We start from the raw sequence: 57,671 nt of genomic DNA on the forward strand, positions 1-57,671 counted from the left end.
TTATAAAGTTCACGATAAGGGAGTTAATTGAGAAGCAAAAAGATTAATTTGTAAAGGATATAAATAGCAGAAAAAGAGTGTAGTAGAGAGAAAGTGGCATGGTGGAGGTAAGTGGGCTTGGAGCGTGTTGCTTTACTAAAAGAGCAGAAAAGGAACAGAAATGCCAGGTTTAGCATCAAAAACGTGGACTTTGGGTAGATTTGCTGCTGGAGTTGGATGGGGGCATACAGCGTCGAAGTTAAGAGCTTACCCCTTTCGGGGGAATACGCAGTAACTTTTAACCGGCACCTTTTAGTCCACCTGTGTTGGAGTTATCGCTTGTGAATGACAAAAATATGCTAATCAAAGATTTCTCATTTTAGATCTGTCACACATTTTATTAAAAAAGAGCTTTTGATTGACGATAACCAGATAAGCGGCGATACCGGGCTGGGTATTTTAAAAACAGTGCCCGGCTTCGGTAGAATGAAAAGATCCTATCCTGAGCAACCGGCAGCAAAAGTAGCATTACACTCAAAATAGCTTTGCCGGATGAAACCGACCGCCACTCAATTAAAAGGCTTCCTGAATTCCAGGGATGTTTGATTGGTACGATTCAGGCGATAGTTCGTGGGTGTGACGTGATACTTGTCGTGGAAACTTTTGGTAAAATTCGCCAAGTCATTAAATCCACATTGAAAAGCAATCTCCTTAATCCGTTCAGTTGAAACCAGAAGCAGTTCAGCAGCTTTTTCAAGCCGTTGGGTTTTAATGTAATTAGCGGGAGTATCGTTGTATAGTTTTGCGAATTCCCGTTTAAACGAAGAGACACTCAGATTATTCTGCTGAGCCAGTTCTTCAACCGAAAGCTGGGAAAACAGGTTGGCCTCTATTATTTGCCGGAAAGTATAACTTGCCGGTGAAAAAAGCTGGGAGAATATTACTTGTACCGCTTCGGCACTGGATGTCTGCGACAATAGAAGAATAATCTCCTTTAATTTCAGAACCAGGATATCCTCATTGACCAAAGATGGATTCTTAAAATAAAACAACAATCCCTCCACGTATTTTTGGATCAAATAGTCGTTATTTATTACCTGAGCCGACTTATTAGAAATTATTGTTTTTGGAGCTTGAAGTAATAATGGCATTTCCCGGCCATAGATCCTCTTTAAGATATCCGGGTGGAAATTAACAATAACGATTTCGTTTGGGGTACCGGAACTTAAACCGCTTATTTTTTTTCCGGAGCTTATGCAATTTAGAAATAACGAATGTTTACAAGGAATACTTACCTGTTCATCATCCAGTTCGTATTGCATTTCCCCCTCCAGCATATACAAAAAACAGGCGTTGTCGGTAATTGGCATATCAAATGCAAACGGCGCCTTTAACAAGATCTTTTGTACCACCGATTTTCCAAACAAGTCGTATTTTTTATGATCAATTATCATATCGGAAAGCCACAAGTACAAAAATAAAAAAATGGAATGGACAGCCAATTTTAACTTTGCCGCTGGCTCATCTAACAGCCCTTCGTTGTTGTATATATTGATATACTGAACCCACAACAAACAGCATGAACAACACAAGCAGCGTTTTAGCAATTACCGGATCGGTGGCATTCTTAGCCAGGGGATGCCCTACGGGAACCCGGGTGAACGTCTCATTGACAGTGGGAATCAGAGACAGGAAAAAACTCAGAGAGAGCAGAAAGTTTTCGAAATAACGGGCTCTCTTACTCTCTTTTTTTCTGGCAGAAAACCAGAATGCCGTTATGACTAAGGCAAAAATAAACAATGAAAAAATATGCCCCGGATTAAAGCCCCCATGCTTGGAAAGCCCCAATGCGGTCAGGGCGGTGATCACCGTACCATAAAAATATATTTTCCCCGTTAACAGGGACAATTCAATTTTACCAAACCGTACAAATGAAATAAGTGCGGCTACTATGGCCGTAATACCGATGATAGTGTGAAAAATCCCTAAAGTCGTTAGTCCCATGAGTTTGTTTTTATTTACAAAAATGGCAGTTACAGGGATCGTTCATTTTGTAGATTTGTTCATTTATTTGGCAATTTTGTCCAGAAATAACCAGGAACGATAGTTAAAAACAAGTTCAGTTAATTAGATGGAGCTGAATCACATTCCTCTCTACAGCCCGGGATCAAACTTAAACGACCTTCACTGTTTTTATAGGGGGCTAAGCCAGACAGCTCCTTTATTGAATTAGTTTTTAATGATTGGATGGTTGCAATCGGAAAAGACCTGGAGTTAACAGGAATAAATTTGACGTTAGACTGCCCCCTGTCTATTTTATTTCTGGATGAACAGAGAATAGCATATAGGTAACACCGGGGAAGATACGTAACGCCCATTTTAGCGCTCAGTGAAGGGGAGGAAAAATGTCAATTACTCCTATTCAGGCCTATGAAATTATTTGCTTAGCCTACAGGTTTGGATCGGAGCCTATTCCACAATTTCCGGACTGATTCATCAAATGGCTGTTGCAGATCCGCATTGTGTGACCAAAAACAAATGAGGCTGTTAGATTTGACTCTAACAGCCTCATTTCCAAGTAGCGGGGAGCAGGATCGAACTGCCGACCTCAGGGTTATGAATCCTGCGCTCTAACCATCTGAGCTACCCCGCCGTTATTCCTCAATCTGAAGGATGTATGAAAGTACCCTTTCAAAATTGAGTTGCAAATATAGTTTAAAATACTTTTCTTTAGAAAATAAATCTAAAAAAAGCACTGCGGTAACTTATACCCCACAAGAAATGTCTGAAAAAAAGAAGATTACACTAGAATACGAAGTTAACTCATCTCCAAAAATCCTGTTCGGCTTCTTAAGTGAGCCAAATGGCCTGTCACAGTGGTTTGCAGATGAGGTAATATACAGGGATCAGATATTTATTTTTATATGGGACGGGGAAGAACACAAAGCCAAACTCGTTACTTCAAAAGAAAATAAGCTTGTCAGGTTTAAGTGGCTGGACGACGACCCCCAGCATTATTTCGAAATGGAAGTCCTCCAGGACGAACTTACCAACGATGTAGCTCTTGCTATAACAGACTTTGCGCCTGAAGATACCATTGATGAAAGAAAACTTATCTGGGACAATCAGATTCAGTATTTAATACGCGTCTTAGGAGTGTAAGCGGATAAAAATCGCTAATTTTGCACGGTGAAGAAAGTTCATTTGCTCATAGTAAAGGCATTCATACGTCCATTTATTGTGACCTTTTTCATTGTGATGTTTGTATTGTTGATGCTATTTCTCTTCAAATACATTGATGATCTCATAGGAAAAGGGTTTGAATGGTACGTGATCCTTCAGTTACTCTGGTATGCTTCAGCTACCAACGTAGCAATGGCTCTTCCCTTAGCGATGCTTCTCTCTTCTATCATGACCTTCGGCAGCCTTGGAGAAAACTACGAGCTTGTCGCCATAAAGTCGGCCGGCATATCCCTGCAAAAAGCAATGATGCCCCTCATCGTTCTGGTCAGTATGCTCAGCATAGGCGCATTTCTATTCTCTGACTATATGCTACCCGTCGCAAACCTGAAGATGGGATCGCTTTTATATGATGTAAGAAACCAGAAAGCTTCTTTCCTTATCGAAGAGGGAGTATTCAACAGCAGCCTCGACGGCTATGCCATAAGGGTTCAGAAAAAAGACCCCGACGGACGCACGCTTCATAATGTCCTGATCTACGATCAGAAGAGCACCGATGGAAATGTTGCAACCATCCTGGCCAAAACCGGGCTGATGTATAAGATCGACAACGATCAGACACTTGTACTCCTCCTTAAAGATGGAGTCAGATACCTTGAAACTCCCGGAGATAAAGGGTATAACCCACGTCAGCGGTTCACCCGGGTAAGATTTAAAGAAACCGAGCAAAAGTTCGACCTGTCTGCATTCAAAATGACCAGGACCGATGAGAGCCTGTTTAAGAGTAACTACGCGATGCTCAACTTAAAGCAGCTCAGATATTACCGCGATTCGGTCAGCAAGCAATCAGACAGTACAGCAAAAGAGGTGGCAACCTATCTGCTTCCAACCTTCAAGCTCTATGGATATTCGAACCAGAAACTACCCGTAGTACCCAAACAAAAAGTACAGTCTTATAATAAGGACCTGACTGAAATTATCCCGGAGAAAGACCGCTCCTCTGCTATCAGCTATGCGATGAGTGAAGCAAGATCAGTGTCAGAAACATTGGTTAGCCGGACGGAGGAATACAAAACATACCAGAAAAATATAAGAAGATACATTATAGAGCTTAACCGTAAGTTCACCCTGTCTGTATCTTGTCTCATCCTGTTTTCTATCGGGGCTCCATTAGGGGCGATCATCCGGAAGGGAGGGCTTGGGCTGCCTGTTGTCATGTCGATCATATTCTTCCTGATCTATCATATTATTTCAACAATAGGCGAAAAATCGGGCAGGGAAGGGTCAATATCTCCAGTAATTGGTATGTGGATCGCGATCTTTACACTGGCTCCACTGGGTGCGTTTTTAACCTATAAGGCAACGAGCGATTCTTCTTTATTTGATATCGATTACTACAAACTCATGCTGCAAAGATTCTTTGCAAGGTTCAGAAAGAAGAAGACAGGTGCTCAGAACGGAGCACAAGCATAAAACGAGTATTTCATCATTCAAAAAGCCGTATTTTTACGGGGGTCTTTTTGCCTCATATTCTCTGATATTTGAATTCCATTAAAAAGGGAGAATTCATTGATTAGAATAGTATTAGCAGAAGACCATAATATTGTAAGAAATGGAATCCGCTCCTTACTGGAGGATCAGCCATGGATTGAGATAGTAGCGGAGGCAATTAATGGTCATCAGGTGATGGAGAAAATCGCAGAAGGATTAAACCCCGATGTAATTCTTGCAGACATTAATATGCCGGAATTGGATGGCCTCTCCCTTACTGAAAAGCTGAAAACCTTCATGCCTCAAATAAAGGTATTGATCCTTTCGATGCTTGATCATGAAAAATATGTAGTGAAGGCCATTAATGCCGGAGCTGCCGGATATCTTTTAAAAAGCATATCAAAAGAAGAACTTCTGTTTGCAATACAACATACAGCAGCGGGCAATAAATATATCTGCTCAGATCTTTCCATGAAAATGCTCGCGAGGCTTCCTGTACATTCTTCGTCTTTTGATTCGGATCAGACATCTTCAGCCCAACTTTCAAAAAGAGAGAAAGAAGTGCTGGCCCTGATCGCCGAAGGATACACAAACTCTGAGATCTCCGACATGCTGTTCACCAGCCGGAGGACGGTTGAAGGCCACAGGCAGAAGCTAATCGAAAAAACAGGAGCCCGCAATACAGCCGCACTTATTAAATACGCTGTCAAGTCCGGGATCATAGATTAGCCTCAAACAGGTATTTCTGACATAGTGATTTGATATAATTACTCTGTTGCGCAAAAGCACAAACTTCTAAATTTGCTATACCCTATTGATACCTATGAAAACGATATTAAAACCGTACGTACTCGATTTTTTAAAAAGACAAGGATACCGGTATCTTTTATCAAGAAAAGATTCAGCCAATGACGCCTTCCAGGGATACATCACCTTTATTCCGGCAGTTACCAGACCTGTTCCCCTCAGCCCGTGTATAGGATTCGATTCCTGCTTTTATATAGCCGGGGAAGCGGAAGAACTCGAACTCTTGTCAGATCAAAGCCAGATCTCAGTCATCCTGGATCATAAAGATACCACCTTACTGAAGAAATATCTGATAGCAATGCCGGGATAAATTATGGCATAATATTGTGAAGCATTTCTATAACAAAAAAACCATGAAAAAGATACTGGTTCTGGATGACGACACAGCAATGCTGGAAGTACTGGAAGCAGCGTTGGAATACGCCAGCTTCTCGGTCAAAACCGCGGTACAGTCGGATGCTATTTTCAATGAGATTAAAGAATTTACCCCCGATCTCGTACTTGTAGACTATATCCTCAACGGGGTCAATGGCGGAGAGATTTGTCATCAGATTAAGTGTAACCCGGACACATCACATATTCCGGTCATCCTTATTTCTGCCTTCCCGCGGGTCTTTTTGTCTCTTGGCGACTACGGCTGCAATGCATTCATTCCAAAGCCGTTTGAACTGCTCGACCTGGTTGAGCAAATTAACACCTGCATTCACAGCTCAGCAAACCCTTAATTTCCATATATTACTTCCTTAAAACCCCTCCCGGATCTCGTTCCTGACGATCCGGGATTTTTTTCCCCTTTCACCGGTATTTCCCCCGGAAATGCTGTAAATAATTCCAAATTAATCTTTAAAGAACTGATTTTATACCGATTTTTGCCGGTAAATCAGTTTAGCAATGTATAAAACACTTCAATCAGTACTACAGAAAGAGCTGTTAGAAATAGAAAACGCAGGACTTTACAAACGGGAACGAATCATTACATCTCCCCAGGCCGCCGAAATACAGGTTCAGGGAGGCAAAACCGTTATAAACTTCTGTGCTAACAATTACCTCGGGTTGTCCTCTAATCCAAAGATCATTGAAGCAGCGAAAGCAGCTATGGACAGTCACGGATACGGACTCTCTTCCGTCAGGTTCATCTGCGGCACCCAGGACATTCATAAGGAACTTGAAAAAAAAATAGCCGAATTCCTTGGCATGGAAGACACCATCCTCTATGCAGCTGCCTTTGATGCAAACGGAGGAGTATTCGAGCCCCTCTTCAATGAGCAGGATGCCATTATTTCGGACGAACTGAACCATGCATCTATCATTGATGGTGTGCGTCTCTGTAAAGCGCAGAGATTCAGGTATAAGCACGATGACATGCAGGACCTGGAAGAAAAGCTGAAAGCCTCTCAACAGCTCCGTCACAGGATAATTGTTACAGACGGCGCTTTTTCCATGGATGGCACAATAGCTCAGCTCGACAAAATTTGCGACCTCGCCGATAAATACGAAGCTCTTGTGATGATAGACGAAAGTCACTGTTCCGGATTCATCGGAAAGACCGGCCGCGGAACACACGAGCATCATGGCGTAATGGACAGGATCGACATTGTGACCGGAACTTTAGGAAAAGCCCTTGGGGGAGCATCCGGAGGTTTCACTTCCGGTAAAAAGGAAATCATCGATATGCTGAGACAGCGTTCGCGTCCATATCTCTTCTCCAACACACTCGCTCCGGCAATTACAGGCGCTTCCATTGCGGTGCTCGATATGTTAACCGAAACCACCGAGTTAAGGGACAAGCTCGAGAGGAACACTCTTTATTTTCGTGAGAAAATGACACAGGCAGGTTTCGACATTAAGCCCGGCGTTCACCCTATCGTTCCGGTGATGCTCTATGATGCGAAACTTTCGCAGGAATTTGCAGCCAGGATGCTCGAAGAAGGGATCTACGTCATCGGATTCTATTATCCGGTAGTACCGCAGGGTAAAGCGCGGATCCGCGTACAAATATCAGCCGGGCACGAACAGGAACACCTTGACAAAGCAATTGCAGCCTTTACCAAAGTAGGCAAAGACCTCGGAGTGATCTGAAAAGACATCCCGGCAGGTCCCTGACCGATACAATTTAAGGGTTGAGTGCCCTCATTGGCCTCAACCCTATCCCCTCAATATATATTTTTATTAAATTTGCAGCTATACAGGAGATTTTTTTATCCTGGTGCTAAATTCATAAAACAGAATGCAAACTAAAATCAATCAATATACAGAAGAGATCAACGCCTTTGAACCAAAGTCAGCTGAAGAACTTGAGTCGTTCAGGATACGGTTCCTGGGCACAAAAGGACTCTTAAAAGACCTTTTCGACGAGTTTAAGACGGTCTCCCCTGAGGAAAAGCGGGGATTGGGAAAAGTATTGAATGAATTTAAGAAGCTTGCAGAAGAGAAGCACCAGTCTTTTAAAGAGCAGTTTGAATCGGGCAACTCCGGTCAGGCCAGCGATCTCGACCTCTCACTGCCCGGAGAAGGCTTTACAATCGGCGGCCGTCATCCTTTGTCTCTCGTAAGGAAGGAAATTGTAGAGATCTTCAAAAAACTAGGCTTTACCGTTGCAGAAGGGCCCGAGATCGAAGACGACTGGCATAACTTCTCAGCGCTGAACTTCCCGGAAGAACATCCAGCAAGAGATATGCAGGACACCTTTTTCGTAAAAAAAGATGCCGAAAACGGAGATATCGCCCTTCGCACCCATACATCCTCTGTTCAGGTACGCATGATGGAGAACGGCAAGCCGCCTTTCAGGGCGATCATGCCGGGCAGGGTATACCGCAACGAGGCCATCTCAGCCAGGGCACACTGCTTCTTCCACCAGGTTGAAGGACTTTACGTGGATGAGAATGTTTCCTTTGCCGATCTCAAGCAAACACTCTTCTATTTCGTTCAGGAGATGTTTGGAGAGGGGACTAAAGTAAGGTTCCGTCCTTCTTATTTTCCGTTTACGGAGCCTTCTGCCGAAATGGACATCTCTTGTACTATCTGTAAAGGCGATGGCTGTCCTCTATGTAAATACTCCGGCTGGGTAGAAATCCTGGGCTGCGGGATGGTAGATCCTAATGTATTGGAGAACTGTGGTATCGACAGCAAAAAGTATACAGGCTATGCCTTTGGCATGGGCATTGAACGGATTACCAATCTGAAATATCAGATCAAAGACTTGCGTCTTTTTTCAGAAAACGATGTCCGGTTCCTGAAACAGTTTCAGAGTGAAATAATCTAATGTATCAAACCTATGAAAAAGACAGCGGTATTGGCAATCGGAATCTTCCTTCTTGTCTCCTGCGCGAAAGAAGATTCAGGAGTTCCGGATGTATATGTGAACTACAGGTTCCTGGATGTTGAGTATGAAAGCAAACGTGACGAAAACGGCCTGTTCATGGTTTCAGGTCAGGGTGTAGCCGGTCTGATGATTTATAGGATATCCAGTGGCAATTACGTCGCATTTGACAGGTGCAGTACCGTAAACCCGGGCCAGAAGTGCGCGGTAAAAGCAGAGGAGGGCTCAGCATTCACGGTTATCGACCCTTGCAGCGGGGCCAAGTTCTCTGTCATTGACGGGGCACCGGCCAAAGCACCTGCAAAGAAAGCCCTTAAAAAATACAATGTATCTCCTGCCGTGGGAGGCGGGTACACCGTAATAAATTAAAATGGAAGTCGACAAAATAAGAGAAAGTATTATTCAGGCCGCAAAGGAACTTTTCAGAAAATATGGTTACCATAAAACCAGTGTCAATGAAATAGCCAAAAAAGCCAAAATAGCGAAAGCAACTATTTATAAATACTTCGAAAGCAAAGAAGTCCTCCTCCATTATATCCTCATGGATTATATCAGCAGCAGCGTGAACGAGATGATCCGCAGTTCTTTCGCAGAGAACAACAAAGAGGAATACCTCAGCAAGCTTATCTTCAAAACATGCCGCCTGACATACACAATTTGCAATGAATTTATCGGGTGGGATTTCATCCGCGAATCAGCAAACTCACAGGGCTTCCTTAAGCTCCTGTCTGATGATCTTGAGACACTCCTGATAAGTTCTTTCAGGGAAACCAACCTGATGAAGAGCGACCAGAGCTATGCCGACAGTCTCCGTTTTTTGATTAAAGCCAGCAAAAGCATCGTGTTCTCCTATGCCTTCACCTCCGTCAGCGATGCAGATGTACGGAAAAATTTCATAGGCTTTCAGAAAGAGATCCTTCCATACCTGATTAAAGCAACCCTAAAATAGCTCCCGGATATCTGCTACAGCATCCGGAAATTAGCTTTTAGACTTCAGGCAACCTTCAGCCCGTCAGTTCCGCCCTATGAGTTTATTGGCAGCATTCAGCGCCGAATTCCGCACATTCCCGATGCTACCACCAACCTTTCGTTCCCGTGGTCAGGCGAAACCTGTAAACCTGCCGGATCAGGCAGATTGTAACAGGTAGATCAAAATACGCGAATATCAAAAACTATTTTGGTTTTTGGTCTGTTTTATTTATATATTAGTACAATATCAAAAAATTGCCATGAGTAAAGAGATCACTGAAATCTCCAATAATATCGATGAGCAATTTGATTTTGTTGGAAACCCGTTTACAGGATTGATGGAGTTTATTTTGCGTTTCTTTAACTGACAAGATCAGAATTGCCTCTTTCCCCCTCCCGCCGGAGGGCAGGGACATTCTATGATTTTCTTTCGCTCTCTCAACCTTAAATCCCCATGCCGATTCGGTAGCTCATAATAATTATCTTAATTTTGCCGGATATGAAGAGAATACCGGCGGAATTAAAAAACATTGCGAATGTAAAGATCAGTGATATTGCAGAAGAAGGAAAAGGTGTGGGAAAAGTGGGAGATATGGTCGTCTTTGTTGAGAAAGCAATTCCGGGCGACCTGGTAGATATCGAACTGATCAGGAAGAAGAAAAGCTTTGCAGAAGCAAAAGTTACCCGTCTTGTTGAAGCTTCAGAACATCGCACGATTCCGTTCTGTCCTCATTTCGGCACCTGCGGCGGTTGTAAATGGCAGCACATGACCTATGAGGCCCAGCTTTCTTTCAAGCAAAAATCCGTTACCGATGCACTCCAGAGAATAGCAAAGGTAGACACCAGTGCGACGGAACCTATCCTGGCATCCTTTGAAACCAGGTATTACCGCAATAAGCTGGAATTCACATTCTCAAACAAACGCTGGCTGACAGAAGAAGATATACACAACAACAATGAAGCCGACCCCAATGCCCTTGGGTTCCACGTCCCTCTCCGGTTCGACAAGATATTGAATATTGAAACCTGTTACCTCCAAACAGACCCTTCCAATGAGATCAGGAACAGTATCAGGGAATTCGCCCTTCAGAACAACATATCCTTCTACGACCTGAGAAATCATGAAGGTGCACTCCGCAATCTGATCATCCGCACCTCCTCTACAGGAGAATTGATGGTAATCGTGGTGTTCGCATACGCAGGGGAAGACGAAATTCAGAAAACGATGGAGTTTGTAAAAGAACGCTTCCCCCAGATCGTCTCTTTGCTTTACATTGTAAACCAAAAGAAAAATGATACCATTTTCGATCAGGAGATTGAGGTGTTCGCCGGAAGAGACCATATCTTTGAAGAAATGGAAGGGCTTTCTTTTAAGATCGGCGCTAAGTCTTTTTATCAGACAAACTCTTTACAGGCGCATGAACTATACAGTATCACAAGGCAGTTTGCAGGATTCAGGGGCGACGAATTGGTCTACGATCTGTACACCGGCGCAGGCACCATTGCCAACTTTGTAGCCCGCCATGTAAAAGAAGTGGTTGGAATAGAATATGTCCCTTCCGCAATTGAAGATGCCAGGTTAAACTCTTCGATAAACGGAATTACCAATACTACATTTTATGCAGGAGACATGAAGGATGTCCTCACTTCCGACTTCGTTTTGCAGCATGGCAAGCCCGATGTGATCATTACCGATCCTCCCCGGGCGGGTATGCACGGAGATGTTGTCCAGCGTCTACTCGAGATCGGGGCACCAAAAATTGTATACGTAAGCTGCAATGCAGCCACTCAGGCCCGAGACCTTGCACTGCTGAAAGAAATGTACACTGTAACTAAAATACGCCCCGTCGATATGTTTCCGCATACGCAGCATGTCGAAAACGTGGTATTACTTGAAAAGACGATCAATTAAATATATCTCTATTTATTCTGATAAGATGGATTTACAGGATTTATTAAATCAATCGGAGGATGGCGGGACCCGGAAGAAGGAAAGCCCGCTTAAAAGTCTTGAGAAAGATCTATCCCTTTATAGCGACTCATTAAAGGAGGTTTCAACCGAGATCATGGTAGAAGGGCTTTCTGCCTACCCGATTTTCGTTGCCCACCAGCATACTGCCAATATCGGGGAGCTCATCCTCGATAAAGACGAATTGAATACCAGCTGGACCATTCATGCATCCACCCTCGAAGAGTTTACCGAAAAGGGCATTATACAGCCCGCAAGGAAAGAGGCCTTCATTAAACATTACAAAAAGCCGGAAGATTACATGTGCCTGTTTGTAATAGTACCCGAAGGTGCCAACTTCGTCTATTTCCCTTACAAATAAAGTTCACATCCCTTTACCCCATAAGAAGCAAAATCGCAAATCATAAATTGTAAAAAAATGAACCAGTCACTCCTCATACTCGGCCCTTCTCAAATCCAGCAAAAGATCACCCGTATTGCTTACCAGGTTTGGGAAGACAATATTGACGAACCTGAAATTGTTATTGCAGGCATTATTGAATACGGGTATGTTATTGCAGGCCGTCTGAAAACCGAGCTGGAAAGGATCTCAGGCATCAGGATTACATTAATGAAGATCAGCCTCGACAAAAACAGTTCTCACCTGGAAGCCACTACCGATCTTCCTGTTGAGATCTGCAGGAATAAGGTGGTCATCGTTATTGACGATGTCATTAATTCGGGAAGGACTCTGGCCTACGGAATCGGGCTCTTCCTGAACATCCCGCTGAAGAAATTACGGACGGTAGCCCTGATGGAGAGAAGTCACCGCATCTTCCCCGTGTCTCCGGACTATGTGGGTACCAAGCTTGCCACCGTTACCAAAGAACATGTAGATGTATTGCTTGACGACCAGCAAAGAGAGAAAGATGCGGTTTATTTACGCTGATAGTCCTCTATCGCTGAAATAAACTTTTCAACTGAAAACTCAGGACCTGTGACAATTACATTTGCTTTCGAGTAAAAGGGTTCACGCTCCTGAAGCTTTTCCTGGATGAACTGAACCAGGGCCTCCCCTTTGCGGCCTTCTAAAACCGGGCGGACCTCTTTAGCATTCTCGAGTCTCGAAGCCAGCATTCCGGGCGATAAAGACATATAGACTGCAATTCCATGAGAGTTCATCCAGTCCATATTATCAAAATAACAAGGCGCTCCCCCTCCAGTTGAAATTACGGCATCCTCGGGAAATGCCGCAGATTGCAACACATCCCTTTCTGTCTCGCGGAAACGGGCTTCCCCAAATTCCTGAAAATACTGGGGGACGGTCATGCCTGTATGCTCCCTTATAAGCGCATCGAGGTCTAAAAACGGGATCTCCAATGCAGATGCAAGCTTTTTACCCCATGTGGTTTTCCCGCAGCCCATAAAACCAATCAGAAATATCCTCATATCTCTCCCTTCCTTTTTAATAAGAAGTAATCTGTAGCCGGAGGCTTTACTCCGTTTATTCTAAATTGAGTCGCAACCTGAGCCCGGTGATAGGTCGAGTGATTAACCACATGAAAAAGGACATCAGAGATGACATCGTTAAACTTATCCCCCTGCGAATTGGGATAAGAAATCCTGGCTGACAGGTCAGTATGCTCTAAGATATGATAAAGCTCCTCTATGTTCCGTTGATTCCACACAGAAAATTCTTCCACCGGCAAGAGGTCAAACCTGTCTACCACGGGAGTTTCTCCTTTAATCCGGCTGATCCAGATGCGGGTGCTGTTCAGAATATGGCTGAACAGCCGCTCTGCTTCCGGCAAGGCTTTACCTGATCCCTGAAAAGCAGCGATCATCTTTCTGTTGGCCACATCAGTGTACCTGATCAAGTCTTTAAGCATCGTGCATTTGTATATGTGAACTCCGGCAGCCCCGGCTGTTTATTTCCTAATCGTTATTTCTGAAATATTTCTCTTCAAGCTCCTGGTATGAAGGAAGATTATGGTAATGCCATTTATTTATAACAACCCCGTTGCGCAGCAATAACAACCCGGGATTAGCCCTCACCATACTTTTTAAAGGCACTCCGTCAGCAAAGAAAGTTTCCATCACCAGTTTATGCTTTTTGCTGAAAGCCTCCGCCGTCTCAGCTGATGCCGATGTTAAAAGAACCGTCCTGATATTGTAGTTTTCGGCAGCATTAACCGCCAGCGCATTCAGATCGCCAATACCTTTTTCATTGGTGCGCCCCAGATTATAGGCCACAATAACGAGGTTATAATAAGGATTCTCAATGATTTCGGTGGTATAATCAGTCCCCTGGTTATCAGAAATTCTCAGGTCTTTGATCTTCACCTGGTACCCTTGCTTCACCAGCCTGTTCTCCGGTTCTCCCTGGATCTCCCAGCTGGTATCTTTCCAGATCTCCGTCTTCAAATACTCCTTATCACTCATCTTTTTGGTCTCGCCGGTCTTTTTATTCTTAAGAGTATACGTAATCTCATATTCATCCTGCGCTGCGCCGGGAGGCACTTTCATATAAGCCGGAAGATTAGCCCCCTTGTGATAGGGAAGGAAGTCGACCACCGGCAGGAAGTTATAGGTAAAAAGCCCGAAGCCGAAGGAAAAAAGGACAACGATAAAGATGGCTGCATCCATAGCCCTGCCCTTTATCAGAGGCCGGATCTTTTCCCTGTGAACAAAAATAACCAGTATAAAGACCAGGAGAATAAGATCTTTGCTGAACGATTGCCACGGTGTCAGAGGAATAGCGTCCCCAAAACAGCCGCAGCTTCTGACTACATCAAAGGCCGCCGACCAGAAAGTGAGGAAAGTAAAAAAGATGATCAGTAAAAGCAGTCCCCATGCAATCTGCCGCCCCCTGTATCCAATCAGCAAAGCGGCTCCGAAAATCACTTCCAGCGCACAGATGAAAATTGAAATAACAACCGAATAGTCGTTAAGGAAAGTGGTATGAAATACCTCGAAGTATTCTTCCAGCTTATATCCGAAACCAAGCGGATCATTCGCTTTTATCAAGCCGGAAAAAATAAACAGTACCCCGACAAAAATCCGGGAGAACCATAAAAAATAGTTGGGTTTACTTTTTATCTGATCAAGTGCCATTTTGTAATCTTCAGTATTTTTACTTTGCTAATCCAATTTTTATGAGCGCGAATACCGAATAGTTCAGCATATCCTGGTAATTCGCCCTGACGCCTTCCGAAACAAGGGTCTGCCCCAGGTTATCTTCTATCTGCTTAACGCGCAGAAGCTTCATCAGGATGAGGTCGGTCAAAGAACTGATCCGCATGTCTCTCCAGGCCTCCCCGTAATCGTGGTTCTTTGCAGCCATCAGGTCTTTTGTTTCTTTTACCACGGCATCGTACAACATCTCTACCTCTTCTGCCGGGATTTCAGTCTGTGCATCATCCGGCAAACCCATCTGGATCATCGCAATAATACAATAATTAATGATCCCGATATATTCAGAACTGATATCCTCCCCTACTTTAGACACCTTCTTTTCTTCCAGGGTACGGATCCTTTGAGCCTTAATAAAGATCTGGTCTGTAATAGAACTCAGGCGAAGAATCCGCCACGCTGTACCATAATCCTTTGTTTTCCTGATAAAAAGCTCCCTGCATATTTTTACTACCGCATCAAATTCTGTTGAAGTGTCCTGTATCAAAACGTGTGAATATTTGATTAAAAGATGAATAAACCTGTATTTTGTATTTTATGACGGATAAAAATACAGTTTTTCACGAAAAGAAAACGATTAATGCCGGGGGCAGGCTCCTTGATCTTTCAAGTCCCTGCGTCATGGGCATTCTCAATATCACTCCTGATTCCTTTTATCCGGGAAGCAGGACGGCATCTGCAGACGAGGCCCTGCGCCATGCCGGAAAGATGCTTGCCGAAGGGGCCGGCATCCTTGATATAGGAGCATACTCGTCACGCCCGGGAGCTGCTGACATTTCTGAACAGGAAGAGCAGAGCCGCCTCCTGCCTGTGATTAAAGCCCTTGCCCGCGAATTTCCGGAAGCTGTTCTCTCCGTCGACACGTTCCGCGCCGGCGTTGCTGAAGCTGCCGTAGCGGAAGGCGCACACATCATCAACGACATCTCGGGAGGGCAGCTTGACGATGCCATGTTCCCCGCCATTGCACGGCTGAAAGTCCCCTATATCCTCATGCACATGCGGGGCACCCCGCAAACAATGACATCCCAGAACCGGTATGACAATATTCTGCCTGATATCCTGAAATATTTCTCGGAAAAACTGGCAGAGCTGAGAGCGCTGCACGTACACGACATCATCATTGACCCCGGCTTCGGCTTCGCGAAAGATGCTGCTCAAAACTTGTTTTTATTGAATCACGCAGAACAGTTTAAGCTGTTGGGACTTCCTGTACTGGCCGGACTGTCAAGGAAAAAAACAATCTGGCAAACGCTGGGGACCACCAGTGATGAAGCGCTGAACGGGACAACAGTGCTGAACACCGTAGCTCTTCTGAAAGGCGCGGATATCCTGCGGGTACATGATGTAAAAGAAGCTGCGGAAGCAGTAAAACTGATTACTGCACTAAAAAGTACTTCTCCCGCTAATTGCGGCTAACAACATCCTCGTTAACCCTCAGGTGTTGTCTTCCTGATTTCGCCGGTCTTTCACAGGAGTGCAGGAGAATGTCATTTCCTCCGGGGAAGCCTGATAAATCTTTTCAAGGTGCAGCGAAATTCCTATCTTGTCAACATTCAAAATTTTAATCTGAATAGAAAAAGATGGACCGGTTTGATCTGAGCTTTCTGCATCTCCGCTTTCTGGATATAGTGGATATTATCTTCGTGGCTTTTATAATATATTATATATATAACCTCATCAGGGGTACAATAGCAGTTAATATTGTACTTGGTCTGATCATCATTTACCTGGTGTACCTGGTCACGGTACAGCTTCACATGAGGCTGCTCAGTAACATCCTGGGCGGGTTTGTGAGTGTGGGCTTCCTGGCGCTCATCATCGTGTTCCAGCAGGAAATACGGCGCTTCCTGCTTCTTATCGGAAAAAACGCCGCTTTGCACCGGAATAAGATCTGGAAGACGCTGCTGTCGGGAAAAAAAGAATTAGAGAAGGAAGCGAGCGTTACCTCCGTCAAACCTCTTATAGATGCCTGCAAAAGCATGCAGAACAGCAGGACCGGAGCGCTCATCGTGTTCGCTAAGTATTTCGACGACCAGTACTATCAAAATACCGGAGAATCCATTGATGCGGTAATTTCAAAGCGACTGATCGAAACGATATTCAAGAAAAACAGTCCTTTACACGACGGGGCTGTTGTGATCTCAGAAGGCAAGATCAAAGCGGCCAGCTGCATCTTACCTGTCAGTGATAATATCAAGCTCCCGCCCCAATTCGGACTGCGTCACCGCGCCGGTATTGGAATAACAGAAATGAGTGACGCTGTCGCGGTCATCGTTTCTGAAGAAACCGGGCAGATCGCCTATGCCAAACAGGGACGGGTGAGAATGGATGTAAGCTACCGGGATCTGGAGAAGCTGCTGACGAGGGACATATAGAGGGGGAGTTTAGAGTAGAAAGTTTAAAGGTCAAAGTAAAAAGGCTCAAATTTCGGAGCCGAGAGAAGAATGACGAAAGAGGGATGTGAAGAACTGAAATTAAGCTGATCCACCAGGCAGACACGCCGGCCTGATGAATCAGCTTGTTTCTATAATTGAGTCATGAAAAAGCAAAGAAGAGGGTGCGCTACTTTTTAACTTCGGAAATCCAGTTGAAAATCATCTCCTTTTGTTTATCGGATAACTTTGCTTTCGGGTGAAGAAGCAGGTAGCTTTTCAGGGGCATTTCACCTTTCCGGATCACTTCCTCACTTTCATCAAGTTTGTGAAGGGCTTTTTCGGGAGAATATGTCCCGAATGCATCGAAGTTAAGTTCTCCTTTTCCTTCCTTCACATGGTCCGCCAGCCACCAACCCACGGGTTGTATGTTGGTATACCAGGGGTATTCTGTACGATTACTGTGACAATCGTAACAGGCGTTGCGAAGAACAGACATCACAGTATCCGGCACCTGCGTCACATTCTGAATAGCGTCCGGGCCTCCTGTTATTCCTGAGTTTCTCTCAGGCCTGAAAAACTGGCAAACTGCCAGCAGACTTAATAATATAATGACAATTCGTTTCATCTGATTTAATTTAATTGTTTTGCGCGACCCGTTTTCTCCATTTCCAGAGCTCAAACCACAGGACGGAAATCGCTGCTGTGAAAAAACAGATCAGCAGGGGTACCGGCCCCGGGGGAACAACACGAAAGAAAGAGGAGACAGCGGGGACATAAAGAATGACAGCGAGGGCTGTCACGGTAATGAGCAGCGCAGCTGTCATTAACTTATTCCCGTTATGAAAGCTGCTGCTGACAGGATAATAGAACGAGCGGTTTACCAGGGAGAGAAATATGTTGGCCATGATAAGGGTAGAGAATACCATGGTGCGGCAAAAGTCTTCGCCCTCTCCTGCCCTCACCGCATATTGATAAACAAACAGGACCCCGGCAGTAATAGCCGCCCCCTGGATGATACTCACCGACATTTCGCGCCAGGAAAGAAAGGTAGAGGTAAGAGGCCGCGGCGGACGCACCATCGTATCTTTTCCGGGAGGCTCATTCTCATATACAATGGAACAGGTCGGTCCCATGATCAATTCCAGGAAGATCACATGTACAGGAGTAAATATATCCGGGTACACCCAGCCGAGAAAAAGAGGGAGGGCCACTGTGCCGATGATCGGTATATGAATGGAGATGATATACTGAACCGCCTTTTTGAGATTCGCATAGATCTTTCTTCCCATGGCTACAGCATCGAGCATCCGGGCGAGATCATCATCGGCAATTACTAAAGCGGCAGCACTTTTGGCAATCTCAGTCCCCCTTTTTCCCATCGCAATACCAATATGAGCCGCTTTAAGGGCCGGGCCGTCATTCACACCGTCTCCAGTCATAGCCACAACTGAACCTGCATCTTTTAATGTATTGATCATCTCAAGTTTTGCCTCGGGATACATCCTCGCAAATACGTTTCCCGACAGCATCTTCGCCTTCCTCTCTTCCGGAGTCATCGCCATCAACGCCGCTCCTTCAATCACATCCTCCGGATTCTTCAAACCCGACAGACGTGCAATGGTAGCCGCTGTAGCTGCATTGTCGCCTGTGATCATCTTCACTTCGATGCCAGCCCTGCTGAATGCCTCAAAGACCTGGGGAATATTTGCCTTGGGAGGATCGTAGAATGCGACCAGACCGGTAAAGATAAAAGGCAGATCCTGCTGTCTTTCCGGAAATACACTTCCCGAAAAAGAAGACTCCGCCACGCCAAGCACCCGGTAACCTTTCCCGGTAAGGTCAGCAATCTTCTCTTCTATCTCCGGCTTTACAGCAGGATCTGCGACAGAAACCGCCAGGATAGCTTCGGGAGCTCCTTTTGCCGCAATGATCCGGTTGCCCTGTCCGTCTTCAAATACATGGGTCATCATAGGAGGCATCCCGCTTAAGGGATACTCATGCACCATTGAAAACTGCGTTCTCAGATCGGTGCCGGCTACATCCGAATAAGCCTGATGAAGGGTATGCTCCATCGAGTCGAAAGGAACCGGCTCACTGGCCCACATTGAAGTGGTGATCACCCCGGCAGCATCGCTGTCCCATTGTGCAGGATCTGTATACGACCGGTGGTTCCGGTAAGAATAGATCTCCTGAAGGCTCATCCTGTTTTCTGTAATGGTACCTGTCTTATCCGTACATATTACGGTAGCGCTTCCCAGAGCCTCCACGATACTGATCTTTTTCACAATAATCCCTGCTCGGATAAGTCGCCATGACCCAAGGGCCATAAACGTGGTGAAGGCCACCGGTATTTCTTCCGGCAATACCGACATTGCCATGGTGAGGCCCTTCAGAAGGCTTTCCGTAAATGTTTGCCCTGAACAGAAATTGACCAGGCAAACCAAAAGAAAAACCGCTGTTCCTGCAATGGCCATTACCTTTACAAATCCCCTGATCTGAAGCTGGAGAGGTGTAACTTCTTCTCCGGCAGACAGGATCGATTCACTCAGCTTCCCAAGCCTGGTCCTCCCACCTGTATTTTCCACCCGGCATATGGCCAGGCCGGAAGTAACCAGTGAGCCGCTGTAGACTTTCCGGTCATCACTCCCCTCAAACTTATAAACGGGATAGCTTTCCCCGGTTAGAGAAGACTCGTCTACCATAAAGTCATTGCTGCTAACAATCTCTCCGTCTGCATTGACGATATTTCCCTCTTCCACCAGCATCATATCTCCTACTACTATCTCATGAGTAGCAACTTCGTAAAGCTTGCCGCTTCTGATCACCTTGCTGAGCGGCTCATTCAGCCGCTTCAGGGCTTCGAGAGCCTTACGGTTCCGGGTATCCTGGAAAAACGAGATCCCTGATACGGCAACAATCGAAAAAAGCATGAATACCGCATCTTTATATTGCCCTGTAAACAGGTATAAAACTGCCACTGCTATAAGAAGCAGAAGCATGGGCTCTTTCAGAATGCCCGCAACCGCCTGCCACCATTTTTCTTCCGCTCCGCCTGGCTGAACATTATCGCCGTACTTCGCTCTTGAGGCTTTTACTTCCTCTTCATTTAATCCTGTTATAGTTTCAGGTATTATTCTGTTTGTTAACATCCTTATATTCTTAAATAGCCTCTTCCTCCGCGAATGTGCGGGACAGCACGTTATGGCACAGAAATGTACGCCAGGGCACACCTGTGTGGGGGTTTATTAAAATTTTGGAAAAAAGCGGCTATTGAGGAGGCTGAAAAATAGAATGTACCACCATCAGGGAAGACATCATTTCCTTCAGAGGAAAGAAAATGTTCAGATACCTTTCATACAAGGGAACAGAAAGGGAAACTGCGGGATCGGGCATTACCGTAGCAGCAGACATACAATAGTCTTTAGGAGCTTTAAAAGGCAGCTGCATATCCTCCTTATAGTCTTTATCCGCCTTCTGAGGCTGAAGGTAATGAATGTTTAAAAACCCGGAAACAGTGAGTGCGGGATCCCCCTGCTGGTGTTTATGATAATGGATGATCAAAAGGGGCAGTTTGAATACCTGATGAAGATCTGTAGCGCCAAAAGCGTACACCACCAGGAGCCATATTGAAAGCACTCTCTTCATCAGAGGTCAAAATTAGACAAAAGGATCTCATCCTGCTGAAACAGAGTGCAATATTAAAACAATCCAGATAAAAAGAACAGACAAAAAAAGATCCGCCCCGTGGGGACGGATCTTTTCCATCTTAACAAATTCCGCATATTAAAGTCAGCGGACAAACTGTCTTAAGAAACCCCTCCGGATACTGCTGATTAGCAATATACTTCGAATGCGCTGACCAGGTTGTCGGCGATCATCTGTGCCGGGCGGCCTTCTATCTGGTGGCGCTCGATCATGTGCACAAGCTTGCCATCTTTAAATAAAGCCATTGAAGGAGAGGAAGGAGGATAAGGAAGCATATAACTTCTTGCTTTATCTACCGCATCTTTCTCCATTCCTGCAAAAACAGTAACCAGCTTGCCGGGATGTTTTTCACCCTGCACCGCCATTTTAGCAGCCGGACGTGCATTAGCCGCAGCACAGCCGCAAACTGAATTAACCACTACAAAAACAGTTCCTTCTGATTTCAGCACATCATCTACTTCTTCAGGAGTCTTTAATTCCTGGAACCCTACGTTAGTAAGTTCTTCCCTCATCGGGGCAACCAAATATTCTGGATACATACTCGTTAATTTTCAAAGCTATTCCTTGCAAAAATAAGACGAAGGGCCGTAAGTTAAAAACACAGGGATGTAAATATTTTATGCACACCCTGTGCAATTGTGGTTATCTGCCTTATGATTTTGTTAATCAAGTGACTGTCATCTTCTGCACAGACATTTTAAATGTTTGATATTCATTCCCGGAAGAGGTATTTTTGCAAACATTAAATTTTTTAAAACTATGTCATCAGTAGAGACAACTTACATTCCTTACAAAGTGAAGGACATTTCCCTTGCAGAATGGGGACGGAAAGAGATTGAGCTTGCAGAAGCAGAAATGCCTGGGTTAATGTCGCTTCGTGCGGAGTTCGGACCATCCAAACCTTTGAAAGGCGCCCGCATTGCAGGATGCCTTCACATGACCATTCAGACAGCGGTATTGATTGAAACCCTGGTTGAACTCGGAGCAGAAGTAACCTGGTCTTCCTGCAACATCTTCTCCACACAGGACCACGCCGCCGCAGCTATTGCAGCTGCAGGAATTTCGGTTTATGCATGGAAAGGCATGAATGCTGAAGAATTTGACTGGTGTATCGAACAGACCCTCTATTTCGGGGAAGAACGCCAGCCATTGAATATGATCCTTGATGATGGTGGTGATCTCACCAACATGGTATTCGACAAATACCCTGAGCTGATTGCCGGCATTAAAGGACTTTCTGAAGAAACCACAACAGGCGTTCACCGCCTTTACGAGCGCATGAAGAACGGAACGCTTCATTTGCCCGCTATTAACGTAAACGACTCTGTTACCAAATCTAAATTTGATAATAAGTACGGATGCCGGGAGTCTCTTGTAGACGCAATCCGCCGCGCCACTGACGTGATGATGGCAGGTAAAGTAGCCGTAGTTTGCGGATATGGCGATGTGGGCAAGGGTTCGGCTGAATCCCTCCGCAGTGCAGGTGTCCGTGTGATCGTCACTGAAATCGACCCCATCTGTGCGCTTCAGGCTGCCATGGAAGGCTACGAGGTAAAGAAGATGATCAATGCCGTTAAGGAAGCAGACATCGTGGTTACATGTACCGGCAACTGCGACATCGTTCGTGCCGAGCACTTTAAGCTACTGAAAGACAAAGCGATCGTTTGTAACATCGGTCACTTCGACAATGAGATCGACATGGCATGGCTTAACACCAACTACGGCCATACCAAGGTTGAAATTAAGCCGCAGGTAGACAAATACACCATCGACGGATCTGACGTGATCATCCTGGCAGAAGGCCGCCTGGTAAATCTTGGCTGCGCAACCGGTCACCCATCATTCGTTATGTCAAACTCATTTACCAACCAGACTCTTGCCCAGCTTGAGTTATGGACCAACCCTGGCAAATATGAAAACAAGGTATACACTCTTCCAAAACACCTGGATGAGAAAGTTGCCCGTCTTCATCTTGCAAAGATCGGCGTAGAGCTTGATGTACTTGATCCGCACCAGGCTGAATACATCGGGGTAACTCCTGACGGGCCGTATAAACCGGAACAATACAGATATTAATTTTTTTGGGTGATGAGATGTGAGGCTCATATCTCATCACCCATCATTCAAAACCCAAAAACGTGACTAAGCTTTCAGTCAACATCAATAAGATCGCAACTCTTCGTAACTCCCGTGGTGGTAACAATCCGGATCTTGTCAAAACAGCACTCGACTGCGAACGCTTCGGGGCCCAAGGCATTACCGTTCACCCGAGACCCGACGAACGGCATATCCGCTACCAGGATGTTTTTGATCTGAAACAGGTGATAGCAACTGAATTTAACATCGAAGGGAACTGCCAGGAGCAGAAATTCGTAGACCTCGTACTGGCAAATAAACCAGCGCAGGTAACACTTGTTCCCGATGCACTTGGTCAGATCACATCCAATCATGGCTGGGACACGGTCCGTCACCAGGAATACCTGAAGGATATCGTGGCCACATTCAAAGAAGCCGGCATCAGAGTATCCCTTTTTGTTGATCCTGATCCGCGGATGGTCGAAGCCGCCGCAACAACAGGAACCGACAGAGTGGAGCTGTATACCGAAGCGTATGCCACAGGCTATCTGAAGAATAGAGAAGCCGCAGTTGCACCTTATGCCGAAGCGGCAAGAGCAGCTCAGCAGGCTGGCCTTGGACTAAATGCCGGGCACGACCTGGATCTGCATAATCTCAAATACTTCAGCCAGCATATCCCCGGCCTTCTCGAGGTAAGCATCGGCCATGCGCTGATCTGCGATGCCTTATACCTGGGACTCGAAAACACCATTCAAATGTATTTAAGGCAGTTAGCCTGATCACTTCTGCTTCCGGCTTTCATCCATCAGGGTATTCTTTTGTTTAAAAATACCATAAATCAGTACCTATTCTGCAACGGGCCAATACGCTTGTTACTTGCTACTTGCTGCTGAAAGCCGTACCTTTGCATATCTCTTTTATATTTCAATTTCATGGATTTAAATATCGATTTCAAAGAAAAATTTGAATCACGCCATATCTCTCCTGACAGTCCTGAAACATCCCAAATGCTTGCAACAGTCGCTGCGGGTTCATTGGATGAATTAATTTCTCAGACTGTTCCGCAGCAGATCCGGTTAAAACAACCGTTGAATCTTCCGGCTCCGAAAAGTGAGTTCGATTACCTGAACAGCCTGAAGCAGACAGCTTCAAAAAACAAGGTTTTCAAGTCATTCATCGGTCAGGGTTATTATGACACGGTCACCCCACCGGTGATCCTGCGTAACATTTTTGAAAACCCGGGATGGTACACCCAGTATACCCCCTACCAGGCTGAAATATCCCAGGGCCGGCTTCAGGCCTTGCTGAATTTCCAGACCATGGTGATTGATCTCACGGGAATGGAAATTGCCAATGCCTCTCTTCTCGACGAGGGTACCGCAGCGGCAGAAGCGATGTTCATGCAGTTCAGCCTGCGGACAAACAAGAGTGCGAATGTATTCTTCGTTTCAGAAGATCTTTTCCCGCAAACAATCGACATTTTAAAGACCCGTTCGGCTCCCTTCGGAATCGAATTACAGATAGGCAATCACCAGACAGCAGAGCTTAACGATTCTATGTTCGGTGCTATTGTTCAGTACCCAGCAGGAAACGGAGAAGTACACGACTACTCAGACTTCGCTGCCAGTGCACATGAAAAAGGCATTAAGCTGACCGTTGTGGCCGACATCCTGAGTCTTTGCCTCCTGACGCCTCCCGGAGAATGGGGAGCAGATATCGTAGTAGGATCTACCCAGCGCTTTGGAATCCCCATGGGCTTCGGCGGCCCCCATGCTGCTTACTTCGCTACACGGGAAGAATATAAAAGATCCATGCCCGGACGGATCATCGGCGTAACTATCGACTCTGCCGGCAACTATGCGCTCCGGATGGCTCTGCAAACACGGGAGCAGCATATCCGCAGGGATAAGGCGACTTCCAATATCTGTACCGCACAGGCTTTACTGGCTATTATGGCCGGAATGTATGCTGCCTGGCACGGACCGCAGGGACTCAAAACCATCGCTAAACGCACACACGGACTCGCAGTCCTGCTGTCCGACGCCCTTCAATCCCTTGGCTACAAGCAGCTGAACACTTCTTACTTCGACACCATCCGTTTCGAAGCAGGTAATATCGCAGGCCCTCTTCATGCAGAAGCATTGAACAACGAGATGAACCTTCACTATGACGGATCTGTTGTTTCGGTCTCCCTGGATGAAACAACTTCCCTTGACGAGGTAACAACGATCATCCGTTTCTTTGCGAAGGTAAAAGGCAAGAGCATTCATGATGTTGACCTAGATGGATTAAAGCAGGGAATACAGGCAACCATTCCTGCCGCACTGGAAAGACAGACAGAATACCTTGCGCATCCTGTTTTCAACACCCATCACTCAGAGCACGAAATGCTCCGTTATATCAAATCACTGGAAGCAAAAGACCTGTCTCTTTGCCATTCCATGATTCCCCTGGGCTCATGTACCATGAAGCTTAACGCAACAACAGAAATGATCCCGGTTACATGGCCGGAATTCAGCAAGATCCACCCCTTTGCACCAACCGACCAGGTAGGCGGCTATATGCAGGTGATCGATGAGCTGAACAAATGGCTGAGTGCGATTACCGGCTTTGCATCCATGAGCTTCCAGCCTAATGCGGGTGCGCAGGGCGAATACGCCGGATTAATGGTGATCAGAGCCTATCATGCAGACCGGGGAGAATCTCACCGCAACGTAGCTCTTATTCCATCTTCAGCACACGGCACCAACCCTGCATCAGCAGCAATGGCCGGGATGAAGATCGTGGTGGTAAAATGCGACAGCAACGGAAATATCGACGTAACGGACCTGAAAGCCCGCGCAGAAGAATTCAAAGATACGCTGTCATGTCTCATGGTAACTTACCCGTCAACACATGGAGTGTTTGAAGAGTCGATCATCGAGATCTGCCAGATCATTCACCAGAATGGCGGGCAGGTATATATGGATGGTGCAAACATGAACGCACAGGTCGGACTTACCAGTCCAGCTACTATCGGCGCCGACGTTTGCCACCTCAACCTGCACAAGACATTCTGTATCCCCCATGGCGGCGGCGGCCCTGGCGTAGGCCCGATAGGAGTTGCCCAGCACCTGGTTAAGTATTTACCGGGGCATTCAGTTGTAGACATCAGCAAAGAGAAGTCTATTCCCGCAGTATCGGCAGCACCATGGGGCTCAGCCTCTATCCTGCTGATTTCACATGCTTATATTGCCATGATGGGCGCTGAAGGTTTAACCAATGCCACGAAATATGCCATTCTGAATGCCAACTATATCAAATCACGTCTTGAATCTCACTATCCTGTATTGTATACAGGAAGCCAGGGCCGTTGTGCCCATGAAATGATCCTCGACTGCCGCGCATTCAAGCACTTCGGTATCGAAGTAACAGATATTGCAAAAAGGTTGATGGATTATGGCTTCCACGCTCCTACCGTATCTTTCCCTGTAGCGGGAACCCTGATGGTAGAGCCTACAGAATCAGAGCCCAAACATGAGCTCGACAGGTTCTGCGATGCGCTTATCGCCATCCGGGAAGAGATCAGCGATGTTGAAAGCGGAAAAGCAGACAAGATCAACAACCCGTTAAAAAATGCCCCTCATACGGCGCACGTGATAACAGACGATACCTGGGACAAGCCCTACAGCAGACAGCAGGCTGTGTTCCCTCTGGCTTACGTGGCCGAACGTAAATTCTGGCCCTCTGTTGGCAGGGTGAATGACACTCACGGAGACAGAACCCTCATCTGCTCCTGCCCTCCGATAGAGGAATACGCAGAAGCATAACAGCAATAAAAAAATGAGGCTTTAGTATAAAACTAAAGCCTCATAATTAAACTAAGCAGGCAATATCATTAATGAGCAGCAGGCGTTACGGCGTCAAGAGCAAATACCTTACTCAGGTTATCCGTATTACTGCAGCTAACTTTTAGATCTTTCACCAGGCCTGTGCGGATATCCACTACCCATCCGTGCACTTCAAGGTCAGAACGTTCTTTCCAGGCATTCTGGATAATCGTGGTTTTACACAGATTAAATACCTGCTCAATTACATTCAGTTCTACCAGCCTGTCTGCCCTTACCTGGGGATCTGTGATCAGGTCGAGCTCGTGAGAGTGCAGACGATATACGTCCTTAATATGTCTCAGCCAGTTGTCGATCAGGCCAAACTGTTTCCTGGTCATCGCAGCGGCCACTCCCCCGCATCCGTAGTGACCGGCAACAATTACATGCTTCACCTTTAATACGTTCACCGAGTAATCGAGTACACTCAGCATGTTCATGTCCGAATGCACACACACGTTTGCGATGTTACGGTGAACAAAAACTTCACCCGGCTTGGTATTCGTTACCTGGTTTGCCGGAACACGGCTGTCGGAACATCCGATCCAGAGTACCTTAGGGCTCTGGCCAGCAGAGAGCTTCTTAAAATAGTCAGGATCGTTTTTCAGCTCTCCTTCTACAAAGAGGCGGTTTCCCTCCAGTAACTGGTCGTACGTGCTCTTCTGAGCTTCTTTTATATCTTTTTCCGTTGCAACGGTTGGATTATTTTCTTTTGCCATTTGTTTCTGTTTTATAAAATGAGAGATAATAAATTAGTTGTTGTGAGGTACTGATTCCTTCCGCGTTTCTGATACCGAAAGAGGATCTTTGTCCTTATCAGGAGTATAGATCAGATCTTTCAGCTGCGGCACATCGTACCGGTGTTTTATATCCTTTAGCTGGACTATGATTCCCTTCGAGTAAGCATTATGCTTAAAATTGTGGATGATCTCCAAAACATCCGGGTCAATGTATCTCGAATTGCTTCCGTCGATCACCACATCCGACTCGTTAGGAAGATGATTCAGGGTGAAAGAAATTGCCGCTTTGTTGAGGAAAGACACTTCTTCAGAAAGCTTAATGGTAATCACCTTTTTATCGCCATTCCGCCCGATGGTATAGAAGTATGGATTACGGAGGTTATTGCGGAGGATGTAGAACACACCAACCACCATTCCGATTCCTACCCCTTTGAGGAGGTCGGTAAACACGACAGCCACAACGGTAACAATGAACGGAATAAACTGGGCCCATCCTTCTTTATACATCTTCTTGAATAAAGCAATCTTTGCCAGTTTATACCCTGTCACCAGCAGGATTGCTGCCAGACATGAAAGCGGGATGCTATTAATAAGCCCCGGGATCAGTAAGAGGGAAAGCGCCAGCCACATCCCGTGCAGGATAGCACTTATTTTTGTTTTTCCCCCGGCATTTACATTGGCCGATGAGCGTACGATCACTGCCGTCATGGGTAAACCGCCCAGGAACCCGCTCGCCATATTTCCGATCCCCTGAGCTACCAGTTCGCGGTTTGTTGGCGATACCCTTTTCAGCGGATCAATCTTATCGACTGCCTCTAAACTGAGCAGCGACTCAAGACTTGCCACAATGGCAATGGTCACCGCTACCGTCCAAACCTCCGGATTCACAATCTGGGAGAAGTCAGGAGTAATGAAAAGCCCTGTAAACTCGTCGAATGAATTCACAACAGGGATCCCAACCAGGTGCTCATCTTTGATCTGAAGAGAAGTACCCTGAAAGATCTTATTAAAGACAATTCCGAGCACTACCACGATCAGCGGAGCCGGAACACTGCTTAGCTTCTTAATCTTAGGCCAGTAGATCAGGATAATCAGAGAAAGAACACTGATAATCACAGCGCCGTAGCTGATAGCCGACAGGGCATTCGTCAGTGCCGAAAAGGTATTGTGATCACCTGTCTGAAAGGCTTCACTTCCTTCAAATTCTGCATCGTACCCAACGGCGTGAGGGATTTGCTTAAGGATCAGGATAATACCAATAGCCGCAAGCATACCCTCAATCACGGAAGAAGGAAAATAATTTGCAATAGTACCTGCGCGCAGAAAACCCAGTACTAACTGAAGAGCTCCTGCAAGGAGTACTGCGAGAATGAAGGTTTCGTAAGCGCCGAGCTTTGTGATGGCTCCCAGCACAATAACCGTAAGGCCGGCCGCCGGCCCGCTCACGCTTAACTGGGAACCGCTAAAAGAGGCGGTTATAATTCCTCCAAGTATCCCGGTAAGCAAGCCGGAAAATAAGGGGGCTCCTGAGGCCAGGGCAATACCCAGACACAATGGTAAAGCCACCAGGAATACGACAATACTTGCCGGAAAGTCTCTTTTGAGGTTTCTCGGCGAGAAATAGCTCTTAAAACTTGTTGATGCAGACATATGATTAGCTGCCATATATTTTTTGATATGAGATTTTAGAAGATCAGATTAAAGACAGCCGTTCCCCGGAAATCTTTAATACTGTTAAAATAAGTGTGCGTAAAAGCAGGGGTTTATATGCTACGCATTAGGTGGCGGGGTCGGAACAGAGGGATAAAATGCCTGAACATGTTTATCCTGGTCCGTATGTACATGCCCTGTATTTAACATCCATAGAGGGCTGGAAATCGATATTCCGGGATAATTGAAAGTAATGAACTCCTTTGCTGAAAACTCCTTTCCATCAGAAGGCTTCGAGTGCTCAATCTCCAGCTGCATGATCACCGCGTTGACGGTTTTACAATCGAGATGAGCTTTAATAAGGGGCGCAACAGAAATTACCATCTTGCTCATGAAGATGGACAGGAAAAGAATGCTGATCAATTTTTTTGCAATAGTCTTCCTCATAAATGTTTATGGCCCGCAGTTTACAAAAATAGTAGTCTCAGGCAAAAGCCGAATTTAAAACGCTTTTTTTACAAAATTGTTATAAAAAAATTAGAATTCTTACTAGATTCCTAATTTAACATAAGATGAGGGAAATATAAATTTAAAGTAATTCGGAAAGCCCCCTGAACAAACTCTCCCACTCAGCAATATCATGGCTGCCCATCCCCAAACTGCGTAGGCCATCTTTAGGGCTTCATGTTGTATATTTGGTGACCGTGACAGCATGGAAAATCGAGTTTATCCGTTGCTATAAAACGTTAATCAATATTTCCGGAGGACTATGAAAGAACGACTTCTCCACGTTTTAAGTCAAATAGAAAAAATAGGTGGAGACGCAAGGCCGTTAATAGCTGAAGCGCCCGCGCAATTTGACGACGTTTATGAGATTGAACAGAAACTTGGCTATTCAATCCCATTTGACTTTAAGAATTCGCTGCTAACCCTTAGTTCTCATTGGGAATTCAGGTGGTTTCTTCCCGACGGTTTTCAACTGCCGTATAAATTGAGAGGAATATTCTGCGGGGAGTTACATTGGGGAATGCACCTCATTCTGGATTTTAATAAAAATAAAGATGAGTGGATTAGAAATATATTTCCCGACCCGGATAATGAATATGACAGGGTTTGGCACAACAAATTCGTTTTCCAGGAAGTGGGTAATGGAGACTACATTTCTATTGATCTGTTACCCGATACATACGGTAAAATAATCTACTTAAGTCATGACGATGGTGAGGGGCACGGCTATGTTATGGCCCATTCATTCTCTGAATTGTTAAACAATTGGACTCAGTTGGGATGTGTGGGCGGGGAGGATTGGCAATGGATGCCCTTCTGCAAAGACAAAACCAGTGGAATCAATCCAAACTGTTCAAATGCCTTGCTTTGGCGGCAAACTATAGGGTTGTTGTAAACGAATGCTTAACAGGATTTATCTCCCAGCGTTAAGCTTTCGACAAAAAAATAAGCGATATTTATCACAATCAAGGTCGGCAGAACTTGATTAGTATGGTAGTGTTATTTCTTAAATGAGAATACAAATTATAAGCGACTTACATCAGGAGTTGGGGATTTCGGACTTAAGCTTTGAATATGCTGACCTTGTCATTTTAGCTGGTGATATCAATCTGGGGACAAAAGGCATTGAATGGATTAAAAAATATATTCCTAAGATCCCTGTAATTTATATTCTTGGTAACCATGAATACTATAAAGGTTCATATCCAAAAACACTCCATAAGATCAAAGAGGCATCAAGGGGGTCAAATGTGTCCGTTCTTGAAAACGACAGAATTGAATTTGACGGGATAAGGTTTCATGGGGCAACACTATGGACAGACTTTTCCTTGTTCGGAAATCCGGTTGAATATGGAATTATATGTCAGACCAAAATGAACGACTACAAGCAAATCCGGCTAAACCCTTCTTATTCTAAATTAAGAACGATCGACACCTACAAAATTCATCAACTTTCAAAACTATGGTTACAGGAAAGTCTGGCAGAATCTAAGGATTATAAGAACGTCGTAATTACCCATCATGCACCAAGCATAAAATCTGCACCCGAACTCTATAAAAATGACCCTGTTACATCTGCCTATGCTTCCGATCTTGAAGAACTCATTACAATTTATAAACCGCTATATTGGATACATGGCCATATTCATACACCGGCAAGATATAAGATAGATCAGACTGAAATTATATGTAATCCACATGGGTACATTGATGAGGCATATAATGGATTTGATAAGGAGTTGATAATAGAAATATCATGAACACAGATGTGAGTGAGCAGCGGAGGCATCTCTGCAGCCTCAGGATTAATAAAGTATTCTGTTCCTTTGGTTCTTCCCCGGGTATGGATTAGCTCAAGATCTATTAGTCTGCCGATCCAATGACGCAAATCCATTTCGTCTTTTTGATTCAGAATCTGTGAAAGCCCTATAGCAGTAACATTCAGCGGCCAGGAAGTTCTATCGGACCTTCTGCTGCATACAAAGGCATTAATTATGTCACTGAGTTCATTGATACAAAGGAAAAACTGGAGCCGGCTAAAAATCCTGCCACATATTATTAGGTTTGTAAGGCATCCTATTCGGCTCAATATCCTCCCAACTCCTATACGGAAACTTTCGGCTAGAAAATATATAAAATGACCATCTCCAGAAACACAGCGGATTTATCTTGTAAAGACGATACAATACTCTATTCCCGGGAGATGGTTTATTTTCCCGTATAAAACGCCCCATCACCCAATCGGCTTGTATCAAGCCATCCTTGAAACCAAAATCTTGTATTATGGTAAAAGAGCCATCTGCATTCGAATATCTGAAATGCCTATTACCATCGATCTCACGAAGAATGATCTTATTTATAATTGGAAGGTTCGTGAAAATAAACAGGCTAAAAATCGCAATAGTGATGACTCGCAGTTTCATATTCATTAGTTTTTACAATTGGTGCTGGCTGGAGATAAAGTCAAAACCATGTTTTCCACCAGGGCTTCTTCTTTGTGTCTCTGTTATATCGGTAGTAACTGCCCCCGGTTAATTCCTTCGTTTCTATATCAAAAGAAAACGGCACCCATTCATCAGAATCGGGCATAGGATCATAGGAAATACCGGTTACTACCACTCCTTCTATTTTAAGTTCTTTTATTCCATCCCATGATATTTGTTCAGAATGCCAGAACGCTCCTGTGGGTTCTATGATAGTTAAGCAAGTGGATGATTGCAAAACGAACCTCCCCTTTGTTGCTTCTAGTAAGCATTCATAATCGGTACCAAATACTGCCAATGGAGTAATAGTGCTTTCTGGATTCATCAAATAACATAAACCCCTGGCTATTACAATCAGATTGGGGCTATCCTCTAGCTCCAGTATCTCAGTTAACGCAGTCCATCCCGGTTCAAAGTTTGCAACCCAGGTCGTTTCGTCATGAGTGTAAAATTTTACTGGCACTCCTTCCGAATAGTAAGGGCGGTTGTCTTCCGTTACCGGAATGTACATCGGACCATAAGTTGGCAATGACTTTAGTATTTCAAAACGCATGATGGTTAATTTATCTGATAGCTTTGCATTTCTTTCTAAATCGTCGCTGCCAGGTTTCCCGTTATTTTCTGACAGGTAGTTCTTTGAATACTCTGCTTTTTGTCCTATCATTATCGCCGGGGATGTGGGATTTAAAGAATTAATCCTAACCGCTTATCCAGTCGAGGTAATTATCCTTTGTAATACACTGGAAGCCTGCATCAGGGTAGCTGCCCGAAAATGCGGGAGGAACCCTGGCCTTCTTACTGGCATTGAACTTAAACTCATAGGCATGCAGTTCCCCGGCTTTCAATTCAATCAGATCTATTTCCTGCTGATTATAATTCCGCCAAAAGTAATACTGCACATGCTCCTGTAAATAACTGTTCCGTTTAATGCGCTCGCTGATCAGATAATTTTCCCATAAGCTCCTCACATCCTGCCGTATGCTCACTTGCCTTAGATCCGTTATAATAGCATTTCTGATCCCATTGTCCACAAAATACCACTTTGAACTTTTTGATATTTCCTTTCTTGGATTAGTGCTATATGCAGGCAGGCGGTAAATGAGAAATACCTTACTCAGCAAATCCAGATAGTTCTCAACAGTATTTTTACTGATGCCTAATTGATTACCTAATTCGTTATACGAAACCTCATTCCCCGCCTGGAAAGCAATCAGCCTAAGCAATTTTACAATTTTATCCGACTGACGGATTCCTTCAAAAGCCAGTATATCTTTGAGTAGATAAGATTGGACCAGTCAACGTACTGACAAAAGTAGTATTAATTTTGTCAACATACTGACAGAATTAATACTACTTTTGTAAGTATCCATTCTCATAGATGATACGTTAAGCACCGCATATAGGCCAATGATATTTTATCAAACATCCCCTATAGTGACAAAATTTGCGCTGAGAACAAGAGACTCGTTTATTTACCTGTTTATCCAGCCATGAGCCGGAGAGACCGCCATAAACTTACACAGCTATTAGTGGATTTCCCATTGGCAAAATGATTGTTTTGATTCGATTCGCTTTCTGAACAGGTTCTGTACTCGTGATTAGAAATATCATCAGAAGAGAGTTCTCTTAAAGAATCAGGTTCGTCGTACATTTTACCGCTTCACAGTAATTACTATACTGGAATTTGATCCTTCGTTCACACAAAACTTCACTTGCACATTATTTCCTTTAAGTTGATACGATTCTTTGACAGCAGCCTTTTTTGCGATTTCTAAAGCCTTTGAAGCATACCCGCTATGCTGATTTCCGGTCTTGCTCATCGTCTGGATGTTTATTGTTTAAGTTGTTGAATGCTAAGTTAGAATATTACATATTAATATTAGCATATCTATTAAACGTTTTATCAATAGAGGGATCAACGTCAACGGACTTTATAAAGTAATGGGAGAAGAAAACATCATTTATGATGACGGACAGCTCAAACTGGAGGTGATCGCCCCTATTGCAGAAAAAGTGCAGATCAACGGCATGGAACAATACGCCCTGCGATGGTTTGCTGACGGGGATGTAGGAAAGACCAAGAACGGCCATTCGGTGGTCATCATGGCGCACATAGGAAAACTGAAAATTCTGCTTGGTGGAGATCTCAACTCCCATTCAGCCGATTTCATCATGTCGCAATACGGCGGAGAAGACCTCGGGCAGCTAAAGATCCAACTGACAAAAGCAAAAACAGACAATGAGAAAAACGTCCTCCAACAAAAGATCGATCAGCTAATCGGAACTTGCCGGAAAACAATGGGATGCGACGTGGCCAAATCTTGCCACCATGGCAGTCACGACATCACCAACGAGCTTTTGAAGGCATTTAACCCGATTGCCACTGTAATTTCCAGCGGCGACGAAGAGTCATTCTGCCATCCAAGGCCCGAGACGTTGGGCGCAATCGGCAAATACAGCCGGGGCGACCGGCCACTGATCTTCAGCACCGAACTTTCCCGCTCTTCACCAGAGTACTTTACCCTGAAGATGCTTAAGATCAAAACGCCGGCAGAGAAACAACGGCTGGTTTCTACTTATGGAATGATCGCTTTGAGATCTGATGGCCTAAATACCATCATTGTGCAAAAGCTGGAAAAAGAAACTTCCCGTTTTGGAAAGCTGGTTAAATGGCAGATCGATAAGCTCATCTGGAACGACAAACGCGGAGAGATTATTTCCAAATCTTAATCGCAGGAGGGAAACCATGAATACGGGACAGAATCCGGAATAATTTGCCGTGAATGGCCATTCCGGTCATTTACCGGCCATTTATTTTTTTGCCTGTCGTTCAATACCAATTTCGTTAGCAGTTCCACCTGGTAAATATCCTTAAATAAATACAGACATCAATGCGACATTTGAGAATAACGCCCCCTTTGCGCGACAGTTTTCCAATTGGGTGCCTAATTTACTGGTCGTAAAGAAATTAGGTGAACGCCATGAGTAAAGCTGGATTATAATGAACGGATCCGCCGTCCATGGATTATAGATCTGAATCCATATGCCAATGCTGCTGATCCATTAAATATTACACACGGTAATCCGTATCTGAAGCCTGAGCTTACCAGAAAGCTGGAACTTTCGCATACGTATACAGGCAATAAGAATACGCTATTTACGAGCAGTCTGTATTATAGCTCCAATAAAAGAGCAGTAGAACAGATCTCCAGAGCAGATGAAAAGGGAATCTCGTATACCATGCCTGATAATATTGGTGAAAGTACCAGAATGGGGCTGAACTTAAACTCTGTTTTTAATCCCGTTCAAAACTGGACTGTCAACGCAGGCGCTGAGGTATTCCATTTAAAGTTCCGAAGTAATTCCCTGGGTCTTGAGAATGATGGAACATTTTTCAATTCGGGTATCAGCAATACCATCAATCTGATGAAACAGCTTCACTTTTGTGCTTCTGCGGATTATGGAAATGGTTTTATCACGCTGCAAGGAAAAATTCTGCTAATTACTCCTATCGTTTTGCTGTGAAGAAAGACCTAATGAATAATAAGGCAAGCCTTACCCTATCAGCAATCAATCCATTCCAGAACAATTTTAAGGAAACGGCTTACGCCTTTGCCCCAACTTTCCAAAGTACCCAAATCAACAGGTTTTATAATAGGGCAGCAACATTAACGTTTAGCTGGCAGTTTGGTGGACTACGCGCTTCAAAGGAGAGAGAAAGTCATTTTTCCGATCAGTCGCACGATAAATCTCCGAGAATGAGAAGAAAATAATGCTATTAAATCTGCCTGCAGGGGAATGATCTGGCCCTGCAAAAGCAGATGATTAACATTCGGTTACGGGAAAGCCAAAAGATCTTTTAACCGGTTCTCCCGATCAGTAAGTCAAACAAAGTGCACTATTAAAATTCAGATTTCAATAAAATATGCACTAAAATAGTGCAATATGTCTTATAAAAATAAGTCAGATATTTTTGTTTACCTTTCAAACATAATAAAACCCGTTTTGCGTTTTAACCGGCAATATTCTACCGGGGTAATTATTATTAGTGCAGCATAGCATTGTTTATCCAGGGGAATCCTACCAGAATAAAGCTTCATGACATACAACAAAAGCACTCTGCAAAACATTACATTAATGCTCTTCTAAGCGTTACCCTGCATATTTTAGAAAAATTCATTATAAACATGTAGAAGGGCATATTTATACCGGCACGACGGTGAATTATATATAATTTCTCTAAAAATAACCTTTTAGAACAGTAGGAGCATTATCTTCAAAATGACCGCTTTAATATTATATACGCTTAAATGCCTGAGCAGCTTTGGGATTATATTGCACGTGGCGTATCCACTGGGATTATCAAATAAATGAATATACCAGACGGAGAAAACAAGAAATAGAGAAAAATGAGTCGTTACTGGATCTACAGGTCTTTTCCCATACCTTAATTTTTGATGGAAACGAAGTGGCCTAAATGCTAGCTCAATCAATGATGAATTTCTGCCTTTATTGCCTAGTCATTATATGAGTATTATGATGGATAGAAAAATTCTATGAGGGTTGTGTCTCGCTTATTATCGAACACGGTCGTTACCACTTAGCCTACGGTGGGACATTTAAATCTTTAAGTGTTGACGATGAAAACGGAGTGGATGATAAAACTGGTTTCATGTATATAACGTGCGAAGGTCTTTCACCTTTAGATAGAGGGCATTTCGGTTCGAATGGTGCCAGCCAGTCCCGTTAGATAATTCTCTAGTGCCTTTGGCGAAAGGTTATTAAATAGTTACACTTTTATTGCAAAGCAGATCCCGCTATTAGCTTACAACTATTGGATCTACCGAATTTATACTTCTTACTTTTTATTTTCTGTGCATCCTTATATTCTGAAATTTGAAACTGTTAGTTTCCGATTAAGCAGGCGTGACAAAACACCCATTTATAGGTATTTTTTTCTCACACATGTCTTCTTATACTTGTTAATCAAACCAAAATATCATGAAAAAAAAATCCTTCATACTTAAAGAGGGTGTATACTTTAAAATTCTGACATTGCAGATCCTGTATTATTTAAGCGTAATCCGGTTGCGATTGTAAATAGTCCAAATTTATTCAATCAGAACAGCACAATGAAATTCTCAATAAAAAATCATTATTGACCTTTCAAAAGCATAATAATGGCATTCTCTATTCGATCTTTTGACAAACGTAATAGACTCATAGAGTTCTTATTATACAGGCAATTTCCAGCATACAAGATTTAAGTACATTAATAATCCAGGTAGAGCAGAAACTAATTTTATCAAAATGAAAAGTACAATTACATTCGCTTTTTTTTTATTTTCCACAGCGCTTTATGCACAAGATGAAGAGCCTTGTAAACTCCTTTTGCAAAACGGCCTCTATAGGACTTATCAAATGGCTAAAACTGGCAATTTTCAAAAGGATTTAAAAATGTATTTTAGTTCTGAACAATTTAAAAAAGACTTCAGAGACAATAAGTGGGGAAGCTCTCTTTCTGTAATAACAGATGCTGTACCCATTGAGTTAGGCGTTAATGCATCTGATTCTAAAATGAATGAATTTCAAAATAGTATTCGCAATTCCACGTCTTTAACAATAAATCAATCTTTCTATGATTATGCATATACAAACATTCCGGATATTGAAATAGCCAAGACATACATGGAATGTATAGATAAATCAAGAAAATTTGGATTTAAATTAAATGCCAGTGTTAGTGATAAAGAAGTATTATTTATAGTATCATATTATAAGGAAATTGAATCCGATCCAATGCCTAAGGTTGTAAGATTTGAAATCAGGGGTGCTTACAATATTACAAAATCCTTCAACATGGGAGATCTTTTGAAAAATCAGACATCTATAACTTGTGATAGGGATCCTAATAAAGATCTTATATTAGTTTTGGAAACTGATAGGGGAGTCGCTTCATATAAAGTTCCTGCGGATCCTACTGGTTTTAATAAAGATTTACCAGTAGGAACCATTATAACATCTTATCTAAACTGGACCGAATTTCAGGTTGCAACCAACAATAATTTAAATAACCCAATAGGAAATATATGGACAGCAAAGTTTTCAAAATGGGCCCCCGCAGATGGAAGAGAGGTGCCAAACTCAGCATTTCAAAGAATCGCCAATCAAACTAAGCTTCCAGATTTGAGAGGATTGTTTGTGAGAGGACTAAATCAATTTGATCAGGATCAATCCACGATTGTTGCTGGGGAGAGAAAAGATCCAGACACAAGAGTTAGAGGAAGTTATCAAGCGGATTTAGTGGGAGCACACAGTCACGGATGGACTGGGCATTCTGGCAACGGAAATCCTTCAAGGGCATTAGACTATATTCCAACAGACCCTACAGGAAGAGAAGATGCCTATGTAAGAAAACCAGAAAAAGGATATTCAGAAAGTGGAATAGGCTCAGAATCTAGGCCCAAAAATATTGCTGTTTATTACTATATAAGAATAAATTGATAGCGGCATTGGCTTAAGATATACTTTATTCCAATCTCTCTCGACCGTAAAACAACCTCTTTGCAGGATCCTATGATGCCGCGCAGGCCGGAACTCCCATATAAGACAGCCTCTTCTGCTTCCGGCTGCTAGTGTATATTGCAGCATTGCTGGATTTTTAGTAATTTCCCGGTAAATCACTGAATATCATGTCCGTTATCCGATACGATGAGGTAAAAAAAGTGTGGCGGGAGATCGCCAGGAATGCACCCGACCGGGAGCTATCCTTTGAACTGGAGCTTCATAAAAAGCTGCTGAATATTTTTCATGTTGGCCCGTATTATCACTATATATTTAATTGCTCTACTACGCAAATGGAATATGTCAGTGATGCGATAATACCCGTACTCGGGCTTAGTTCGCCGGATATTTTTACAATCGAATACTTGCTGGAAGTGATACACCCTGAAGACCTCCCCTATTTTATCGGTTTTGAGAAGCAGGTGACACGTTTTTTTAACGATCTGCCTCCCGATAAAGTACTAAAATATAAGGTTAGCTATGATTACCGCATACGCCATACTGATGGCACCTATGCCCGGATCTTACAACAGGTTGTTACCATTCAAGCCGATGAGCAGGGAGCTGTCATCAGGGTGCTTGGCGTACATACTGATATTACGCACCTGAATAAGCCGCCTGGATCAACCCTGTCTTTTATCGGGCTTGACGGAGAACCCAGTTATTATCATGTATGTGAAGGTAGGACGGCACTGTTGCCCCGCAAAAGTATCTTTACCCGACGGGAAAAAGAAGTGCTGCAATATGTGCTCCAGGGTAAAACAAGTCAGGAGATTGCCGATGCCTTATTCATCAGCAAACTGACAGTAGACGGACACCGCAAAAAATTGCTGCGAAAGGCAGGCGTAACATCGGCAGTAGAACTGACAACGAAAGTGCTCCGCGATAATTTACTAGGTTTTTGACCTCTTCGACTGATAGCCCGGTGCTCGGGAAACAGTAGAATTGACAGAAATTTACAAGAGGGTGAAGGGTGAAAATATACATCTCCCCTGAACTCATTTTCGCTCCTCCTGAATCTCCGGCAAGCCTTCCTTACCGCACTTCGTAGTTCGGGATACAACCTTCATTGATCGGGCTACAAATGTTACAGCCCTCTGCCGCACCTTTGTAACATCATTAACAATCAATAAAACAGCAGAATATGAATGCAAGTAAAGTTTGGTTAGTCACCGGAGCATCTAAAGGTTTAGGGCTTCAACTTGTGACGAAATTATTGCAAAAAGGGCATCAGGTTGCAGCGACCTCCAGGTCTGTCGAAGATCTTCAGAAGGCTGTTGGTGTACAACACAATTTCCTTCCCTTAACATTGGATGTCAGTAATGACAATGCCGTAAAATTAGCCATTGAAAAGGTGGTAACACACTTTGGGCACTTAGATGTAGTTGTTAACAATGCCGGGTACGGGCAATTGGGCACCCTGGAAGAATTGACCGACGAAGAGGCCAGAAGAGCTTTTGATATCAATGTGTTCGGCTCACTTAACATCATTCGAAATACAATGCCCTACCTGCGTCAGCAGCGTTCCGGATATATCATCAATATTTCATCGATCGCAGGTTTCGTAGGTGGATTCCCTGGGTGGGGAGTGTATAATGCTTCCAAATTTGCCGTTGCCGGAATGACCGAGGCCCTTGCAGCGGAAGCACAATCACTGGGCATCAAAACGACTATCGTCTATCCGGGATATTTCCGTACTGAGTTTCTATCTAAAGAATCTTTGCGTACAGCCAAACATCCTATCGATGACTATAAAGAAGCCCGTGAATTAGACCGCGTACACCTGCAAGATATACCTGGCAATCAGCCTGGAGATCCGCAAAAAGGTGCCGAAGCCCTGATTGAACTCGTATCATTGGAACAAGCGCCATTGCATTTCTTCATGGGAAGCGATTCATTTGGTATGGCTTCACAAAAAATAGATGCCGTCCAAAAAGATCTTTCGGCACATGAGTCTTTGAGCAAATCCACCGACTATGCTCAAAATTGATAGTCAGGGAACTGAAAACGGCTTTGATGCCTTGTAAAACAGCTGCAGCCCGGCCCACCTTGTCCATATTCCACTTGTGGACAAAGAACTCCCGACGACAGTTGAGTTTTTTTACTGCATGTGTCTATTCCATTAATAACATGAAAATAAGTGGGACGAAAACATCTGCTTCTGTCCCACCTTTTTCTTAAATTAGTCAAGACTGTGATACATCACTTAAAAAATATTGCCTCTTTTCATCAGATCAGCGGCCTTGCGAAGGCGGAACATCCATTAATCAGCCTGGTAGATTATAGCCTGGTTTCTTACCAGACGGATGAGCCTGAGATCAGCTGGGTGCAGGATTTTTATACCATTGGATTAAAAAGAAACATCCAGGGAAAATTTAAGTATGGTCAGCTTCCCTATGACTTTGACGAGGGCTTACTTTCTTTTGTTGCGCCGGGCCAGGTTGTCAAATTGTCGACTGCTAAGCCGGGCGTACAGCCATCCGGGCTCCTGCTGGTCATTCATCCGGATTTTTTATGGAATAGTCCGTTGGCTAACAAAATCAAAACCTATGATTTCTTTGGGTATGCCATCCATGAAGCCTTATTCCTTTCGGAAAAAGAAGAAATCATCATCACAGATCTGATGGAACAAATAAAGCGGGAATACCACTCAAATATTGATGCTTTCAGTCAAACGATCATCCTGTCTCAGATTGATCTCTTACTGAGTTATTGCGAACGTTTCTATCAGCGTCAGTTTTTGACACGCAAGATCAACAATCAGGAAATATTGACAAAGCTGGAAAAGGTTCTGGAAAAATTCTTCTCCCCGCAAAGCTTAGCGGAGAAAGGCATACCAAGCGTACAGGACATCGCATCAGAACTTTATTTATCGCCCAATTACCTGGGAACTGTACTCAAAAACAGTACGAAAAAGACTACCAAAGAGCATATACAGGAAAAGCTGTTGTCTCTGGCAAAAGAAAAGCTCTCGACCACTACTCTGGGCATCAGCGAGATTGCATACGAACTTGGGTTTGAGCACTCACAATCGTTCAACAAGTTTTTCAAAACCAGGACAATGCAAACTCCCCTGGAATTTCGTGCGGCATTCAATTGACGGGTTCAAGCCAAGAGTATGTCTTGAGGGAAGCCAAGCCCCGATGGAGCTGTAAAGATTACAACAGCTAACAGTAATGATACTCCAAATTCATCAGATCCCCAATTCAACCTGGAATAATGCGCCCCAGTAGTTATCGTCATCCTGGAAATCCCAGTCGCCATCTTCCGTATTGTAACTTAAATTCAGCTGAGCTTTGATCCGGTGCTTCCTGAGATAGCGGGTAACTCCTGCTTCCAGGATTTCTTTCCGGGGTTCATAAATTGCAGTGAGGTCTTCCGGCTGTAGAATGGAATACCGGAGAGCAGTCTCGTAATGATTTTTAAACAGATACGAAACCTGGTGATTATTTCCCCAACCGGCGTATACATACCGGAGGTTTCCGCTATTGTTAAATGTGAGCGGGTTATCAGATGTGCGTTTCATATATTCCGACTCGTACGCCCACCCGTTATATTTGAAGATCAGGTCGAATATAGCAGTCCCCATATCCCTGGCGGCATACAATTCCTTTCCCAGCTGTCCGCCTGTCCGGTTTGTCTTAAAGTTATAGCTGTATCCACCGGCAAGGGATAATTTGGGCGATTCCTCCCGTTCCAGGTCACCTTCAGAGTAGTCGCCCTCGTTCTTAAATTCTCCAAAAGGCAGTACCTCTACCCTGCCCGTATAGGCCAGGCCGTTGTCGGTAGTATTCACACTCCGCCCCTCACCTGTGGTGATGGCTCCTTTCAGGCGGTAAGGCATTCCGGCAATTTTATTGTTATAGTAGGCTTTAATACCGAAATCGCGGTCTACTGTAAAGGTATTATTCACAATCGACCGTTCGGCAAACTGCAGTTGCCCGGAAGAATTTACCCTTTGCCTGTTTCCCGGCAGCTTGTTCTGTCCGAACGCCACATAAAAGTTATCTGTAAAATGATAAAAAATGACGGCATCTCTCACGATATTGGCGATCCCGGTATTATCTACATCCTGATCTCCGCGGGTGAAAGCCAGCTGAAGGCTATACCCGATTTTTGGACTCAGCACATATCCGTCGACACGAAGTCTCAGCCTCCTGACGCGTGCGTCCCATTCAGAAATTCCGAAATCAGTTCCCCCCTGCGTATAAAAGCCCATCCTGTTCTGCATCCTGAAGCGAAAATTAGCATAAAACGAAGAATCTTTCGTTTTCACTTCGAGTCCGTTCATCCTGAATATCATCGACCGTTCGTCTACTTCTCCCTGCGCAATGGCCCTGACGGATACGAATGTGAGCACCGATAAAAAAAAGTAAATATTTAAAATACGCATATGCCTTAGTGACTGTAAGAAAGGGGACTAAAATACTAAAATTAAGCTATGGTATTTTCATTGTTAAGATATTCTCCTGGTGCCTCAAAAGGCAAGCTCATTACCTGTACCTGACAGCCGCAAAGTAAAATATTCATACTTTTGCAACCTCAAAAGCTCAGGAATGGCAAAAGTGACCGGCAAAGCATATGATGTAAATCTTCTTAAGCGCGTTTTCAGGTATGTAAAACCTTATAAAACGATCTTTATCTGGTCGATGATCCTGACTGTGGCCCTCGCGGCGATAGCCCCTTTACGCCCTTTGCTCATTGAGTATACGGTAGATAAATACATTCTGAATAACAATAAAGAGGGCTTAATCAACATGACCCTGATCATGCTGGTTCTTTTGTTTCTCCAGGCTATTATACAGTATTACCATACTTACCTGACCAACACCCTTGGACAGTCAACCATCCGCGATCTGCGGATTAACGTTTTCAACCATATAGGTTCACTGAAGCTTCGCTTTTTTGACAAGACGCCCATAGGGCAGCTGATCACCCGGACGGTTTCGGACCTTGAAACGATTGCGGACATCTTCTCGGAAGGCCTGATCATGATTGCCGGCGATATTTTACAACTGATCACCATCCTGGCTGTGATGCTGTATTCCGACTGGAAGCTGACCCTCATTGTGTTAATCCCGATGCCGCTTCTTGTTTTTGCATCCTACGTATTTAAGGAGGCCATCAAATCAGCATTTCAGGAAGTGAGAACACAGGTAGGACTCCTGAATACGTTTCTCCAGGAGCATATCACGGGCATGAGCATTACTCAATACTTTGCACGCGAAAACCAGGAGATGCATAAGTTTAAACAGATCAATGCCCGCCATCGCGACGCCAATATCCGGTCTAACTGGTATTATTCTATCTTCTTTCCGGTGGTAGAAATTATCTCGGCCTTCTCAATCGGTCTCCTGGTGTGGTATGGTTCTAAATCAATCATTGACCACGACACCTCTCCCGGCGTGATTATGGCTTTTATCATGTATATCAACATGATGTTCAGACCTATCCGGGAACTGGCCGATAAATTCAACACCCTCCAGATGGGTATGGTTGGAGCCGACAGGATCTTCACAGTCCTCGACACGCATGATGAGGAGGAAAATAAGGGAACTTTCAAAGGTGAAAGGATCAGGGGAGCGATATCTTTTAAGGATGTGTGGTTTGCGTACAACGACGATCAATGGGTATTGAAGAACATCAATTTCGAGGTAGAGCCAGGACAAACCCTTGCCCTGGTGGGCGCCACAGGGGCAGGCAAATCGTCGGTGATAAACATTCTCAACAGGTTTTATCAGATTGGCAGGGGAAGCATAGAAATTGATGAAAAAAACATCAGGGATTATGACCTTGGTTATCTGCGGTCGCAAATAGGCACCGTGATACAGGATGTGTTCCTCTTCTCCGACTCGATAGCGAACAACATCACCCTCAGCAATACTAAAATCAGCCGGGAGGCGGTGGAAGCGGCGGCGAGGGAAGCGGGAGCAGACGAGTTTATCAGCAGGTTGCCGGGCGGGTACGACTACGATGTGATGGAAAGGGGGGCCACCCTCTCTGCGGGGCAGGCACAGCTCATTTCTTTTATAAGGGCGATGGTGTACAATCCCAGTATCCTGGTGCTTGATGAAGCTACATCCTCGGTAGATACAGAGACGGAAATCCTTATTCAGCAGACTCTGCAAAAGCTGATGAAGGGCCGGACTTCCATCGTCATTGCACATCGTCTCTCTACAATTCAGAACGCCGACAAGATCATCGTTCTTGACAAAGGTGAAATAAAAGAGATGGGTTCTCACCAACAATTACTGCAGCAGAACGGTTATTACAAACGGCTGTTCGATCTTCAGTTTAACTCCTCAGGGATTGAAAAATCGACCCTGGGATGATAAAAAGGTTTGGCGTTTAGGCCTATTCTTATAGCTTTGCATATCTTAAATTCCGTTCAATGAGTGTATTAGTAAATAAAAATTCGAAAGTTATTGTTCAGGGCTTTACCGGAAACGAGGGTACCTACCATGCCTCCCAGATGATTGAGTACGGAACTCAGCTGGTGGGGGGTGTGACTCCCGGAAAAGGGGGACAAACACACCTTGACAGGCCGGTTTTCAATACAGTGAAAGATGCTGTGGATAAAACAGGCGCTGACGTCTCCATCATTTTTGTACCTCCTGCATTTGCTGCTGATGCTATCATGGAAGCTGCAGACGCAGGGATCAAAGTAATCGTTTGTATTACAGAAGGTATTCCCACCAAGGACATGATCGTGGTGAAGGAATACATAAAAGATCACGACTGCACACTGATCGGCCCCAACTGCCCGGGAATCATCACAGCTGATGAGGCTAAGATCGGTATTATGCCAGGCTTTATCTTCAGAAAAGGATCTGTGGGTATTGTTTCCAAATCGGGAACTCTTACCTATGAGGCTGTTGACCAGGTGGTAAAGGCAGGCCTTGGAATAACCACAGCTATTGGTATCGGCGGGGACCCTATCATTGGTACGCCGACTGTTGAAGCGGTTAAACTCTTGATGATCGATCCTGAAACTGAAGGAATCGTGATGATCGGCGAAATCGGCGGAGGCATGGAAGCTGAAGCGGCACGCTGGATCAAAGAAAACGGAACGAAGCCGGTAGTTGGCTTTATTGCCGGCCAGACTGCGCCCGCAGGCCGCCGTATGGGGCATGCCGGAGCGATAGTAGGTGGCGCAGATGACACTGCTGCTGCAAAGATGCAGATCATGCGTGAGTGTGGCATCAGGGTGGTAGAGTCTCCTGCTGAAATAGGGGCTGCTATGGCTGAAGAGCTTGCAGCAGTGAGTAAGTAGACGCTCGCAAAACGATTAAGATTAACAATAAAAAGAAGCTGTCTCCTATGTTTGTTTCAAGCAAATGCAGGAGCTGGCTTCTTAAATTAAGACAAAAAAAGGCCCGGCGGTTACATCTGCACTAAAATTAAACGCTTGCTCTCTGCCGATATCGGTATAGCGTTCGCTTCCCCCTTATTGCCGGAGTAAGAAAGATCTTCGTCGATTGATTTTGGAAGGCGAAGATGGCAGATATTCACGAAGGATTCATGGCTAAGCCCTGCTCTGCCTTCTGTACGGAAGTTCCTTTCTTATGTTCTCCGCGTTTGGCCTTCTTCTTGAATTTACGTCCATACCAGACTAAGAAGCCTGTTACCGGCAGGCTGGCCCCTATGAGGGAAGCCAGAAATGCAAGGACCTTTCCCGGGAAGCCCAGGATACTGCCTACATGAATATCGTAGTTCATCTTCCGGAGTTTACCTCCAAAGGATGCATTTTCATAGGAAATAGAGTAGACGTCTTTACGATTAAATTCTTTGAGAGTATGCTGATCAAATGAATATCCCTGCCTGCTGTAGAGCTGCGTTTTATCCGGATACACTGTAATATCTATGCTGGCTTTTTTCCTGGATGAATCAGGGAACGAGTAGAAAAAGCCGGTTGATCCGGGATGTCTTGTCATCACCTTTTTCCAGGCAATATCCATAGCCTGGGTAGGTGTATAATGCCTGTTAGCCTGCAGCGAGTCCGACTCGAACCGCTCAAACTCCGCCAGTTTATCCCCGCCGCTTGTCGCCCAATACAGGCCTTTGCTGAACCATTCAATTCCCCAGACCACCCCGGTAAGAGCGATTGCCAGAAGGAACAAAAGAGAATAAAACCCGAGTACATTATGCAGGTCAAGGTTAAGGCGCTTAAACGAAGCTCCCCATTTAATTTTGAAGCTTTTCTCCCGCGTTGATTTGGTCCATTTTTGGGGATACCACCATATCAGTCCGGTAATCAGTATCACTACAAAAACCAGCGTACCGTAGTTTACGATCAGCCTCCCGGCTTCATATGGGAGCCATAAAAAACGGTGCCCGTTGATGATAAACCGGAAGAAATCAACATCTCCTTTCTTTCTGACAGTGGTGCTTATCACCTCGCCGGTGTATGGATTGATTTTGAGAAGCGTACCGCCGGCTCTTCTTCCCCGCTCTGCAGGATTTTGAAGAGTCAGTTCAATAGCCCGGTCTTGCCGGTAATAGGCATATGAAGCTACCTGACCGGGGAATAAGCGTGTCCCGATCGAGGAAAGCTGTGCCGGCGACAGGACAGGCTTGTTCTGGTATTTTATATTAGCTTCCGGCTCCAGCAGTGCCGTGATCTCTTCGTTGAACACCCATATACAGCCGGTGATACACACTATAAAAACGATGATGCCTGAGATTAATCCCAGCCATAAATGCAGCCAGTTATTAACTTTCCTGAAAACTGAACTTTTGTCCCTGCTTTTCACTACAGATGGGTCTTTTATCGGCATCATCGTTCTGTGATTATTCTTTTACTTAGATTTCAGATATTGTACTGCGGTAATAACACCTCCTTCTACTTTTAATCCCTGAGTAGCTGTGTGAGTGGAAGCGTCAATTTTATAGATGTATCCCCAACCCTCTTTCAGGTTTACACCAATATATCCGTACCGGCCGTCTTTAGGAGTATAATTGTTATTGGTAATGCTGTAGATCTGGTCAACCGGCGGCAGGCCATCAACCTTAGTAAAGGTTTTGTTGACGACGTTTACGATCCCTATATTTTTACCAATCGTGTAGTTTCCTTTTTCCGCCCTGGTGGTTGCGTTCACAATAAAGTTATTATTTCCGATGTAAAGCCAGTTTGTAATGTTCATACCACCCGATGCCGCTTCGAAGTCGAAGAAATAGCTGCGGTCGAATTCATCTGTACCAGCTTTCAGCCTTGTAATAGCCGATGGCTTTGTAGATGTCAGCACTTTATTTTTAATAGCTACCGAAGCAGAAAACGCGTAAACATCTCCGTTTTCTACCACAGCCAGGCCATCAGTAAAATAGCGCCCGATGAAACTGGTGCGGTCGTCGGTAATGACTTTTTCTAATTGCATACCGGGATAGGAATAAACGGCAATCCATGCTCCGTCAGGATGGTTTGTTCCAAACACCTCATCGCCGCTTGCTACAATAGAGAAATAGGGTGCATACACCTTATTACCCACCTGCTTGATCCAGCTGAAGAATGCCGATTCACCATTATTTGAGGGAGTGTGTACATCCACAGTTCCTTCGCCTTCAATAAGCAAACTGTTTGTATTGACACGATACCAGTTAGCCAGAGGATTAGCAATATTTCTCGGAATCTTAACCAGCAGCAGATCATCATTTACGGGAGCGAAAGCCTGGACGGTTTCAGTTCTGAAATTCGACTTCTTTGTCAGCTTTCCATTAATATTTTCATAGGTGGTTACAGCGCCCGGATTTTGCTGTCCATAGAGCATGCTGAAGAACTTTCCGTTATGGGTAACATAATACCGGTAAGTACCATCCTGCTCGATACCGTTTTCTTCAGTGGAGATTTTACCTGATTCAAGCTGAGGTGTATTTATCAGATAATCGGCAACACCGGTTGAAGCAGCGGGCGTCACAGCCAGAATAAAGTCGCCGCGGGTTGCCGTAGTTTCATTTTCATCTTTTGAGCATGAACTAACCACTATCGCCATGGCCAACGCCGCAGCTGTCTTTTGGAGAATTGTTTTCATATTAATTATGATTGTTTTTGTTAAAGAAGTATCGGAGATTCAAATAGAAGGCACGGCCTGGCTTTTGCAGGCTGAAGTTGTCATACAGGTCGGCATTTGTAAGGTTTTTACATTCCAGCGCCACATTATAGCGGCCTCCTGCAAGGCTGTATACAAAGTTGACATCATGGCTTAGCTGCTGCGCAACCTCGCGCTTCTCAGCATCAGCATCTTTGGCACCACGACTTGGCCAGTATAGCCAGAATGCATGGACATAAAGGAGGTTATACCCGATTGTGAGGCTATTATTTTTTCTTCCCACGTTCTTAAGAGAGACTGAAACATCACCGTTCCCGAAAAAGTAGGGAATATTAGGCATCTGATCCCTGTATAATGGGCTTACACCAGTATACTCCGGCTCATACTTCTGCAGGTTCCTGAGAAACTGGTAGGTCACTGTTGTGCCTGCCGACAACCAGTCTTTATAAGAGTACCTCACCTCTGCATCTCCGCCCCAGGTACTAACACCCTCACGGTTATCTGCAATCAATCTCGCCTGATTAATATCCAAACGATTATAGATAAAATCATCCGAGCGGCGGTACACTGCACCGGCAGCAACATAAAAATTATTGTTCGTATTAACAGAGAAACCATAACCCGCACCGAGATTCAGGTTATTGCTCTTTTCCGGCCTGAGGCCCGGGTTTGCATTCTGATTTTCCACATCACCAAAGATCTCGTTCGCTTCAGGCATCCGGTTAGTCAGCTCATAAGATGATTTAAGCTGGAGATTTGGAGTAACAAAATACGTGACGGCAGTTCCATAGCCGATCTTATTCATACTGGAATTGCCGGCGGTTTTTCCCTCATTAATGATGTTCTGGTAGATATACTTACCAAAGATAGTCGCGCTCCATTTATCCCTGACGTCGATACTATAACCCAGTCCGAGCACGTTTTTATCAGTCTTCTTCTTTCCCTGAAATGCATCGTTAGCAGGATTGGCAGCATCACGGCCCTTCCTGTTGAAAGTAGAAAACACATTACTGAGGGCAATTGACTGAGTCTCACTGATCCGGTAATTCAGCATCGCGGTAGCCAGTCCATTATTGTTCTTGTATTTGGAAAGCGTCCTTCCGGATTCTCCATTTGCGCCCAGGGGTTTAAAAGAGCCGTACCAGTCAAAATTCCCGTTGAGCGTATCAATATTCCGTTCTGTGCCTAAATTATAATTGGCATTGATTGTCAGGTCTAGTCCCTTTGCGATATTGGTCTTTTTATACTTCAGGGAAGGCATGATGATGTTCCCCCTGCGATGGCGGCCACCAAATACTGCCTCCATGCGGGCTCCCGTCTGAATCTCTTTATAATTCTGCCCCAGGGTGATACCAAGTAATAATTTATCGGCATAGGACTTATCCACAACCCCTATATTGGCTATCAGGGTCTCATTATGGTAAGTATCATGGAACCTTCTTAATCTTGCTGCCGGAGAAAAGGCTCCGGTATAGATATCCCAGGCTTCGACTTTCACTTTGTAATCATTGTCCGAATAGTTTTGAAAAGCATTAAGCTGAACTGTAAAGCCGTTTTTTGAAGTAACGGCAGCGTTGATTACACTCCGGTGTGTGTTAAAAGAACCGTAAGAATAAGATGCATCCACATAATTTCTGTAACGATCACTTGTGACGATATTGACGGCACCTCCCAAAGCGTCCGATCCAAGCCACATAGGCACCACGCCTTTATAAACCTCTACACGGTCGGCTACATTGATCGGAATATTGTTAATCTGGAAAGACGACCCAAAATTATCCATCGGAATTCCGTCAATAAAGTAACGGATGTGATTACCGGAAAAACCGTTGAGGGAGAGATTAAAATTCGATCCCACACCACCCGACTCACGGACCCTGACTCCGGCTACCCGGTCTAAAGCAGATGAAATATCAAGCGTGGTATTATATAATTTCCTGGCATCGACAGCTGTAACATTAAAGGCCTGCCTGTTTGTTTCCTGCGCTATAGTCCTTCCGGTAACGGTTACGGTTTCCATCTGCTCTGTACTTTCGGCAAGTGCAACATTAAGCGTCGTCTCCTTACCGGATTCAATGGACAACTCCTTCTCCTGCGTTTTAAAGCCAATAGCCTTAATCATCAGGATGTAAGTGCCGGGTTTAATGTTCTTAATGCGGTAATGACCGTCGTGATCAGAAATGGTCCAGAGAGAAGAATTTTGAAGTCTGACAGTAGCTGCGGGAACAGGTTCGCCCCTGTTGCTTTTCACAAACCCACTCAGATTCTGAGCTTGAGCCTTTATAGAAAATACGAGGGCGCACAATACCCCTGTCAGCAAAAATTTGTTAATTTGCATCACTTTTTAATTCCAATTGAAAGTAGTCCGGGAAACCGGCAGCCATACGGGTCCGAACCGTGTGGCTTTTTTTTACTGCTGCAAAAGTAAACTTATTTAGATCAATTCCAAAGAAGAAGCTATTTATTCAAGCTTCTTTCCACCGTTGCTTACTCCGCCCAGCAGGGAAGAGATGATACCGGAAGCACATCCTGCCCGTGTAGTATCAGAATTAAATAGAGAATGCCGACTTTAAAAGCTGCTAAACTTAAACTGCCGGTCTTTTCTCATATTAACGTCCCGAAAAAAAAAAAAAGCGAAACCGCCTCAAATCTAACGTTTGAGGCGGCTTCGCTTTATTGTTATGTTCCTTTAAACCTTATGCCTGCTGCTTCATCTTAATGATATTCAGCGCCGCACCAGCCTTAAACCATTCGATCTGCTGCTCATTATAAGTGTGATTTACCGCAAATGAGTCAGATGATCCGTCTGCATGATGAAGAACAACCTTTAACTGGCTGCCCGGAACGAAAGATGTTAATCCTTCGATATCAATGATATCATCTTCCTGGATCTTGGTATAGTCATTAGGATCAGCAAAGGTAATGGCAAGCATCCCCTGCTTCTTCAGGTTGGTCTCGTGGATACGGGCAAACGATTTTACCAGAATAACCCTTACACCCAGGTGACGTGGTTCCATTGCTGCGTGTTCACGGGATGAACCTTCGCCATAGTTCTCGTCACCTACTACTACTGTTCCTACACCCGCAGCCTTATATGCGCGCTGAGTAGCAGGAACAGGGCCGTATTCGCCTGTGAGCTGGTTTTTAACATTATCTGTATTGTCATTGAAGTAATTGACAGCACCGATAAGCATATTGTTCGAGATATTGTCGAGATGGCCCCTGAATTTAAGCCATGGCCCGGCCATCGAAATATGATCTGTTGTACACTTTCCTTTTGCCTTAATCAGCAGTCGCAGACCGTGAAGGTCGGTTCCTTCCCATGCAGGGAACGGAGCTAATAACTGAAGGCGACTCGATTGAGGATCAACAATTACCTGCACACCGCTGCCGTCTTCTGCCGGGGCCTGATATCCTGCATCTTCTACAGCATATCCTTTTTCCGGCATTTCCAGGCCAGTCGGCTCATCCAGCTTTACCTGCTCGCCCCTTTCATTCGTAAGGGTATCAGTGAGCGGGTTAAAGGTAAGATCTCCCGCTATAGATAACGCTGTTACAATTTCAGGAGAGGCAACAAAGGAGTGCGTATTCGGGTTACCATCATTACGCTTCGCAAAGTTCCTGTTGAATGAGGTGATGATAGAATTTTTACGGGTAGGATCATCTGTGTGGCGCGCCCATTGGCCGATACACGGACCACATGCGTTTGCCAGCACAACGCCTCCGATTTTCTGGAAGGTGTCCAGGTATCCGTCACGTTCTACAGTATAGCGGACAAGCTCAGATCCGGGAGTTACAGTATATTCTGATTTTGCTGTCAGATGTTTGTCTACCGCCTGCTGTGCAACTGAAGCTGCCCTGGTAATATCTTCATAAGATGAGTTGGTACATGATCCGATCAAACCAACTTCCAGCTTAGCCGGCCAGTTGTGCTCCTTTACAGCCTGGCCAAATTTAGAGATCGGCCATGCCAGGTCGGGAGTGAAAGGTCCGTTCACATGAGGCTCCAGCTCAGACAGGTTAATTTCGATCACCTGGTCAAAATATTGTTCAGGATTCGCATACACTTCTTCATCTCCTGTTAAGTAGCTGCCTACTTCATTGGCAAGATCTGCGATATCAGCGCGGCCTGTGCCTCTCAGGTAGGCTTCAGCCTTTTCATCGTAACCGAAGATAGATGTAGTAGCACCAATCTCAGCTCCCATATTACAGATAGTAGCTTTACCGGTAGCCGACATGGAGCGGGTACCTTCTCCAAAGTACTCCACAATACAGCCTGTTCCTCCTTTTACGGTCAGCACTCCTGCCACCTTCAGGATCACATCTTTAGGGGCTGTCCATCCGGACATCTTGCCTGTCAGCTTTACGCCGATCAGTTTTGGAAACTTCAGTTCCCAGGCAAAGCCGGCCATTACGTCGCAGGCATCAGCACCACCCACTCCGATTGCGATCATTCCCAGTCCGCCGGCATTGGGCGTATGTGAGTCGGTACCAATCATCATCCCACCCGGGAATGCATAGTTTTCAAGTACCACCTGGTGAATGATCCCGGCTCCGGGTTTCCAAAAGCCTAAGCCATATTTATTACAAACGGATGAAAGAAAATCATAAACTTCTTTATTGGTATTTGCGGCAGTTTCCAAATCCTGAACAGCACCTACCTTCGCCTGAATAAGGTGATCACAGTGTACAGTCGACGGAACAGCAACCTGTGGTCTCCCTGCCTGCATGAACTGCAATAGCGCCATTTGCGCGGTTGCATCCTGCATGGCAACACGGTCGGGAGCGAAATCCACATAAGACGCGCCTCTCTTATAAGCTTCGGTTGCATCGCCATCCCATAAATGGGAATAAAGGATTTTCTCAGTAAGTGTCAGGGGTCTTCCAACAACTTTCCTGGCAGCGTCAACACGCCCGGCAAGATTGCTGTAAACCTTTCTTATCATTTCTATATCAAACGCCATTATTTTGTGATTTTTAAGGTGTTCCAATAATTTAACTCTCTACAGGAGTTATAGTTCATGCGAAAATACAAAAAATACTAAAAAATGACCGGGATCACTTTTGTCAATTTTTATTTGGAAAAATTCTAAATACAGTACGGGGAGGAGTTGTAAGTGGTGAGTTGAAAGTGATAAGTTATAGACAAAGAGCTTATTGAATTAGACGTAACTTATCGAAGATTCCCTACAGCGTTCCAAACTGGTATCCCTTTTCCTTCCAGGCTGCTAAAGCTCTTGGAAGTGTGTATTGAAGCCGGTCGAAAGCTTTGAGGCTGTCATGGAAAACAACGATAGAACCTGGCTCCGTAGTTCGGAGGACGTTCTTAAGACAATTTTCCGGGCTAAGCTGCTGGTCGAAGTCGCCGCTGAGAACATCCCACATAATGATCTCCAGGTCCGGGATTACTGCACACAATTTGCGGATCTGTGATTTCTTAATCCTGCCATGCGGAGGCCTGAACAAATGAGATGCTACAAGCTGGTGACATTGCAGGGCATTATCAACGTAAACATCATCATCGGTATCCCAGCCCCTGAGATGATTAAAGGTGTGATTGCCGATGGCATGCCCCGCCTCTGCAACCTCGCTGAATATGTCAGGATGCTTTCGTATATTATCGCCGATGCAGAAGAAAGTTGCTTTCGCATTGTACTCTTTTAAAGAATTCAGTACAAAAGGTGTAACATTGGGGATCGGTCCGTCGTCAAATGTTATAAAGATGGTTTTTGTATCGTTAAGCTTCCTCCAGGTAAGAGTCGGGTAAAGTAACCTTAACCAGAAAGGAGTCTTAATTAAATACATGATAATAGAATTAAAATTGAGTACAATACTACAAAATAATTACTTTAGAGGAATGATCTTCAAAAATACTTTATCAGCGCAGGTGAAAGGACAAGCAATTGCGCTTCTGTTGATCTTTACGGTATTTGGCACAAAAGCTCAGGAAAGAATAACACTTCAGCAGGCGGTAGAGCTCACGCTTCAGAATAACCTACAGATTAAACAATCAAAGCTAAGTGAAGCACTCTCTCAGGAAAGCCTGAAGGAGTCGAAGCTTTTCTTTTATCCGACACTGAATGCAGGAGCAAACCTGAACTTCAATTTCGGGCAAAATGTGGACCCTCTGACCTACGAATATGTCAATCAGCAAACGACCTCTTCGAACGGAAGTATCACTGCCGGACTGCCCATTTTCCAGGGATTCAGGTTGTGGCACCAGGTTTCTCAATATAAATATCAGCTTGAAGCAGATAAAAGCAACACCAAAAAGATCCAGAACGACCTGGCGCTGACAGTGGTAACTACCTACCTCCAGGTGCTGAGCAACCAGGACCTGCTCACTGCCGCAGAGCAGCAGCTTGAACTGGCGAGGCTTCAGCTCGACCGGGAGCAGAAACAATTTGACGTGGGGAGCAAAACTCTTGCTGACCTCTCTCAGGCAAAAGCGCAGGCTGCAACGGCTGAACTGAATGTTACGAATGCGAAGAACCAGGTGGATATCTCCTATTTGAATCTTGCCCAGCTCATGGAGAGGGATCCGGGGAACCGCTTTGAGGTTGTAAAGCCCGTTGTCAATCAGCTTGGCGACATCAATAATGAAAAGGCAGCTGAAATTTACGGAAAAGCGGTAGAAAACTACCCGGATATCAGCCTCGCAAAATACCGGACGCTGACTGCGCAAAAAGCTGTGGATGTAGCCAGATCTGCATTGTATCCCAGGCTAACATTTCAGGGCAATATTGGTTCGGGATACTCCAGTAACCGGACACGCGTAGTAAACAGAACCGCAACAGGTAGTTTCAGCCCTATAGGTGTGGTGGAAGGAACGGATCAAAGGGTGGTTACTCCGGATTATATCAGTGTAATAGAAAAGACAAAATTCGGGGATCAGATTGACGAGAACCTTTACCAAAGTCTTGGTTTTACTCTAAGTATTCCGATCTTTAACGGGCTATCGTCAAGAATCGGCCTTCGCAGGGCTAAGATTACCTACCAGAATGCTGTTGTTACGGAACAGCTTGCCAGGAACAGTTTCAACAAGATCATCTATCAGGCAGTAACTGACCTGCGCGCAGCTGAAAGTAATTACAATTCTGCTAACAGCGCTTACGAGTCTTCTAAAGATGCATTTAATGCTATCCAGCAACGCTATAGTGTAGGGCTTGTGAATTCTCTGGATTTCAACCAGGCGCAAACTGACCTCAACCAGAAGGAATTCAGTTTAATCCAGGCGCGTTACAATCTGATATTCAGGAATAAAATCATCGATTTTTATTTAGGGAACCCTCTGACCTTCTAATATATATTCAATCAAATGGCAAAGCAAAAGAAAAAGAATACGTTAAAATACCTGATCATCGGAGCGATCATACTGATTATTATTGCAATAGCTGGAAGTAAGTTAGGATGGTTCGGAAACGGGGATAAAATTCAAATAGCGACCGAAAAAGTACAGAAGCGGACAATTACCGAAACGGTATCTGCCAGTGGTAAGGTACAGCCGGAGACAGAGGTAAAATTAAGCTCTGAAGTTTCAGGGGAAATTGTTGAACTGGCCATCAAAGAGGGAGATGTAGTAAAGAAAGGCCAGTTATTATGTAAGATCCGCCCTGACATTCTTGAGTCGGGCTATAACCGGACCGTGGCTTCGCTGAATACCCAAAAAGCTACGTTAGCCTCTGCCCAGCAACAACTGAAACAAGCGGAGGCAAACTTTAAAAACACCGAGGCGAGTTACAAAAGAAGTGAAGAACTATTCAAAAAGAAGGTACTTTCGGCCGCTGAATACGACGCTGCACAAGCGCAGTACCTGAGCGCAAAAGCCAATCTGGAAGGACTTCGCCAGAATATTATCGGCTCAAAATACGGAGTAGCTCAATCTGAAGCTGTGGTAAAAGAGGCAGCCGACAATCTGGCCCGTACTACCATTTATGCACCTGTTGACGGGGTTGTTTCAAAGCTTTCTGTTGAATTGGGCGAACGGGTTGTGGGAACTGCCCAGATGGCAGGTACCGAGATTATGCGGCTGGCCAACCTGAACACAATGGAGGTCAACGTAGACGTAAATGAAAACGACATCAACAGGGTTTCTTTAAACGATCCGGCCGAGATTGAAGTAGATGCCTTCCAGGGTAGAAAGTTTAAGGGAACTGTCACAGAAATAGCGAGCTCTGCTAACGTTGCAGGAACAAGTGCCGATCAGGTAACAAATTTCACTGTTAAAGTAAGGATTCTTCCGGAATCGTACACCGCCCTTTTGAGGCCCAACGATAAGAACCAGTCGCCTTTCAGACCCGGTTTATCTGCCACGGTTGATATTCATACAGAGGTAGCTTCAGGCCTTTCCGTTCCGATCCAGTCTGTGACTACCAGGGATGAGAAAAAGGAAGAACCTGAAAAGAATAAGTCAAACAGCGAGAAGAAAACCAAAGCAGCGGAAAAGGTACCTGTAAAGGAATGTGTCTTTGTTTATCAGGCCGACGGCATTGTAAAACAGGTGATCGTTAAGACCGGTATCCAGAACGACACCTATATACAGGTCCTCTCAGGCCTTAAAGAAGGTGAAGAGGTTGTTTCAGGGCCTTTTACAGCTATCTCCAAAACACTTAAGGATGGTGCTAAGGTTGAGAAAGTAAGTAAGGATAAATTATTCGAAGGAGACAAGAAATAACGGATAATACAGGCATGGGATTTTAGATAACATATCTCATATCTGGCCTCCGGCCTCAGAACTAACTAAAAAATTCATTAAACTTGTCCCGGTAAATACCGGG

Annotated in this window: 50 protein-coding genes, 1 tRNA gene and 1 pseudogene; 30 read left to right on the plus strand and 22 right to left on the minus strand. The window is 44.6% G+C overall.

The genetic code is table 11. From position 1 onward, the window contains the following. Positions 1-548: 548 nt before the first annotated feature. From DDR33_RS22150 to DDR33_RS22160, 3 genes are all read right to left on the minus strand, one after another. The gene (locus DDR33_RS22150) at positions 549-1,433 is read right to left on the minus strand and encodes a helix-turn-helix domain-containing protein (RefSeq protein WP_109417994.1); all 885 of its coding nucleotides are present in this window, start codon (positions 1,431-1,433) and stop codon (positions 549-551) included. 67 nt (positions 1,434-1,500) lie between these two features. Continuing rightward, on the minus strand, positions 1,501-1,983 hold the full coding sequence (locus tag DDR33_RS22155; protein ID WP_109417995.1) for a hypothetical protein: 483 nt from the start codon (positions 1,981-1,983) through the stop codon (positions 1,501-1,503). Between the two features lie 575 nt (positions 1,984-2,558). Next, a tRNA-Met gene (locus DDR33_RS22160) sits at positions 2,559-2,632 on the minus strand. Between the two features lie 128 nt (positions 2,633-2,760). Here DDR33_RS22160 and DDR33_RS22165 point away from each other — a divergent pair. The 13 genes from DDR33_RS22165 to DDR33_RS22225 all read left to right on the plus strand — a co-directional run bounded on the left by DDR33_RS22165 (position 2,761) and on the right by DDR33_RS22225 (position 12,642). After that, positions 2,761-3,141: an START-like domain-containing protein gene (locus tag DDR33_RS22165; RefSeq protein ID WP_109418056.1), complete on the plus strand. Its 381-nt coding sequence runs from the start codon at positions 2,761-2,763 to the stop codon at positions 3,139-3,141. A gap of 27 nt (positions 3,142-3,168) precedes the next feature. After that, complete coding sequence (locus DDR33_RS22170; protein ID WP_109417996.1) at positions 3,169-4,632, plus strand: LptF/LptG family permease; 1,464 nt, start codon at positions 3,169-3,171, stop codon at positions 4,630-4,632. Between the two features lie 96 nt (positions 4,633-4,728). Then, the gene (locus DDR33_RS22175; RefSeq protein ID WP_109417997.1) at positions 4,729-5,379 is read left to right on the plus strand and encodes a response regulator; all 651 of its coding nucleotides are present in this window, start codon (positions 4,729-4,731) and stop codon (positions 5,377-5,379) included. 94 nt (positions 5,380-5,473) lie between these two features. After that, positions 5,474-5,767, plus strand: coding sequence for a hypothetical protein (locus DDR33_RS22180; RefSeq protein WP_109417998.1), 294 nt, complete (start codon positions 5,474-5,476; stop codon positions 5,765-5,767). Positions 5,768-5,810: 43 nt separating this feature from the next. Further along, positions 5,811-6,182 carry a response regulator gene (locus DDR33_RS22185; RefSeq protein ID WP_109417999.1) on the plus strand — a complete coding sequence of 124 codons (372 nt, stop codon included), beginning with the start codon at positions 5,811-5,813 and terminating at the stop codon, positions 6,180-6,182. A gap of 166 nt (positions 6,183-6,348) precedes the next feature. Then, positions 6,349-7,536 (plus strand): glycine C-acetyltransferase, encoded by a 1,188-nt coding sequence (gene kbl / locus DDR33_RS22190; RefSeq protein ID WP_109418000.1) that lies wholly within the window; start codon positions 6,349-6,351, stop codon positions 7,534-7,536. A gap of 148 nt (positions 7,537-7,684) precedes the next feature. Then, entirely contained in the window at positions 7,685-8,719 is a 1,035-nt protein-coding gene (gene pheS / locus DDR33_RS22195; RefSeq protein WP_109418001.1) for a phenylalanine--tRNA ligase subunit alpha, read from the plus strand. 12 nt (positions 8,720-8,731) lie between these two features. Continuing rightward, positions 8,732-9,145, plus strand: a complete 414-nt coding sequence (locus tag DDR33_RS22200) for a Rieske (2Fe-2S) protein (protein ID WP_109418002.1) — start codon at positions 8,732-8,734, stop codon at positions 9,143-9,145. A 1-nt stretch (position 9,146) separates the two neighbouring features. Then, entirely contained in the window at positions 9,147-9,725 is a 579-nt protein-coding gene (locus DDR33_RS22205) for a TetR/AcrR family transcriptional regulator (RefSeq protein ID WP_109418003.1), read from the plus strand. Positions 9,726-10,005: 280 nt separating this feature from the next. Further along, positions 10,006-10,113 (plus strand): phenylalanyl-tRNA synthetase subunit alpha, encoded by a 108-nt coding sequence (locus DDR33_RS22210; RefSeq protein WP_109418004.1) that lies wholly within the window; start codon positions 10,006-10,008, stop codon positions 10,111-10,113. 131 nt (positions 10,114-10,244) lie between these two features. Then, positions 10,245-11,657 carry a 23S rRNA (uracil(1939)-C(5))-methyltransferase RlmD gene (rlmD, locus tag DDR33_RS22215; protein WP_109418005.1) on the plus strand — a complete coding sequence of 471 codons (1,413 nt, stop codon included), beginning with the start codon at positions 10,245-10,247 and terminating at the stop codon, positions 11,655-11,657. 25 nt (positions 11,658-11,682) lie between these two features. Then, entirely contained in the window at positions 11,683-12,075 is a 393-nt protein-coding gene (locus tag DDR33_RS22220) for a hypothetical protein (protein WP_109418006.1), read from the plus strand. A 57-nt stretch (positions 12,076-12,132) separates the two neighbouring features. Then, complete coding sequence (locus DDR33_RS22225; RefSeq protein ID WP_109418007.1) at positions 12,133-12,642, plus strand: phosphoribosyltransferase family protein; 510 nt, start codon at positions 12,133-12,135, stop codon at positions 12,640-12,642. Here DDR33_RS22225 and DDR33_RS22230 read toward each other — a convergent pair. The 4 genes from DDR33_RS22230 to DDR33_RS22245 are packed head-to-tail and all read right to left on the minus strand — an operon-like array spanning position 12,630 to position 15,372. Next, a complete protein-coding gene (locus DDR33_RS22230; protein WP_109418008.1) occupies positions 12,630-13,142 on the minus strand; it encodes a shikimate kinase in 513 nt (170 codons plus the stop codon). The genes DDR33_RS22225 and DDR33_RS22230 overlap by 13 nt on opposite strands. After that, on the minus strand, positions 13,139-13,582 hold the full coding sequence (locus DDR33_RS22235) for a DinB family protein (RefSeq protein ID WP_109418009.1): 444 nt from the start codon (positions 13,580-13,582) through the stop codon (positions 13,139-13,141). Before DDR33_RS22235 ends, DDR33_RS22230 begins: the two co-directional genes overlap by 4 nt. Before the next feature lie 46 nt (positions 13,583-13,628). After that, a complete protein-coding gene (locus DDR33_RS22240; RefSeq protein WP_109418010.1) occupies positions 13,629-14,807 on the minus strand; it encodes a BT_3928 family protein in 1,179 nt (392 codons plus the stop codon). Between the two features lie 19 nt (positions 14,808-14,826). Beyond that, positions 14,827-15,372, minus strand: a complete 546-nt coding sequence (locus DDR33_RS22245) for a DUF1599 domain-containing protein (RefSeq protein ID WP_109418011.1) — start codon at positions 15,370-15,372, stop codon at positions 14,827-14,829. 50 nt (positions 15,373-15,422) lie between these two features. On the opposite strand from DDR33_RS22245, the gene folP reads away from it, so the two are divergent. Together folP and cdaA are read left to right on the plus strand one after the other, a co-directional pair. Then, the gene (gene folP, locus DDR33_RS22250) at positions 15,423-16,301 is read left to right on the plus strand and encodes a dihydropteroate synthase (RefSeq protein ID WP_109418012.1); all 879 of its coding nucleotides are present in this window, start codon (positions 15,423-15,425) and stop codon (positions 16,299-16,301) included. A gap of 164 nt (positions 16,302-16,465) precedes the next feature. Beyond that, positions 16,466-17,260, plus strand: a complete 795-nt coding sequence (gene cdaA, locus DDR33_RS22255) for a diadenylate cyclase CdaA (RefSeq protein WP_109418013.1) — start codon at positions 16,466-16,468, stop codon at positions 17,258-17,260. Between the two features lie 187 nt (positions 17,261-17,447). On the opposite strand, the gene DDR33_RS22260 is transcribed toward cdaA, so the two are convergent. The 4 genes from DDR33_RS22260 to DDR33_RS22275 form a co-directional block, all read right to left on the minus strand. Beyond that, complete coding sequence (locus tag DDR33_RS22260) at positions 17,448-17,885, minus strand: heme-binding domain-containing protein (RefSeq protein WP_109418057.1); 438 nt, start codon at positions 17,883-17,885, stop codon at positions 17,448-17,450. A gap of 10 nt (positions 17,886-17,895) precedes the next feature. Then, on the minus strand, positions 17,896-20,409 hold the full coding sequence (locus tag DDR33_RS22265; RefSeq protein WP_109418014.1) for a cation-translocating P-type ATPase: 2,514 nt from the start codon (positions 20,407-20,409) through the stop codon (positions 17,896-17,898). 118 nt (positions 20,410-20,527) lie between these two features. Further along, positions 20,528-20,905, minus strand: a complete 378-nt coding sequence (locus tag DDR33_RS22270) for a hypothetical protein (protein ID WP_109418015.1) — start codon at positions 20,903-20,905, stop codon at positions 20,528-20,530. 188 nt (positions 20,906-21,093) lie between these two features. Next, positions 21,094-21,504: a BrxA/BrxB family bacilliredoxin gene (locus DDR33_RS22275; protein WP_109418016.1), complete on the minus strand. Its 411-nt coding sequence runs from the start codon at positions 21,502-21,504 to the stop codon at positions 21,094-21,096. A 220-nt stretch (positions 21,505-21,724) separates the two neighbouring features. On the opposite strand from DDR33_RS22275, the gene ahcY reads away from it, so the two are divergent. The 3 genes from ahcY (at position 21,725) to gcvP (ending at position 26,850) form a co-directional block, all read left to right on the plus strand. Beyond that, positions 21,725-23,041: an adenosylhomocysteinase gene (ahcY, locus tag DDR33_RS22280; RefSeq protein ID WP_109418058.1), complete on the plus strand. Its 1,317-nt coding sequence runs from the start codon at positions 21,725-21,727 to the stop codon at positions 23,039-23,041. A gap of 62 nt (positions 23,042-23,103) precedes the next feature. Next, positions 23,104-23,820, plus strand: a complete 717-nt coding sequence (locus DDR33_RS22285) for a pyridoxine 5'-phosphate synthase (protein WP_109418017.1) — start codon at positions 23,104-23,106, stop codon at positions 23,818-23,820. 153 nt (positions 23,821-23,973) lie between these two features. Beyond that, positions 23,974-26,850 (plus strand): aminomethyl-transferring glycine dehydrogenase, encoded by a 2,877-nt coding sequence (gene gcvP, locus DDR33_RS22290; RefSeq protein WP_109418018.1) that lies wholly within the window; start codon positions 23,974-23,976, stop codon positions 26,848-26,850. Between the two features lie 68 nt (positions 26,851-26,918). Here the strand turns inward: gcvP and DDR33_RS22295 are convergent, their stop codons facing one another. The 3 genes from DDR33_RS22295 to DDR33_RS22305 all read right to left on the minus strand — a co-directional run bounded on the left by DDR33_RS22295 (position 26,919) and on the right by DDR33_RS22305 (position 29,744). After that, on the minus strand, positions 26,919-27,626 hold the full coding sequence (locus tag DDR33_RS22295; RefSeq protein ID WP_109418019.1) for a carbonic anhydrase: 708 nt from the start codon (positions 27,624-27,626) through the stop codon (positions 26,919-26,921). A 33-nt stretch (positions 27,627-27,659) separates the two neighbouring features. Next, the gene (locus tag DDR33_RS22300) at positions 27,660-29,312 is read right to left on the minus strand and encodes a SulP family inorganic anion transporter (RefSeq protein WP_238387899.1); all 1,653 of its coding nucleotides are present in this window, start codon (positions 29,310-29,312) and stop codon (positions 27,660-27,662) included. A gap of 105 nt (positions 29,313-29,417) precedes the next feature. Beyond that, positions 29,418-29,744 carry a hypothetical protein gene (locus DDR33_RS22305; protein WP_109418020.1) on the minus strand — a complete coding sequence of 109 codons (327 nt, stop codon included), beginning with the start codon at positions 29,742-29,744 and terminating at the stop codon, positions 29,418-29,420. A 322-nt stretch (positions 29,745-30,066) separates the two neighbouring features. On the opposite strand from DDR33_RS22305, the gene DDR33_RS22310 reads away from it, so the two are divergent. Together DDR33_RS22310 and DDR33_RS22315 are read left to right on the plus strand one after the other, a co-directional pair. Next, a complete protein-coding gene (locus DDR33_RS22310; RefSeq protein ID WP_109418021.1) occupies positions 30,067-30,699 on the plus strand; it encodes an SMI1/KNR4 family protein in 633 nt (210 codons plus the stop codon). 115 nt (positions 30,700-30,814) lie between these two features. Continuing rightward, positions 30,815-31,564: a metallophosphoesterase gene (locus DDR33_RS22315; RefSeq protein WP_109418022.1), complete on the plus strand. Its 750-nt coding sequence runs from the start codon at positions 30,815-30,817 to the stop codon at positions 31,562-31,564. 703 nt (positions 31,565-32,267) lie between these two features. On the opposite strand, the gene DDR33_RS22325 is transcribed toward DDR33_RS22315, so the two are convergent. Together DDR33_RS22325 and DDR33_RS22330 are read right to left on the minus strand one after the other, a co-directional pair. After that, positions 32,268-32,951: a hypothetical protein gene (locus tag DDR33_RS22325; protein ID WP_109418024.1), complete on the minus strand. Its 684-nt coding sequence runs from the start codon at positions 32,949-32,951 to the stop codon at positions 32,268-32,270. A 34-nt stretch (positions 32,952-32,985) separates the two neighbouring features. After that, positions 32,986-33,582: a DUF4143 domain-containing protein gene (locus DDR33_RS22330; RefSeq protein ID WP_109418025.1), complete on the minus strand. Its 597-nt coding sequence runs from the start codon at positions 33,580-33,582 to the stop codon at positions 32,986-32,988. 646 nt (positions 33,583-34,228) lie between these two features. Here DDR33_RS22330 and DDR33_RS22335 point away from each other — a divergent pair. The 6 genes and pseudogenes from DDR33_RS22335 (at position 34,229) to DDR33_RS22360 (ending at position 41,951) form a co-directional block, all read left to right on the plus strand. Then, positions 34,229-35,017 (plus strand): ComEC/Rec2 family competence protein, encoded by a 789-nt coding sequence (locus tag DDR33_RS22335; RefSeq protein ID WP_109418026.1) that lies wholly within the window; start codon positions 34,229-34,231, stop codon positions 35,015-35,017. Between the two features lie 279 nt (positions 35,018-35,296). Then, positions 35,297-36,060 (plus strand): annotated as a pseudogene (locus DDR33_RS26510) (outer membrane beta-barrel family protein). Positions 36,061-37,597: 1,537 nt separating this feature from the next. Continuing rightward, the gene (locus DDR33_RS22345) at positions 37,598-38,791 is read left to right on the plus strand and encodes a hypothetical protein (protein WP_109418027.1); all 1,194 of its coding nucleotides are present in this window, start codon (positions 37,598-37,600) and stop codon (positions 38,789-38,791) included. Between the two features lie 188 nt (positions 38,792-38,979). Then, on the plus strand, positions 38,980-39,756 hold the full coding sequence (locus DDR33_RS26895) for a LuxR C-terminal-related transcriptional regulator (RefSeq protein ID WP_109418028.1): 777 nt from the start codon (positions 38,980-38,982) through the stop codon (positions 39,754-39,756). Positions 39,757-39,995: 239 nt separating this feature from the next. After that, on the plus strand, positions 39,996-40,841 hold the full coding sequence (locus DDR33_RS22355) for an SDR family NAD(P)-dependent oxidoreductase (protein ID WP_109418029.1): 846 nt from the start codon (positions 39,996-39,998) through the stop codon (positions 40,839-40,841). A 204-nt stretch (positions 40,842-41,045) separates the two neighbouring features. After that, entirely contained in the window at positions 41,046-41,951 is a 906-nt protein-coding gene (locus DDR33_RS22360) for a helix-turn-helix domain-containing protein (RefSeq protein WP_109418030.1), read from the plus strand. A gap of 93 nt (positions 41,952-42,044) precedes the next feature. Here the strand turns inward: DDR33_RS22360 and DDR33_RS22365 are convergent, their stop codons facing one another. Further along, a complete protein-coding gene (locus DDR33_RS22365) occupies positions 42,045-43,244 on the minus strand; it encodes a porin (RefSeq protein ID WP_238387901.1) in 1,200 nt (399 codons plus the stop codon). Between the two features lie 163 nt (positions 43,245-43,407). Here DDR33_RS22365 and DDR33_RS22370 point away from each other — a divergent pair, with 163 nt between their 5' ends. Further along, positions 43,408-45,183, plus strand: a complete 1,776-nt coding sequence (locus DDR33_RS22370) for an ABC transporter ATP-binding protein (RefSeq protein ID WP_109418031.1) — start codon at positions 43,408-43,410, stop codon at positions 45,181-45,183. 59 nt (positions 45,184-45,242) lie between these two features. Beyond that, positions 45,243-46,124, plus strand: a complete 882-nt coding sequence (gene sucD / locus DDR33_RS22375) for a succinate--CoA ligase subunit alpha (protein WP_109418032.1) — start codon at positions 45,243-45,245, stop codon at positions 46,122-46,124. 235 nt (positions 46,125-46,359) lie between these two features. Here sucD and DDR33_RS22380 read toward each other — a convergent pair whose 3' ends face one another. The 5 genes from DDR33_RS22380 to DDR33_RS22400 all read right to left on the minus strand — a co-directional run bounded on the left by DDR33_RS22380 (position 46,360) and on the right by DDR33_RS22400 (position 54,699). Continuing rightward, positions 46,360-47,631: a PepSY-associated TM helix domain-containing protein gene (locus DDR33_RS22380; protein WP_238387902.1), complete on the minus strand. Its 1,272-nt coding sequence runs from the start codon at positions 47,629-47,631 to the stop codon at positions 46,360-46,362. An 18-nt stretch (positions 47,632-47,649) separates the two neighbouring features. Next, positions 47,650-48,876 (minus strand): DUF4374 domain-containing protein, encoded by a 1,227-nt coding sequence (locus DDR33_RS22385; protein WP_109418033.1) that lies wholly within the window; start codon positions 48,874-48,876, stop codon positions 47,650-47,652. A gap of 1 nt (position 48,877) precedes the next feature. Next, entirely contained in the window at positions 48,878-51,232 is a 2,355-nt protein-coding gene (locus DDR33_RS22390) for a TonB-dependent receptor (protein ID WP_109418034.1), read from the minus strand. 358 nt (positions 51,233-51,590) lie between these two features. After that, complete coding sequence (locus DDR33_RS22395; RefSeq protein ID WP_109418035.1) at positions 51,591-53,858, minus strand: aconitate hydratase; 2,268 nt, start codon at positions 53,856-53,858, stop codon at positions 51,591-51,593. A 223-nt stretch (positions 53,859-54,081) separates the two neighbouring features. Next, positions 54,082-54,699: a polysaccharide deacetylase family protein gene (locus DDR33_RS22400; RefSeq protein WP_109418036.1), complete on the minus strand. Its 618-nt coding sequence runs from the start codon at positions 54,697-54,699 to the stop codon at positions 54,082-54,084. Between DDR33_RS22400 and DDR33_RS22405 the strand changes: the two genes are divergently transcribed. Both DDR33_RS22405 and DDR33_RS22410 read left to right on the plus strand, forming a co-directional pair. After that, a complete protein-coding gene (locus tag DDR33_RS22405) occupies positions 54,698-56,197 on the plus strand; it encodes a TolC family protein (RefSeq protein ID WP_238387903.1) in 1,500 nt (499 codons plus the stop codon). The genes DDR33_RS22400 and DDR33_RS22405 overlap by 2 nt on opposite strands. 15 nt (positions 56,198-56,212) lie before the next feature. Continuing rightward, entirely contained in the window at positions 56,213-57,568 is a 1,356-nt protein-coding gene (locus DDR33_RS22410; protein WP_109418038.1) for an efflux RND transporter periplasmic adaptor subunit, read from the plus strand. Positions 57,569-57,671: the final 103 nt, after the last annotated feature.

The sequence above is a fragment of the Pararcticibacter amylolyticus genome (assembly GCF_003130405.1).
Taxonomy (GTDB): Bacteria; Bacteroidota; Bacteroidia; order Sphingobacteriales; family Sphingobacteriaceae; genus Arcticibacter; species Arcticibacter amylolyticus.

Coding starts and splice junctions, on each gene's coding strand:
- DDR33_RS22390 (WP_109418034.1), bottom strand. CDS start 51,232: ATGCAAATTAACAAATTTTTGCTGACAGGGGTATTGTGCGCCCTCGTA.
- DDR33_RS22370 (WP_109418031.1), top strand. CDS start 43,408: ATGGCAAAAGTGACCGGCAAAGCATATGATGTAAATCTTCTTAAGCGC.
- DDR33_RS22385 (WP_109418033.1), bottom strand. CDS start 48,876: ATGAAAACAATTCTCCAAAAGACAGCTGCGGCGTTGGCCATGGCGATA.
- DDR33_RS22185 (WP_109417999.1), top strand. CDS start 5,811: ATGAAAAAGATACTGGTTCTGGATGACGACACAGCAATGCTGGAAGTA.
- DDR33_RS22310 (WP_109418021.1), top strand. CDS start 30,067: ATGAAAGAACGACTTCTCCACGTTTTAAGTCAAATAGAAAAAATAGGT.
- DDR33_RS22300 (WP_238387899.1), bottom strand. CDS start 29,312: ATGGCAGCTAATCATATGTCTGCATCAACAAGTTTTAAGAGCTATTTC.
- DDR33_RS22305 (WP_109418020.1), bottom strand. CDS start 29,744: ATGAGGAAGACTATTGCAAAAAAATTGATCAGCATTCTTTTCCTGTCC.
- DDR33_RS22315 (WP_109418022.1), top strand. CDS start 30,815: ATGAGAATACAAATTATAAGCGACTTACATCAGGAGTTGGGGATTTCG.
- DDR33_RS22220 (WP_109418006.1), top strand. CDS start 11,683: ATGGATTTACAGGATTTATTAAATCAATCGGAGGATGGCGGGACCCGG.
- folP (WP_109418012.1), top strand. CDS start 15,423: ATGACGGATAAAAATACAGTTTTTCACGAAAAGAAAACGATTAATGCC.
- cdaA (WP_109418013.1), top strand. CDS start 16,466: ATGGACCGGTTTGATCTGAGCTTTCTGCATCTCCGCTTTCTGGATATA.
- DDR33_RS22345 (WP_109418027.1), top strand. CDS start 37,598: ATGAAAAGTACAATTACATTCGCTTTTTTTTTATTTTCCACAGCGCTT.
- gcvP (WP_109418018.1), top strand. CDS start 23,974: ATGGATTTAAATATCGATTTCAAAGAAAAATTTGAATCACGCCATATC.
- DDR33_RS22210 (WP_109418004.1), top strand. CDS start 10,006: ATGAGTAAAGAGATCACTGAAATCTCCAATAATATCGATGAGCAATTT.
- rlmD (WP_109418005.1), top strand. CDS start 10,245: ATGAAGAGAATACCGGCGGAATTAAAAAACATTGCGAATGTAAAGATC.
- DDR33_RS22230 (WP_109418008.1), bottom strand. CDS start 13,142: ATGAGGATATTTCTGATTGGTTTTATGGGCTGCGGGAAAACCACATGG.
- DDR33_RS22355 (WP_109418029.1), top strand. CDS start 39,996: ATGAATGCAAGTAAAGTTTGGTTAGTCACCGGAGCATCTAAAGGTTTA.
- DDR33_RS22270 (WP_109418015.1), bottom strand. CDS start 20,905: ATGAAGAGAGTGCTTTCAATATGGCTCCTGGTGGTGTACGCTTTTGGC.
- DDR33_RS22265 (WP_109418014.1), bottom strand. CDS start 20,409: ATGTTAACAAACAGAATAATACCTGAAACTATAACAGGATTAAATGAA.
- DDR33_RS22380 (WP_238387902.1), bottom strand. CDS start 47,631: ATGATGCCGATAAAAGACCCATCTGTAGTGAAAAGCAGGGACAAAAGT.
- DDR33_RS22405 (WP_238387903.1), top strand. CDS start 54,698: ATGATAATAGAATTAAAATTGAGTACAATACTACAAAATAATTACTTT.
- DDR33_RS22295 (WP_109418019.1), bottom strand. CDS start 27,626: ATGGCAAAAGAAAATAATCCAACCGTTGCAACGGAAAAAGATATAAAA.
- sucD (WP_109418032.1), top strand. CDS start 45,243: ATGAGTGTATTAGTAAATAAAAATTCGAAAGTTATTGTTCAGGGCTTT.
- DDR33_RS26895 (WP_109418028.1), top strand. CDS start 38,980: ATGTCCGTTATCCGATACGATGAGGTAAAAAAAGTGTGGCGGGAGATC.
- DDR33_RS22400 (WP_109418036.1), bottom strand. CDS start 54,699: ATGTATTTAATTAAGACTCCTTTCTGGTTAAGGTTACTTTACCCGACT.
- DDR33_RS22325 (WP_109418024.1), bottom strand. CDS start 32,951: ATGATAGGACAAAAAGCAGAGTATTCAAAGAACTACCTGTCAGAAAAT.
- DDR33_RS22235 (WP_109418009.1), bottom strand. CDS start 13,582: ATGCTTAAAGACTTGATCAGGTACACTGATGTGGCCAACAGAAAGATG.
- DDR33_RS22180 (WP_109417998.1), top strand. CDS start 5,474: ATGAAAACGATATTAAAACCGTACGTACTCGATTTTTTAAAAAGACAA.
- DDR33_RS22165 (WP_109418056.1), top strand. CDS start 2,761: ATGTCTGAAAAAAAGAAGATTACACTAGAATACGAAGTTAACTCATCT.
- DDR33_RS22335 (WP_109418026.1), top strand. CDS start 34,229: ATGGGAGAAGAAAACATCATTTATGATGACGGACAGCTCAAACTGGAG.
- DDR33_RS22155 (WP_109417995.1), bottom strand. CDS start 1,983: ATGGGACTAACGACTTTAGGGATTTTTCACACTATCATCGGTATTACG.
- pheS (WP_109418001.1), top strand. CDS start 7,685: ATGCAAACTAAAATCAATCAATATACAGAAGAGATCAACGCCTTTGAA.
- DDR33_RS22150 (WP_109417994.1), bottom strand. CDS start 1,433: ATGATAATTGATCATAAAAAATACGACTTGTTTGGAAAATCGGTGGTA.
- DDR33_RS22200 (WP_109418002.1), top strand. CDS start 8,732: ATGAAAAAGACAGCGGTATTGGCAATCGGAATCTTCCTTCTTGTCTCC.
- kbl (WP_109418000.1), top strand. CDS start 6,349: ATGTATAAAACACTTCAATCAGTACTACAGAAAGAGCTGTTAGAAATA.
- DDR33_RS22395 (WP_109418035.1), bottom strand. CDS start 53,858: ATGGCGTTTGATATAGAAATGATAAGAAAGGTTTACAGCAATCTTGCC.
- ahcY (WP_109418058.1), top strand. CDS start 21,725: ATGTCATCAGTAGAGACAACTTACATTCCTTACAAAGTGAAGGACATT.
- DDR33_RS22365 (WP_238387901.1), bottom strand. CDS start 43,244: ATGCGTATTTTAAATATTTACTTTTTTTTATCGGTGCTCACATTCGTA.
- DDR33_RS22260 (WP_109418057.1), bottom strand. CDS start 17,885: ATGAAACGAATTGTCATTATATTATTAAGTCTGCTGGCAGTTTGCCAG.
- DDR33_RS22240 (WP_109418010.1), bottom strand. CDS start 14,807: ATGGCACTTGATCAGATAAAAAGTAAACCCAACTATTTTTTATGGTTC.
- DDR33_RS22205 (WP_109418003.1), top strand. CDS start 9,147: ATGGAAGTCGACAAAATAAGAGAAAGTATTATTCAGGCCGCAAAGGAA.
- DDR33_RS22275 (WP_109418016.1), bottom strand. CDS start 21,504: ATGTATCCAGAATATTTGGTTGCCCCGATGAGGGAAGAACTTACTAAC.
- DDR33_RS22225 (WP_109418007.1), top strand. CDS start 12,133: ATGAACCAGTCACTCCTCATACTCGGCCCTTCTCAAATCCAGCAAAAG.
- DDR33_RS22410 (WP_109418038.1), top strand. CDS start 56,213: ATGGCAAAGCAAAAGAAAAAGAATACGTTAAAATACCTGATCATCGGA.